This is a genomic window from Arthrobacter sp. DNA4 (assembly GCF_024362385.1).
Classification (GTDB): domain Bacteria; phylum Actinomycetota; class Actinomycetes; order Actinomycetales; family Micrococcaceae; genus Arthrobacter.
The window spans coordinates 335,595-390,807 of the sequence record NZ_CP101466.1; the positions used below are offsets into that span (position 1 = coordinate 335,595).

54 protein-coding genes and 1 pseudogene (2 of these 55 only partly in view) are annotated in these 55,213 nt (G+C 66.7%); 39 read left to right on the plus strand and 16 right to left on the minus strand.

Translation table 11 applies throughout. The annotated features are described in order from the left end of the window. A protein-coding gene (locus NMQ03_RS01645; protein WP_255174108.1) for a LacI family DNA-binding transcriptional regulator crosses the window boundary here: on the plus strand, positions 1-343 show its end. It extends 710 nt beyond the left edge of the window; 343 of the gene's 1,053 nt are visible here — the last part of the coding sequence; the start codon falls outside the window, past its left edge; it ends in the stop codon at positions 341-343. A 47-nt stretch (positions 344-390) separates the two neighbouring features. Here the strand turns inward: NMQ03_RS01645 and NMQ03_RS01650 are convergent, their stop codons facing one another. From NMQ03_RS01650 to NMQ03_RS01670, 5 genes are all read right to left on the minus strand, one after another. Continuing rightward, the gene (locus NMQ03_RS01650) at positions 391-840 is read right to left on the minus strand and encodes a DapH/DapD/GlmU-related protein (protein WP_255174109.1); all 450 of its coding nucleotides are present in this window, start codon (positions 838-840) and stop codon (positions 391-393) included. A gap of 87 nt (positions 841-927) precedes the next feature. Beyond that, the gene (locus NMQ03_RS01655; protein WP_159635915.1) at positions 928-1,587 is read right to left on the minus strand and encodes a GntR family transcriptional regulator; all 660 of its coding nucleotides are present in this window, start codon (positions 1,585-1,587) and stop codon (positions 928-930) included. A 119-nt stretch (positions 1,588-1,706) separates the two neighbouring features. Further along, entirely contained in the window at positions 1,707-2,726 is a 1,020-nt protein-coding gene (locus tag NMQ03_RS01660; RefSeq protein WP_255174110.1) for a transketolase family protein, read from the minus strand. Then, positions 2,723-3,634 (minus strand): transketolase, encoded by a 912-nt coding sequence (locus NMQ03_RS01665; protein WP_255174111.1) that lies wholly within the window; start codon positions 3,632-3,634, stop codon positions 2,723-2,725. Before NMQ03_RS01665 ends, NMQ03_RS01660 begins: the two co-directional genes overlap by 4 nt. A gap of 36 nt (positions 3,635-3,670) precedes the next feature. Beyond that, on the minus strand, positions 3,671-5,008 hold the full coding sequence (locus tag NMQ03_RS01670) for an MFS transporter (protein WP_255174112.1): 1,338 nt from the start codon (positions 5,006-5,008) through the stop codon (positions 3,671-3,673). Between the two features lie 186 nt (positions 5,009-5,194). Here NMQ03_RS01670 and NMQ03_RS01675 point away from each other — a divergent pair, with 186 nt between their 5' ends. The 6 genes and pseudogenes from NMQ03_RS01675 to NMQ03_RS01700 all read left to right on the plus strand — a co-directional run bounded on the left by NMQ03_RS01675 (position 5,195) and on the right by NMQ03_RS01700 (position 9,790). After that, positions 5,195-6,022, plus strand: a complete 828-nt coding sequence (locus NMQ03_RS01675) for a sugar phosphate isomerase/epimerase (RefSeq protein WP_255175713.1) — start codon at positions 5,195-5,197, stop codon at positions 6,020-6,022. Positions 6,023-6,139: 117 nt separating this feature from the next. Next, on the plus strand, positions 6,140-6,913 hold the full coding sequence (locus NMQ03_RS01680; RefSeq protein ID WP_255174113.1) for an SDR family NAD(P)-dependent oxidoreductase: 774 nt from the start codon (positions 6,140-6,142) through the stop codon (positions 6,911-6,913). 53 nt (positions 6,914-6,966) lie between these two features. Beyond that, a pseudogene (locus NMQ03_RS01685) lies at positions 6,967-8,570 on the plus strand (dihydroxyacetone kinase family protein). After that, entirely contained in the window at positions 8,567-9,058 is a 492-nt protein-coding gene (locus NMQ03_RS01690; protein ID WP_303694357.1) for an RpiB/LacA/LacB family sugar-phosphate isomerase, read from the plus strand. Before NMQ03_RS01685 ends, NMQ03_RS01690 begins: the two are co-directional and overlap by 4 nt. Before the next feature lie 22 nt (positions 9,059-9,080). Further along, the gene (locus NMQ03_RS01695) at positions 9,081-9,350 is read left to right on the plus strand and encodes a hypothetical protein (protein ID WP_159634144.1); all 270 of its coding nucleotides are present in this window, start codon (positions 9,081-9,083) and stop codon (positions 9,348-9,350) included. After that, positions 9,350-9,790, plus strand: coding sequence for an SRPBCC family protein (locus NMQ03_RS01700; protein WP_255174114.1), 441 nt, complete (start codon positions 9,350-9,352; stop codon positions 9,788-9,790). Before NMQ03_RS01695 ends, NMQ03_RS01700 begins: the two co-directional genes overlap by 1 nt. On the opposite strand, the gene NMQ03_RS01705 is transcribed toward NMQ03_RS01700, so the two are convergent. Continuing rightward, positions 9,768-11,324, minus strand: coding sequence for a carboxylesterase/lipase family protein (locus NMQ03_RS01705; protein ID WP_255174115.1), 1,557 nt, complete (start codon positions 11,322-11,324; stop codon positions 9,768-9,770). The genes NMQ03_RS01700 and NMQ03_RS01705 overlap by 23 nt on opposite strands. Positions 11,325-11,427: 103 nt before the next feature. On the opposite strand from NMQ03_RS01705, the gene NMQ03_RS01710 reads away from it, so the two are divergent. Then, complete coding sequence (locus tag NMQ03_RS01710) at positions 11,428-12,180, plus strand: GAF and ANTAR domain-containing protein (RefSeq protein WP_255174116.1); 753 nt, start codon at positions 11,428-11,430, stop codon at positions 12,178-12,180. On the opposite strand, the gene NMQ03_RS01715 is transcribed toward NMQ03_RS01710, so the two are convergent. After that, positions 12,165-12,470 (minus strand): hypothetical protein, encoded by a 306-nt coding sequence (locus NMQ03_RS01715; RefSeq protein WP_255174117.1) that lies wholly within the window; start codon positions 12,468-12,470, stop codon positions 12,165-12,167. The genes NMQ03_RS01710 and NMQ03_RS01715 overlap by 16 nt on opposite strands. A 105-nt stretch (positions 12,471-12,575) precedes the next feature. On the opposite strand from NMQ03_RS01715, the gene NMQ03_RS01720 reads away from it, so the two are divergent. From NMQ03_RS01720 to NMQ03_RS01730, 3 genes are all read left to right on the plus strand, one after another. After that, positions 12,576-13,298 (plus strand): AAA family ATPase, encoded by a 723-nt coding sequence (locus NMQ03_RS01720; protein ID WP_255174118.1) that lies wholly within the window; start codon positions 12,576-12,578, stop codon positions 13,296-13,298. Positions 13,299-13,388: 90 nt separating this feature from the next. Further along, positions 13,389-13,673: a hypothetical protein gene (locus NMQ03_RS01725; protein WP_159634125.1), complete on the plus strand. Its 285-nt coding sequence runs from the start codon at positions 13,389-13,391 to the stop codon at positions 13,671-13,673. 75 nt (positions 13,674-13,748) lie between these two features. Next, the gene (locus NMQ03_RS01730) at positions 13,749-14,150 is read left to right on the plus strand and encodes a universal stress protein (protein ID WP_255174119.1); all 402 of its coding nucleotides are present in this window, start codon (positions 13,749-13,751) and stop codon (positions 14,148-14,150) included. On the opposite strand, the gene NMQ03_RS01735 is transcribed toward NMQ03_RS01730, so the two are convergent. Continuing rightward, complete coding sequence (locus tag NMQ03_RS01735; RefSeq protein ID WP_255175715.1) at positions 14,147-15,028, minus strand: isoprenylcysteine carboxylmethyltransferase family protein; 882 nt, start codon at positions 15,026-15,028, stop codon at positions 14,147-14,149. The two genes, NMQ03_RS01730 and NMQ03_RS01735, sit on opposite strands and share 4 nt — an antisense overlap. A gap of 214 nt (positions 15,029-15,242) precedes the next feature. Between NMQ03_RS01735 and NMQ03_RS01740 the strand changes: the two genes are divergently transcribed. Then, positions 15,243-16,067, plus strand: coding sequence for a nucleoside hydrolase (locus NMQ03_RS01740; protein ID WP_255174120.1), 825 nt, complete (start codon positions 15,243-15,245; stop codon positions 16,065-16,067). A gap of 52 nt (positions 16,068-16,119) precedes the next feature. On the opposite strand, the gene NMQ03_RS01745 is transcribed toward NMQ03_RS01740, so the two are convergent. Next, positions 16,120-17,379 carry a glycoside hydrolase family 1 protein gene (locus NMQ03_RS01745; RefSeq protein ID WP_255174121.1) on the minus strand — a complete coding sequence of 420 codons (1,260 nt, stop codon included), beginning with the start codon at positions 17,377-17,379 and terminating at the stop codon, positions 16,120-16,122. A gap of 218 nt (positions 17,380-17,597) precedes the next feature. Between NMQ03_RS01745 and NMQ03_RS01750 the strand changes: the two genes are divergently transcribed. The 8 genes from NMQ03_RS01750 (at position 17,598) to NMQ03_RS01785 (ending at position 29,067) form a co-directional block, all read left to right on the plus strand. Beyond that, positions 17,598-19,154, plus strand: coding sequence for an ABC transporter substrate-binding protein (locus NMQ03_RS01750; protein ID WP_255174122.1), 1,557 nt, complete (start codon positions 17,598-17,600; stop codon positions 19,152-19,154). Between the two features lie 64 nt (positions 19,155-19,218). Continuing rightward, positions 19,219-20,172: an ABC transporter permease gene (locus tag NMQ03_RS01755; protein ID WP_324643863.1), complete on the plus strand. Its 954-nt coding sequence runs from the start codon at positions 19,219-19,221 to the stop codon at positions 20,170-20,172. Further along, positions 20,169-22,259 (plus strand): dipeptide/oligopeptide/nickel ABC transporter permease/ATP-binding protein, encoded by a 2,091-nt coding sequence (locus NMQ03_RS01760; protein ID WP_255174124.1) that lies wholly within the window; start codon positions 20,169-20,171, stop codon positions 22,257-22,259. Before NMQ03_RS01755 ends, NMQ03_RS01760 begins: the two co-directional genes overlap by 4 nt. Beyond that, complete coding sequence (locus tag NMQ03_RS01765) at positions 22,256-23,260, plus strand: ABC transporter ATP-binding protein (RefSeq protein WP_255174125.1); 1,005 nt, start codon at positions 22,256-22,258, stop codon at positions 23,258-23,260. Before NMQ03_RS01760 ends, NMQ03_RS01765 begins: the two co-directional genes overlap by 4 nt. Before the next feature lie 37 nt (positions 23,261-23,297). After that, positions 23,298-25,592, plus strand: a complete 2,295-nt coding sequence (locus tag NMQ03_RS01770) for a family 78 glycoside hydrolase catalytic domain (protein WP_255174126.1) — start codon at positions 23,298-23,300, stop codon at positions 25,590-25,592. Between the two features lie 128 nt (positions 25,593-25,720). After that, on the plus strand, positions 25,721-26,185 hold the full coding sequence (locus NMQ03_RS01775; RefSeq protein ID WP_224024363.1) for a phage tail protein: 465 nt from the start codon (positions 25,721-25,723) through the stop codon (positions 26,183-26,185). A gap of 78 nt (positions 26,186-26,263) precedes the next feature. After that, positions 26,264-27,751: a glycoside hydrolase family 43 protein gene (locus NMQ03_RS01780; protein WP_255174127.1), complete on the plus strand. Its 1,488-nt coding sequence runs from the start codon at positions 26,264-26,266 to the stop codon at positions 27,749-27,751. A 167-nt stretch (positions 27,752-27,918) separates the two neighbouring features. Further along, on the plus strand, positions 27,919-29,067 hold the full coding sequence (locus NMQ03_RS01785; protein WP_255174128.1) for a cation:proton antiporter: 1,149 nt from the start codon (positions 27,919-27,921) through the stop codon (positions 29,065-29,067). Between the two features lie 6 nt (positions 29,068-29,073). On the opposite strand, the gene NMQ03_RS01790 is transcribed toward NMQ03_RS01785, so the two are convergent. Further along, complete coding sequence (locus NMQ03_RS01790) at positions 29,074-29,904, minus strand: IclR family transcriptional regulator (RefSeq protein ID WP_255174129.1); 831 nt, start codon at positions 29,902-29,904, stop codon at positions 29,074-29,076. A gap of 160 nt (positions 29,905-30,064) precedes the next feature. On the opposite strand from NMQ03_RS01790, the gene NMQ03_RS01795 reads away from it, so the two are divergent. From NMQ03_RS01795 to NMQ03_RS01805, 3 genes are read left to right on the plus strand one after another with little or no spacing between them, the layout of a single operon-like run. Next, complete coding sequence (locus NMQ03_RS01795; RefSeq protein ID WP_255174130.1) at positions 30,065-32,782, plus strand: alpha-L-rhamnosidase; 2,718 nt, start codon at positions 30,065-30,067, stop codon at positions 32,780-32,782. Beyond that, positions 32,779-33,771: an alpha/beta hydrolase gene (locus NMQ03_RS01800; protein ID WP_255174131.1), complete on the plus strand. Its 993-nt coding sequence runs from the start codon at positions 32,779-32,781 to the stop codon at positions 33,769-33,771. Before NMQ03_RS01795 ends, NMQ03_RS01800 begins: the two co-directional genes overlap by 4 nt. Then, positions 33,768-34,733 (plus strand): alpha/beta hydrolase, encoded by a 966-nt coding sequence (locus NMQ03_RS01805; RefSeq protein WP_255174132.1) that lies wholly within the window; start codon positions 33,768-33,770, stop codon positions 34,731-34,733. The genes NMQ03_RS01800 and NMQ03_RS01805 overlap by 4 nt, the downstream gene beginning before the upstream one ends. Before the next feature lie 13 nt (positions 34,734-34,746). Here the strand turns inward: NMQ03_RS01805 and NMQ03_RS01810 are convergent, their stop codons facing one another. Further along, complete coding sequence (locus NMQ03_RS01810) at positions 34,747-35,493, minus strand: FadR/GntR family transcriptional regulator (protein WP_255174133.1); 747 nt, start codon at positions 35,491-35,493, stop codon at positions 34,747-34,749. A gap of 137 nt (positions 35,494-35,630) precedes the next feature. On the opposite strand from NMQ03_RS01810, the gene NMQ03_RS01815 reads away from it, so the two are divergent. The 9 genes from NMQ03_RS01815 (at position 35,631) to NMQ03_RS01855 (ending at position 44,679) form a co-directional block, all read left to right on the plus strand. Next, entirely contained in the window at positions 35,631-36,746 is a 1,116-nt protein-coding gene (locus NMQ03_RS01815; RefSeq protein ID WP_255174134.1) for an ABC transporter substrate-binding protein, read from the plus strand. Positions 36,747-37,015: 269 nt separating this feature from the next. After that, entirely contained in the window at positions 37,016-37,969 is a 954-nt protein-coding gene (locus NMQ03_RS01820; protein ID WP_255174135.1) for a carbohydrate ABC transporter permease, read from the plus strand. Continuing rightward, positions 37,966-38,838: a carbohydrate ABC transporter permease gene (locus NMQ03_RS01825; protein ID WP_255174136.1), complete on the plus strand. Its 873-nt coding sequence runs from the start codon at positions 37,966-37,968 to the stop codon at positions 38,836-38,838. Before NMQ03_RS01820 ends, NMQ03_RS01825 begins: the two co-directional genes overlap by 4 nt. Positions 38,839-38,848: 10 nt before the next feature. Next, on the plus strand, positions 38,849-39,997 hold the full coding sequence (gene dgoD, locus NMQ03_RS01830; protein ID WP_255174137.1) for a galactonate dehydratase: 1,149 nt from the start codon (positions 38,849-38,851) through the stop codon (positions 39,995-39,997). A 5-nt stretch (positions 39,998-40,002) separates the two neighbouring features. After that, positions 40,003-40,680, plus strand: coding sequence for a bifunctional 4-hydroxy-2-oxoglutarate aldolase/2-dehydro-3-deoxy-phosphogluconate aldolase (locus tag NMQ03_RS01835; RefSeq protein ID WP_255174138.1), 678 nt, complete (start codon positions 40,003-40,005; stop codon positions 40,678-40,680). Then, positions 40,677-41,639 carry a sugar kinase gene (locus tag NMQ03_RS01840; RefSeq protein WP_255174139.1) on the plus strand — a complete coding sequence of 321 codons (963 nt, stop codon included), beginning with the start codon at positions 40,677-40,679 and terminating at the stop codon, positions 41,637-41,639. The genes NMQ03_RS01835 and NMQ03_RS01840 overlap by 4 nt, the downstream gene beginning before the upstream one ends. A gap of 52 nt (positions 41,640-41,691) precedes the next feature. Beyond that, positions 41,692-42,921 carry a D-mannonate dehydratase ManD gene (gene manD, locus NMQ03_RS01845; protein ID WP_255174140.1) on the plus strand — a complete coding sequence of 410 codons (1,230 nt, stop codon included), beginning with the start codon at positions 41,692-41,694 and terminating at the stop codon, positions 42,919-42,921. A 47-nt stretch (positions 42,922-42,968) separates the two neighbouring features. Next, positions 42,969-43,793 (plus strand): class I SAM-dependent methyltransferase, encoded by an 825-nt coding sequence (locus NMQ03_RS01850; RefSeq protein WP_255174141.1) that lies wholly within the window; start codon positions 42,969-42,971, stop codon positions 43,791-43,793. Positions 43,794-43,941: 148 nt separating this feature from the next. Further along, on the plus strand, positions 43,942-44,679 hold the full coding sequence (locus NMQ03_RS01855) for a Pr6Pr family membrane protein (protein ID WP_255174142.1): 738 nt from the start codon (positions 43,942-43,944) through the stop codon (positions 44,677-44,679). 255 nt (positions 44,680-44,934) lie between these two features. Here NMQ03_RS01855 and NMQ03_RS01860 read toward each other — a convergent pair whose 3' ends face one another. After that, on the minus strand, positions 44,935-45,510 hold the full coding sequence (locus tag NMQ03_RS01860) for a TetR/AcrR family transcriptional regulator (RefSeq protein WP_255174143.1): 576 nt from the start codon (positions 45,508-45,510) through the stop codon (positions 44,935-44,937). Positions 45,511-45,565: 55 nt separating this feature from the next. Here NMQ03_RS01860 and NMQ03_RS01865 point away from each other — a divergent pair, with 55 nt between their 5' ends. Beyond that, on the plus strand, positions 45,566-46,075 hold the full coding sequence (locus NMQ03_RS01865; RefSeq protein WP_255174144.1) for a DUF4188 domain-containing protein: 510 nt from the start codon (positions 45,566-45,568) through the stop codon (positions 46,073-46,075). Positions 46,076-46,283: 208 nt separating this feature from the next. On the opposite strand, the gene NMQ03_RS01870 is transcribed toward NMQ03_RS01865, so the two are convergent. Both NMQ03_RS01870 and NMQ03_RS01875 read right to left on the minus strand, forming a co-directional pair. Further along, positions 46,284-47,198: a peptidase M56 family protein gene (locus NMQ03_RS01870; protein ID WP_255174145.1), complete on the minus strand. Its 915-nt coding sequence runs from the start codon at positions 47,196-47,198 to the stop codon at positions 46,284-46,286. After that, a complete protein-coding gene (locus NMQ03_RS01875; RefSeq protein WP_255174146.1) occupies positions 47,195-47,755 on the minus strand; it encodes an RNA polymerase sigma factor in 561 nt (186 codons plus the stop codon). The genes NMQ03_RS01870 and NMQ03_RS01875 overlap by 4 nt, the downstream gene beginning before the upstream one ends. 210 nt (positions 47,756-47,965) lie before the next feature. Between NMQ03_RS01875 and NMQ03_RS01880 the strand changes: the two genes are divergently transcribed. After that, positions 47,966-48,373 carry an SHOCT domain-containing protein gene (locus tag NMQ03_RS01880; RefSeq protein ID WP_255174147.1) on the plus strand — a complete coding sequence of 136 codons (408 nt, stop codon included), beginning with the start codon at positions 47,966-47,968 and terminating at the stop codon, positions 48,371-48,373. A gap of 456 nt (positions 48,374-48,829) precedes the next feature. On the opposite strand, the gene NMQ03_RS01885 is transcribed toward NMQ03_RS01880, so the two are convergent. Both NMQ03_RS01885 and NMQ03_RS01890 read right to left on the minus strand, forming a co-directional pair. Further along, a complete protein-coding gene (locus NMQ03_RS01885; RefSeq protein ID WP_255174148.1) occupies positions 48,830-49,054 on the minus strand; it encodes a hypothetical protein in 225 nt (74 codons plus the stop codon). Between the two features lie 954 nt (positions 49,055-50,008). Next, complete coding sequence (locus NMQ03_RS01890; protein WP_224027260.1) at positions 50,009-50,476, minus strand: MarR family winged helix-turn-helix transcriptional regulator; 468 nt, start codon at positions 50,474-50,476, stop codon at positions 50,009-50,011. Positions 50,477-50,606: 130 nt separating this feature from the next. Here NMQ03_RS01890 and NMQ03_RS01895 point away from each other — a divergent pair, with 130 nt between their 5' ends. The 5 genes from NMQ03_RS01895 to NMQ03_RS01915 all read left to right on the plus strand — a co-directional run. Further along, on the plus strand, positions 50,607-51,548 hold the full coding sequence (locus NMQ03_RS01895; protein ID WP_255174149.1) for an SDR family NAD(P)-dependent oxidoreductase: 942 nt from the start codon (positions 50,607-50,609) through the stop codon (positions 51,546-51,548). A gap of 2 nt (positions 51,549-51,550) precedes the next feature. Continuing rightward, a complete protein-coding gene (locus NMQ03_RS01900; protein ID WP_255174150.1) occupies positions 51,551-52,441 on the plus strand; it encodes an amidohydrolase family protein in 891 nt (296 codons plus the stop codon). 1 nt (position 52,442) lies between these two features. Then, complete coding sequence (locus NMQ03_RS01905; RefSeq protein WP_255175716.1) at positions 52,443-53,657, plus strand: acyl-CoA dehydrogenase family protein; 1,215 nt, start codon at positions 52,443-52,445, stop codon at positions 53,655-53,657. Between the two features lie 53 nt (positions 53,658-53,710). After that, a complete protein-coding gene (locus tag NMQ03_RS01910; RefSeq protein WP_255174151.1) occupies positions 53,711-54,166 on the plus strand; it encodes a MaoC family dehydratase in 456 nt (151 codons plus the stop codon). Between the two features lie 107 nt (positions 54,167-54,273). Beyond that, positions 54,274-55,213: the 5' portion of an MFS transporter gene (locus tag NMQ03_RS01915; RefSeq protein WP_255174152.1), read on the plus strand. Its footprint extends 386 nt past the window's final position; the window shows 940 of its 1,326 coding nt (coding positions 1-940); the start codon lies at positions 54,274-54,276; the stop codon falls past the right edge of the window.

Below are 55,213 nucleotides of genomic sequence, written 5' to 3' on the forward strand. Positions count from 1 at the left end.
CTTCACGACGCCGGGAGGTGCCGAGGCTGCGGCCCAACTGCTGGCCGAGACGCCTGACGTGGACGGGATATTCGCCGCATCAGACCTCATGGCGCTCGGGGTGGTGGACACTCTTCGCGGAAGCGGGCGGCGGGTGCCGGACGACGTGGCGGTGGTGGGCTTCGACAACCACCCCATCCAGGCGTCAAACGGCCTGGGACTCACCACCGTGGCCCATCCCGTGGCGGACATCGCGGCTGCGGCCGGAAAGCTGCTGGTCAGCGCCATTAGCAACCCCGGCGAGGCCTGGGAGCCCGTCATTTATCGGGCGGAACTGGTGGTGCGCGGAAGCACTGCTTTGTAGCCGGCTGCGGACCCGCGGCGCCGAAGCGGCCCGGCCTAGGGCCCGGCTTAGGCGGCCAGCCCGCCCTTCGCCTTGCGGTGCGTCCGGTGCCGGGCCGGTGCCAGGCGTGAATGGGCGCCCGCCAGGACCTCGCTGCCATCCGGCACGGTGCTGTCCGAATCCAGGTGTACGCCGTGCTCGATCAGGACGCTGGAGCCAATGCGCGAGTGGCTGCCGATGTGGACGTGATTGCCGATCACCGTGCCCCGGCCGATGCGCACGCCGTCGCCGATGACCGTCCGGTCACCGATGGTGGCGCCGCGGTCGATCCAGCTGCCGTGTCCAATCCGGCAGCCTGATCCCACCTGCGCGCCGTGCTCCACGTAGGTCATGGGGCCGACCCGGGCGCTGTCCGCCACGCTGGCCCCTGGAGCGATGAGCCCGCCGCCGTTGTCATGGCGGCTGTACCGGGTGACCTTCCCGGCGTCGTCCTCGACTGACACAAACTTTGCGGTCATACCATCCCTCGTTACCACCGCGGTTTTTACCGCGCAGTAGGTTAACGGCCGGGAGGCCGCGAGGATTCCCTGGACAGGGCGGAAGGGCTACGCCACCAGGTTGGCCGCGGCGGTGTCCATGTGTTCCAGGATGGTCTTCCGGGCCAGGGTGGCGTCCCCGGTGTCGATGGCGCCCACGATGTCCTTGTGGCGGTCAACGCTCATGTTGCTGACACCCTTTTCCAGGCCTGCGAACATGATGGACATCCGGATGGACCCTTCCAATGACTCCCAGGAGTGGAGCAGGGTTTCATTGCCCGTGAGCCGGCAGAGGGTGCGGTGGAATTCGAGGTCGGATTCGATCCGCTCCTCCAGGCTTCCGTTCGTGGCCTCCGTCATGGCGTCGATGGCTTTGTGGAGGGACTCGGTGACGTGCTGCCGGTCCGGGAGTTCGCAGAGTGTCCGGGCGGCGAGGGATTCCAGGGCGGCGCGGACTGCGTAGATGTCCCGGATTTCCTTTTCGTCCAGGTGGCGGACGGAGAGGCGGCCGCGCGGTCCGGCGGACAGCAGGCCCTCCTGTTCCAGCTGGCGGAGGGCTTCACGAAGGGTGCCGCGGCTGATCTGCAGCATCTCGGACAATTCGGTTTCAACCAGATGGCGGCCCGGTTCCAGCTCGCCGCTGGTGATGGCGGTCCTCAGCGCCGAGAGCGCCTGCTCGCGCAGGCTTTTCTTTTCCAGTCCCAGCAGCGGGGCGGTCAGTCCGGCCATGGCTTCTGTCCTCAATGTCATAAGTCGACTGTTTACAGTCGGTAGTGGTTTCGATAGTACGGCAGAAAGCACGGCACCGGACGGGACCGGTGCCGGGCTTTCTGCATCGGTTTCCTGCCCTAGCCGAGTTCGGCGAGGACTTTGGCCACGATGCGGTCCACGGCGAGGCCGTACCGGTCGTGCAGGGTGGGCAGGGCGCCGGCGTCCAGGAACTGGTCCGGCAGTCCGATGGGCACCACACGCTTGCCCACACCGGCGGTGACGACGGCGGAGGCAACAGTTTCGAACAGCCCGCCCACCACGGAGTGGTTCTCCAGGGTGACGGCCAGGCGGTCCGTGTTGACCTCCTTAAGGACGGTCCCGGCGTCGAACGGCTTGATGGTGGGGGTGTGCACGACGGCGACATCCACGTTGTGTGCCGCCAGGGCCTTGGCTGCCTGCAGGGCGCGCATGGTCATCAGGCCGGAGGAAATGAACACCACGTCGTTGCCGCCGCGCAGCACCTTGGCCTTGCCGAGCTCGAACGTGTAGTCGTACTCGTCCAGGACGGTGGGCACATTGCCGCGCAGCAGCCTCAGGTAGGTGGGGCCTTCCGAGGCGGCCAGTTGCGGGACGGCCTGCTCGATGTCGATTGAGTCGCAGGGGTCCACGATGGTCAGGTTGGGCATGCCGCGGAAGATCGCCATGTCCTCGGTGGCCTGGTGGCTGGGGCCGTACCCGGTCGTGAGGCCCGGCAGGCCGCCAACGATGTTCACGTTCAGGTTCGGCTCGGCCGCGTCCAGGCAGAGGAAGTCGTAGGCGCGGCGGGCGGCGAACACCGAGTAGGTGGACGCGAAGGGCACCAAACCGGATTCGGCCAGGCCCGCGGCTGCGCCGAAGAGCAGCTGCTCGGCCATGCCCATCTGGAAGAACCGTTCCGGGAAGGCCTGGGCGAAGATGTGCATGTCCGTGTACTTGCCCAGGTCCGCGGTCAGGCCCACGATCTTGTCGTTCTCCTGTGCGGCCTTGACCAGGGCGTGCCCGAACGGTGCGTTGGAGGTCTTCTGGCCCGGGTCGGCGAACGATGCGATCATCGCCGAGGTCTTCAGCTTCGGCTTGGCCGCTGCTGCGGTGTCGGGGGCCTCGGTGGTGGTGCTCATGCTGAAGCCTTTCCTTCGTAGCCGGCAGTGAGCTGCTCGCGGCAGATCTGCCATTCGTTCTCTTCGATGCGCATGAAGTGCGCCTTTTCGCGGTTCTCCAGCAGCGGCACGCCCCGGCCAACCTTCGTGTCGCACAGGATCACGGAGGGGCGTCCGACGGCGGCGGCCTGGGCAGCTGCGTTGTCGAACGCCGCCAGCAGCGCGCCGACGTCGTTCCCGTCCACCCGCTGGGTGTACCAGCCGAACGATTCCCACTTTTCCGTAACGGGCTCGGTGCGGAGCACGGTGTCCGTCTTGCCGTCCGCCTGCAGGGCGTTGATGTCCACCATGGCGGTGAGGTTGCCCAGCTGGTGGTGGTGCGCGCCCATCGCGGCCTCCCAGGTGGAGCCCTCGTCCAGTTCCCCGTCGGAGAGGAAGTTGAACACCCGGGCGGACGAGCCCTGGTAGCGCAGGCCCAGGGCCATGCCGACGGCGATGGTCAGGCCGTGCCCCAGCGAGCCGCCGGAGATTTCCATGCCCGGCGTGTAGGTGGACATGCCGGACATCGGCAGGCGGGAATCGTCCGAGCCGTAGGTTTCCAGTTCCTCCACCGGAACGATCCCGGCTTCGGCCAGGGCCGCGTAGTGGCCGATGGCGTAGTGGCCGGTGGAGAGCAGGAACCGGTCGCGGGCTTCCCAGTGCGGGTCATCCGCGCGGAACTTCAGCTGGTCACCGTAGACGGTGGCGAGCATGTCCGCGGCACCCAGGGCCTGGCCCACGTACCCCTGGCCCTGCACCTCGCCCATGTTCAGGGCGTGGTGCCGGATCCGGTAGGCGGCGGCGCTGATCTTCTCCAGCCGTTCCGGAGTCACCGCAGTCTGCAGTGTTTGTCCCTGCGGGGCGGCGTCCTGGACGGTATCTGTAGGCATTGCTGGCTCCGTGGTCGTTTGATGCGTGGTGGTCATTCAGGCGTTCACAGTGTTCGGGGTGCTTTTGGTGGCCTCGTCAGCCAGTTCGCGTTCCCGCCTGCCCCAGGTTTCCCGGGTGGCGACGGCGGCCCAGAGGCCGATCAGGGCGTACGCGCCGAAGAGCAGTGCGGGGCCCATCCAGCCAAAGCTGACGAACAGCAGGGTGGTGATGAACGGGGTGAAGCCGGACACCATGGCCGAGATCTGGTACGCCAGGCTGGCGCCGGAGGCGCGGGTCTTGGCCTGGAAGAGTTCCGGGAACCAGGCGCCCTGGGCACCGGCCAGGGAGTTCTGGCATACCGCGTAGGAGATCACGATGGTGAGGATGATGGCGATGAACAGGCCGGTGTTGACCAGCAGGAACATCGGGATGGCGAACAGTGCGGCGAAGGCGGTGGACCAGATGTAGAGCGGGCGGCGGCCGATGCGGTCCGTCAGCGCGGCCCAGGCCTGGGTGGCGAAGATGCCGATGGCCGAAGCGATGCAGAGCGCGATCAGGGTCTGGCTCTTGTCCGCCAGGTGCTGGCTGTTGATGTAGGAAATCATGTAGGTGATGGACACTGCGTAGCCGGCGGTCTCGGCGATGCGGAGGCCGATGCCCTTGACGATGTTGCGCCAGTCCGTCTTGATGACCTCAACGATGGGGGCCTTCACGATGGCGCCGCTGTCCTTGACCTCATCGAACACCGGGGACTCGGGGACCTTGGAACGGATGATCAGGCCCACGATGACCAGCAGGATGCTGGCGAGGAACGGGATACGCCAGGCCAGTTCGTTGCCGAGCTGGACGCTGAACAGGAAGGTCAGGTTGGCCAGCAGCAGGCCCACGGGGAAGCCGGCCTGGACGATGCCGGTGTACTTGCCCTTGGCCTTCCAGGGTGCGTGCTCGTAGCTCATCAGGATCGCGCCGCCCCATTCCGCGCCGAAGGCCAGGCCCTGGACGATGCGGACAAAGACGAGCAGGGCCGGAGCCAGCAGTCCGACTGCCGCGTAGGTGGGGAGCAGGCCGATGGCGAAGGTGGCCAGGCCCATCAGGATCAGGGAGGCGACCAGGACCGGCTTGCGGCCTACCTTGTCGCCGAGGTGTCCGCCGATGATGCCGCCAAGGGGGCGGGCTGCGAAGCCGACGCCGAGGGTGGCGAAGGAGGCCAGCGTGCCGGTCACCGGATCGGTTCCGGGGAAGAAGGCGGTGCCGAAGTACAGTGCGGCAGCGGTGCCGAAGCCGATGAAGTCATACGTCTCAATCACGGCCCCCACGCCGGATCCGATGGCAACTCGCCGGGCATCCTTGGTGCCGTGGACCGGGCCGCGCATGGTCAGAGCATCTTTGCTCATGGTGGTTCCCTTTCGAAAAGCGGCTGAAGGAGGTCCGCCGCTGTCGACTGTTAACAATTGATGGGATCCAGTGTGACCCAGATCATTCTGACTGTCAACAGTCGACTTTTAGAGTTGACTGTTGACAGTTAACTTCTGTATTGTGGTCCCCATCACTACAGTCCGGCACGAACCAAAGGATCAATGATGTTCCATTCCAGACTTGGGTGCTCGTCCATCAGCTTCAGGCACCAGGACCTGGGCACCGCCCTGCGGACTATGAAGGGGCTGGGCTTCGAGGAGATCGACCTGGGCGCGTTGCCCGGCGTCTGTGACCACGTACCGTACGGGCTCGACGCCGGCGCCGTCGCCGCAGTCTCCGCGGAGGTCAACGCTTCGGGCCTGCGCGTCCGTTCCGTGAACGGCGACATCGGGGACTTGAACAAAGTGCTCGACGACGACGAGGGCCGGGCCGGGCGGGAGCGCCACCTTTACGCCCTGCTGACCCTGACGGCCAACATCGGTGCGAAGGCGCTGGTCCTGCCATGCGGCGCCCTGGACCATACCCCGGTCCGGAGCGTTGGCGACGACCTGGACCTCGTTGCCGCCCAGCTCATTGGTGCCCGGCGGCGGGCGGCGGAGTTCGGCGTCGAACTTTGGACCGAATCCCTGCACTTCCTGCGGTTCTGCTGGAACCTGGAGCGCGCGGGACTCCTGGCCGACCGCCTTGCCGGTTCCGGCGTCGGAATCGTCATGGACTTCAGCCACGTTGTGGCGTCGGGCGAGGACATCCAGGCCTACCTGGACCGGCACCAGGGCCGCATCAGCCACGTCCACCTGCGCGACGCCGTGCCGGGGAACATCAACCTCAGCATCGGCAACGGGGCCGCCGACTTCGCCGGCGGCCTGAAGCGGCTCGCCGCCGACGGCTACACCGGCCACTTCTCGCTCGAACTGGAAACCCGGGACGTCACCAACGACGAACGTCCCGCCGCCGCCGCCAAGGCAGCAAGTTTCATCACCGACCTCATCTGAGCTGACCCCTTCATCGATTGCTCCGTAAACGCCGTTTTGACGCCTCATAAGGGCCGTTGCGGAGCAATCGATCCACCCAAACAAGCGATCCACGCACACAATTCAAGGAGCCCCACCATGACCACCATCCAGCGCACCGCCGTCCTCACCGGAGCAACCTCGGACCGCGGCATCGGCATCACCACCGCCCGCCGCTACGCCCGTGACGGCTGGGGCATCGTCATCCTGGACCTCGACGGCGAGAAGTCCGCCAAGGTCGCAGCCGAAATCGGCAACGAATTCAACGTCCCCGCCTTCGGCCACGAGATCGACGTCGCCAACGAAGCCTCCGTCACCGCCGCCCAGGCCGCCGTCGCCGCCGAGGTGGCCGCCGGCAACCTCCCGCCCGTCGGCGCCCTGGCCAACATCGCCGGCATCACCTCGCCCATCCCGTTCCTGGAGACCACCCTCGAGCTGTGGCACAAGGTCATGGATGTCAACGCCACCGGCACCTACCTGGTGACCAAGGCTTTCCTGCCGGACATGATCGCCAACGGCTGGGGCCGGATCGTCAACATGTCCTCCGTCTCTGCCCAGCGAGGCGGCGGCGTCTTCGGCAAGGTCCCCTACTCCGCCGCAAAGGCAGCCATCCTGGGCTTCACCAAGGCCCTGGCCCGTGAACTGGGCACCACCGGCGTCACCGTCAACGCCATCACCCCCGGCGCCGTGGACACCAACATCCGCGTAGGCAGCACCGAGGAGCAGGAAGCGGCCATCAACGCCGGCATCCCGCTGGGCCGCAACGCCACCACCGAGGAAGTGGCCGCCGTGATCGCCTTCCTCTCCTCCGAGGACTCGGCCTACCTCACCGGCACCACCATCGACATCAATGGCGGCAGCCACATCCACTAGCAGCCCCTGACAGCCCCCAGCACTGACAGCACCCGGACGCCGGAGAACCCACCATGACCAAAATCTTCAACGACCCCTCAGAGTTCGCCGAGGAGGCCCTGGCAGGCTTCTGCGACGTCCACTCGGACCTGGTCCGCCAGGTCCCCGGCGGCGCCGTCCGCCGCTACCGGCCTGCGCAGCCCAAGGTTGCCGTCCTGGCCGTCGGTGGCTCCGGGCACTACCCGGCGTTCGCCGGGGTGATCGGCACCGGCTTCGCGGACGGCGCGGTGGTGGGCAACATCTTCACCTCGCCGTCCGCCCAGCAGGCCTACGCGGTGGCCAAGGCCGCCGAGTCCGGCGCCGGCGTCGTCTTCACGTACGGCAACTACGCCGGCGACGTGATGAACTTCGGCATGGCCAGCGAGCGCCTGGCCGCCGAGGGCATCGCCGTGGAGAACGTCCTGGTGACGGACGACATCGCCAGCGCCCCGCCGTCGGAATCCGCCAAGCGCCGCGGGATCGCCGGTGACTTCACCGTCTTCAAAGTGATGGGGGCCGCCGCCGAGAACGGCGCGGACCTGGCCGAGGTGGTCCGCCTGGGCCGCAAAGCCAATGACCAGACCCGCACCATTGGCAGCGCGTTCGCCGGCTGCACGTTCCCCGGCGCCGACGCCCCGCTGTTCACCCTTCCGGAAGGGCAGATGGGCCTGGGCCTTGGCATCCACGGCGAGCCGGGCCTGCACGACACCGACCTGCCCTCGGCGAAGGACCTGGGCCGGGAACTGGTGGCCCGGGTACTCTCCGAAACCCCGCCGGACGCCGGCAGGAGGATCGCCGTCATCCTCAACGGGCTCGGCTCCACCAAGCACGAGGAGCTGTTCGTCCTCTGGGGAACCATTGCACCGCTGCTGCGCGACGCCGGCTACACGCTGGTGATGCCTGAGGTCGGCGAGCTGGTCACCAGCCTGGACATGGCCGGCGTCTCGCTGACCATCACCTGGCTGGATGAGGAGCTGGAACCACTGTGGGCTGCCCCTGCCGAGACTCCGGCCTACCGCCGGGGTGCCGTGGTCACCCGGGCGGGCACTTCCGCCGGGGAAGAAGCGGCCGACGCCGGCGCCCCGGCGGAGGCGTTCGTCGCCACGGACGCCTCCCGTGGGTATGCCGCGGCCTGCGTCGAGGCCATCGGTGCCGCGCGCACCCTGCTGCCGGCGACGCCTGGGCGGACAAGGCCGGCGGAACCTCCGGTGTCCTCTGGGGAGCGGGCCTGCGCGCCTTCGGCGAGACGGTAGGAAACTCCTCCGCGCCCGGGGCCAACGTCCTTGCGGCCGCCGTGACGGCGTTCGCGGACCGCATCGTCCAGCTGGGCAAGGCCGAGATCGGCGACAAGACCATGGTGGACGCGCTGCTGCCGTTCGCTTCAACATTCAGCCGGGCGGTGGCTGACGGTGCCGAGCCAGGCCCGGCCTGGCAGGACGCCGCCCGCGAAGCGGCAGCCGCGGCGGAGGCCACCGCCGACCTGCTGCCCCTGAAGGGCCGCGCCCGCCCGCTGGCCGAGAAGAGCCTGGGCACCGCCGACCCCGGCGCCACGTCTCTTGCCATGGTCTTCGCCGTGATGGGGCCGCATTTCACCACCACCAGCACAGCCGGCGCTGCGCCGGCGGGAGCCAAGTTATGACGACGGAAGGACACACCATGGGGCTGCGGCTCATTGTCGGCGCGGACGAAGCCGGTGTTGATTACAAGGACAAGGTCCTGACGGATCTCCGCAACGACCCCCGCGTCAGCGAGGTTATCGACATCGGCGTCAACCGCACCGACGCCGCGGACGACTTCACCAGGCCCTACCCCTACGTGGGCATTGCGGTAAGCGAGATGATCCGCGACGGCCGGGCCGACCGGGCCATTCTCTTCTGCGGCACGGGCATCGGCGTGGCCATCGCGGCGAACAAGGTGGAAGGCATCCGCGCCACCGCAGCGCACGACTCGTTCTCGGTTGAGCGCTCCATCCTGTCCAACGACTGCCAGGTCCTCACCATGGGCCAGCGCGTGGTGGGCATCGAACTTGCCCGCCGCCTGGCAAAGGAATGGATCGGGTACACGTTCGATCCGTCGTCGGCCTCGGCGGGCAAGGTCAAGGTCCTCACCGACTTCGAGTCCTGCTAGCCGGACACATCGGGGGAATGTCATGAAGCCCTATCCCTGCCACGACTGGGGGCGCCTGATCGGGGTTCCGGTGGAGATCCGGAGGGACTCTGAGGTGGTGCGGGCCGGTGTGGTGGATGACGCCATGCCGCGCCCGGCCGCGCTGTGGCTCGCCGCCGACGCCGGTGGCGGCAGGGAACTGTTCACCGCCGCCGAAGGGTACGAGGCATGGATCCGGCCCCGGGAGCTGGGCGGAAAACTCTGCTACAAGATGGCTGCCGCCCCGTTGCGCGGTGCTCCTAGACTGGGGTGATGATCACAGTCACCGGAAGTGTGGAAACCAACCTGTCCGCCGAGAAGGCCTTTGCCTTCATGCGTGAGTTCGAAAACACCAGCAAGTGGGACCCCAACACCCCTGTCATGGACAAAATCACGCCGGGACCCGTGGCCGTGGGGCACAAGTACCACGCCGAGTCCGAGTTCCGGGGGAAGCGCCAGACCCTGGTCTATGAGGTCATCGAGCTGACGGACAACCACATCAAGCTGCGCGGCGAGAACAAGACCGTAACCTCGTTCGATTCCATCGATGTCAGCCCCAACGGGACAGGTTCGGTGGTGAAGTACACGGCCGAGTTCAGCATCCACGGGCTTACCAAGATCATCCAGCCGCTCCTGAAGCCTGCCTTCAATTCCTTGCGCGATCCCGCACTGAACGGGATCCGGGACACGCTTAACGCGCTGGCAGCGGCCTGACGGCTTCGAAGAACTCCCGGAGCTCCCGGCGCGGATCGTTCTCCAGCCGGATTTCGTCGCGCAGCACCATGGTGCTGCGCGCGTCGCCGTACTCGGGCCATTCCAGTTCCTCAGTTGCCGGGTTTCCGGTGCCGGCGAAGGCCGCCCAGGCCCCGCTTATGGCGTCGCCGAGGGCTGCCGGTGCCTTGCCCCTGGTGAGGAACGCAGCCTCCGGTGCGTCCAGGTGCCGGAAGACGAAGGGGATGTCCAGGGCGTGGCAGGCGCCAAGTTTTCCGCCCATCGCCGGGCTGCGCCACGTGAACAGGTAGGCGAAGGTCTTTCCGGTTGCTCCGTTTCGGGCCGCGAGGCTCCTGGAATCCAGCAGGCGGTTGCTCGGCTGGCGGTACAGGGAGTCCGCGATCGAGGCCTCGAGTAGTTCCTTCCCCGTGGCTTCCCGGCCCATCACCCGGGCCAGTGCTTCGGTGTAGCCGGAGGCCGCTGCCTCCGGCACTCCGCTGCCGGCAAGGGTTGCGGCGGCGCGGCCAGGGTAGTCGGGGTCGCCGGCGGCAGGCGGCCGCATTTCGACGGCGAATGAACCCTCATTGAGGTTGGTCCCGATCAGCAGGTCCACCCAGCCGTTGAGCCCGTTACGGATGCTTTCCAGCGGCGGCGCGGGAAGTGACGGTGTCCCGGACGTCGGCTGGAACGGCAGAGGCACCGCGAAGGATTCAGCGGCGAAACGCTTCTCAAGGTCCTGTTGGGCGGCCAGCAGCCGCTCCACCGGAAGCGTGAGGAGTTCCGCGGCGGAGGACGGCGCCAGGCCGCACAGCTCAAGGAACAGCGAAGTGATGCGGGCCGACTCCTCCGGCCGGCGGTACCGTTCCGCTGTGCCGCTCTGCATGATGGCCCGGCGGAAGAGCCCATCCGACGCCGGCATGCCCAGCAGCGTGCCGATCGCTGCCGCGCCTGCGGACTCGCCGAAAGCGGTGACGTTGTCCGGGTCGCCGCCGAACGCGGCGATGTTCCGGCGCACCCAGCGGAGGGCCTCCAGCTGGTCCAGCAGGGCGAGGTTTCCGGAGTCTTCATACCCGGCCCCCAGCAGATCAGCCAGGTGCAGGAAGCCCAGCGCGCCCAGGCGGTAGTTGATGGACACCAGCACCACGCCCGCCGCGGCGGCGAGCCGGGCGCCGTCGTACATGCCGTCACTGTTGGCGCCCAGAAGGTACGCGCCGCCATGGATCCATACCATGACCGGCCTGGCGGGACCGTCCGTCCCCGGTGTCCAGATGTTCAGGTTCAGGCAGCCTTCCTCGCTCCAGGTGCGCGGATTGGCTCCCGGGGGTGCGGGGGATTCCGGGTTCTGCGGCGCTGCGGGACCCGGTGCGGTGCAGTCCAGCCCTTCGGTCCACGGCGGGACCGGGACCGGGGGCAGGAAACGGTTGGCGCCCGACGGCGGCGCGGCGTAAGGGATGCCAAGGAACCGGTGGATGGTGGTCCCGTCAGTTTCCAGGGAAGTGCCGTGGACGGGTCCGCTGGGCGTGGAGAGGCGCGTCATGGTTGACAGGTTACGGTGTCCGCACAGGTAGGCTGTCATCACCGTTCGGCAGTGGGCGGCCACGAATGCTGTGGCGTTTAACCATTGTCCGGAGGTAAGACCCGTGCTGAACGCCGGCGTCCCTGAATACAGGGACTTCGCAGACGTTGCCCTGCATCTCCAGGATTCGTTCCTGCAGAACCAGGAGGTGGAGGCGTTCCTCCATGACCTGGCGGAGTATGCTGCCTCGCGGCTCGGCTCTCGGGACCATGAGTGTTCGTGTGAAATTACGGTGCTGCGTCCCAAGAAACCCGCAGCGACCGCCAGCAGCCGGTCGGGTGGGGCGCTCATAACCCCGCTGGAGTCCAAATACGGTGACGGTCCGGGACTGACTGCCATGGGCAGCGGAGGCACGGTCCTGGTGTGTGACCTGCGGCGGGAGCAGCGGTGGCCGGAGTACGTCAAGGCGCTCCGGCGGCAGGGAATCCTTTCGGTGCTGAGTGTCCCGGCCGTGCTGGAGGGGGACGCCCGGGGCGTCCTGACGTTCTACTGCTCAGAGCCCGTTGCCTCCGGCGGCGACGGCGTCCACGCCGCGGAGGCCTTTGTGCGCCAGGCGTCCAAGGGCCTGAAGCTTGCCCTGCGGATGCTGAAGCTGGAGGAGACAAGGGACGGCATGAGTGCGGCCATGCAGACGCGCACGGTAATCGACCTGGCAACGGGGGCCATCATGGCGCAGAACCGCTGCACCCAAGCGGCCGCCTTCAAGCTGCTGCGGGACGCGTCCAACAGCAGGAACATGAAGCTCCGCGAGGTTGCCGCGGCCGTGGTCGCATCCGTGGCCGGCGCCGCGGAGACCTTCACCTACTTCGACGAGTAGGGGTCCTTCCGCTCCGGGTCATGCCGCTCCGGCCGGAGAAGGAACAAATGGGAGTTGCTGAGGGGGGCCCGCAGCGGCAGGCCTTCGGCGGCGCAGTGTTCATTGACGGCCTGGGCCAGCGCGTCCCGCTCCTTCGGCGAAAGGGTCCCCTGGCCGTCGCAATAGTCGCGGATGAGCTGCTCGGAGGCATCGCCACCCAGCGCTACGAACTCCAGCCACAACTGGGCCAGGTCAAGCCGGTATTCCTTGATGACAGCACCGGTCAGGGCCTGCTGGTCCACGGCATCCATCGTCCCGTCCTCGCGATTGGCTATACCCCTACACTTTGCTTTCGGAGCGGCGGAGCCGGTGGATGGGAAAAGGTTCGAAACTTTTTTGCCTGCAAGAATGGGTCCATGCCTCTGCGCACTTACCCCGTCCGGCGGCTGGCAGAGGATCCCGGGAACGTTCTGGACCGGGCTCTCTGGCCGGTCGTGCTGCCACCGGTGTCCCAGGTCCTTGACCAGGGACTCGACCTGGGGCCGGTCACCATCCTGGTCGGCGAGAACGGGTCGGGGAAATCCACGCTGGTGGAAGCCCTTGCGCTCGCCTGCGGGCTGTCTCCAGAGGGTGGCTCCACAGGCGCACGGCATGCCACGCGCCGCACCGAATCAGTCCTGGGCGACCACCTGCAGCTGATCCGGAACGCCGGTGCCACCCGGCGGGGATACTTCCTGAGGGCTGAGACGATGCACGGGTTCTACACGTACCTGGAGCAGAACCCCAGCACAGCCCTCCCGGACATTCCGTTCCATGACATGTCCCACGGAGAGTCCTTCCTGCAGCTGGCAGCCGACCGCTTCAACGGTCATGGGCTGTGGGTCCTCGACGAACCGGAATCCGCCCTCTCCTTCTCGGGCTGCCTGAGCCTGCTGTCCGTCCTGAAGGAACTGCTTGCCGACGGAGGATCCCAGGTGGTGATGTCCACGCATTCCCCGCTGCTGGCGGCCCTTCCCGGGGCCTCGATCCTCGAAGTGGGGCCCTGGGGATTACGGCCCCGGGCCTGGGCGGAATTGGAGCTCGTCGCGAACTGGCGGCGGTTCATGGACTCGCCCGAACGCTACCTCCGCCACATCTAGCCCCGTGGGACCTTCGCCCCTAGGCAGCAAACCCGCCCAGGCAGTCAACTTGAGTGTCTGGGGCAGGAAACACAACAGGAGGCAAGGACCATGGGCGCATGTGACGTCTGCGGCAGCAGTGAGGGCCGCATGTTCACCGTCAGTATGGGGAACCAGACCGGAACATTCGACAGCTTCGAATGCGCCATCCACATGATGGCTCCGGCGTGCGAGCACTGCGGCTGCCGGATCCTGGGCCACGCCGTTGAAAGCGAGGCCGGCATCTACTGCTGCCTGCACTGCGCGAAGGAAGCAGGGAATCCGCACCAGGCCGCCAAGGCGGAGCATTCGACGGTGGCCGTGCCTGCGCAGGGGACCGCAGCGGGCCAGGCCTAGTCCCGCCGGAAGAACTTCACAACAGGAGAAAGGGAAACGGTGGTAAGCAACGGAAGTTTCAGGATAGTGGTGGGCGTGGACGGGTCAGACCAGTCCAAGGCAGCCATGGATTGGGCGGTCGAGGAGTCCAGGCTGCACAAGGGTGAGGTCCGGGCATTGACGGCCTGGAGCTTCCCCTACGTCAGTGATGCCATGGGCACTTCCTGGGACTACGAGATCTTCGAGAAGGACGCCCAGGCCATCCTGGAAGCGGAGCTCGAGCGGGTCAAGGACCGGGGTGTAACCATTACCGGGCGCATCGTGGAGGGGAATCCGGCGTCGGCGCTTATTGACGCTTCCCGGGATGCGGACCTGGTGGCGGTCGGTTCGCGCGGCCACGGCGGATTCACCGGGATGCTGCTCGGCTCCGTGTCCCACCAGACCATCCACCACGCGCACTGTCCGGTGCTGGTGATCCGCGAACCCAGCTCCGACTAAGGCGTGCGGCGGGCTCCACGGAACGTGGGGACCCAGCAGCGCACCGCTTCGCGGTAGTGCTGGAACTCGGCACCGAACCGCTCCGCGAGGTCTGCTTCTTCCAAGGGCCGGACCGCATAGTTCCATACCAGGGAGCCCAGGACTGCATAGGCCACCACGAGCCACGACTGCAGCAGCAGGCCCACCGCGGCTCCCTGCACTATGCCTGCCACCGCCATCGGGTTCCGGATCCACCGGTAGGGCCCGGCGATCACCAGGCGGTTGGGCATGGCCGACGGCAATGGCGTTCCATCTCCCAGGGTGGACATCACCACCGCCGACCAAATCCCCAGGCCGCTCGCCAGGACCAGGATGGCGGTACCGGCCGGAACTGCCAACGGGGGAAAGGCCAGGGACAAGCCCCAGCGCTGTTCAAGGAAACCCAGGATGGGCGGAACAAGGCCCAGGAAGAAACCCCAGAACACCATGATCTGCGCGAGCGTTCCGGCCATGTGGCGTCCCGGTCGTGGGCGGCTGCGGGCCTGCCGGAAAGCGAAGGGGCCGCGCACAATCCACTCGGTGGGGATGCGCCCCAGCAGGACAAGGCAGAGCGCAGCGGCTGTACCTGAGGTTGCAGCCCCCATGGCCAGCACACCCAGGCCTGCCTGGGCCGTGGCGGTGGCATAGACGGCCAGGGCGGCGGTGACGAGGACGGTCCACGAGGTGCTGACGACGGCGGCTGTCCGTACTCCGGCGGCCGCGGCAGCGGAGGCAACAACAAAAAGGGGAACGTCGAAGGTGGCGGTGAGGACGGGGTCGAGTCCGCCGAGGGTGGCCCGGCGAATCCCGGGCGATAGGAAAACAGCGACCCACCAGAGGCCGCCAGCCACTGCCTGCAGGGCAAAATACGCCCGGCCCCACCAGGCCAAATCCCCTTGGGCCAAGCGTGGCACGGATCCCCCCGAATCGTTCCAGTGAATGAAAGCTGCCAACCCTCCGGCGTGTCTGGCAGCAAGACTTGTTCCTGAGACTACCTGTTGAGCCGGGACTGTCTGCCGGCCTGGGGGAAGGATGACTCACCGGCTGAATCCCCGGACCTGTGAAAGGACCAGCATGGACATGATTCGGGTCGAGCCCCGGTGCCGCGTGATAATCGACAACGACTGGGCAGGGGACCCGGACGGGCTGGCGGCCCTGGCCCACCATGCGTTGTCGCCCGCCAACAACATCGTGGCGGTCACCAGTTCATTGACCAACCCGATGTTTGGACCGCCCGGGGGCATGGCGCAAAGGGGCGCGGACCTCGCGGCCGGTTTGCTGCGGGTACTGAAGCGGCCGGAAGTGTCAGACGTGCAGGCCGGGTCCGATGCCCCCTTCACCGGGCAAGCCCGGGACAATGCGGCTGCCCGTGCCATTGTGGACGCCGTGGCGGCCGGAGGAGAGCTGCCCCTGATCCTTGTCTGTGCCGGCCCGCTCACCAACGTGGCCGATGCGCTCCTGCTGGATCCCGCCGTCGCCCTTTCCCTCACCCTCGCGTGGGTGGGCGGGGCCGCGGCGAACGGGGAGGAGTACAACTACTTCACGGATCCCGCCGCCGCGGACTTTGTGCTGGGAAACCAAGAGTTGGCCGTCTGGCAGTTCCCGGCGGAGACGTACCGGCAGGTGGTTGCCCCTGTGGCTGAACTCGATCATGCCTTCAGGAACTCAGGGTGCGCGTGGCTGTGGGAGCTCTTCAACAACCTGGAGGTACCAAATTTCGTGAAATTCGGGCCGTTGTGGTGCCTGGGCGACAGTGCACCCCTGGTGGTGACCGGGCTCGACGACGTTACGTCCACCTTCACGGAAACGGGCACCCAGCCCTCCCGCCGGACCTACACCTCGGTGGATGCACGGTTGATCATGGCGGACTTCCTCGCGAAGCTGCGGCTGCATCAGTAGCAGGCAAGGACAAGCCCGGACCTCCAAGGGAAGTCCGGGCCGTTCGCTGTTGTCAGGCGGGCTGCGGCGCCCCCGCCTGGGCGTGTTCCCTGGCGAAGTTGCCCAGCCAGCGTGCGCTGTCCTTGGGCGTGCGTTCCTGGGTGGAGCGGTCGACGGCGATCAGGCCGAACTTGGGCCGGTAACCGAAGATCCACTCGAAGTTGTCGAACGCCGTCCAGGCGATGTACCCCCGCACGTCGATGCCGTCGGCAAGGCAGGAGGCAACGCCGTCGACCGCTGCCTGGAGGTAGGCCAGGCGCTGGGCGTCATCTTCCGTGGCCAGCCCGTTTTCGGTGACGATCACCGGGGTGCCGGCAATGCGCCAGGCCTCCCGGATGGTTGCTTCCAGGCCCTGGGGGTAGATCTCCTCACCCATCTGGTTGGTGGGCACGCCCTCCGGCGCCGGCGCATGGCCGTCCGGGCCGTACACGGTGCGCCCGTAGGTCTGGATGCCCACGAAGTCATCGCCGCGGGACGCTTCCAGGAAGCGCTCGTTGACGTCGCGGCGCACCCGGTCCGCGATCTCCTCACCGCCCGGGATGGCCTGGATGTCCGAGTTGGCCAGGGTCCAGCCCACCTGCAGCTCCGGGCGGTGCGCCTTGATCGCTGCAGTGGCGGCCCGGTGCGCGGCCAGTTTGACGTTAAAGCCCGCCTCCGTGGAGCAGAACTGGAACGGAGCCACCGTGCCGGCGTCGACGCCAAGGCGCTCCGCGGCGGCTGCCCACATGGGGACCGTGCCGCGGTTTTCCGGCGCTTCGCCGCCGATGCCAAACGATTCCAGCAGCCACGGAAGGTTGGGCTCGTTCAGGGTGCAGGCGACGCCGACGAGGTCACCCAGGTGCGCCATCACGCGGCCGCAGTACCGTGCGAAAAGCTCCGGTGTGCGTTCGCCCTCCCAGCCGCCCGACCGCAGCAGCCAGAGTGGCGACGCGAAGTGGTGGAACGTGACCACCGGGGTGAGACCGTGCTCCAGGCAGGTTTCCAGCACCCGCTTGTAGTGCTCCAGTTCGGCCACCGAGAAGTGGCCCTCTTCCGGCTCGATCCGGGCCCACTCCAGGGAGAAGCGATAGCTCGTGAAACCAAGCCCGGCGATCAGCGCGATGTCCTCCCGGTACCGGTGGTAGTGGTCCACGGTGTCCCCCGAGGGCTCCGCAAAGATGGTGCCCGGAAGATGTTCCAGGAACCAGATATCGCTGTTGACGTTGTTGCCTTCCACCTGGTGGCCTGCGGTGGCCACACCCCATAGGAAGTCCTGCGGAAACGGGTTGGTCATAGGGTTCCTCTCATCATGGACGCACACCGGCGCCCCAGGCCTCGCTGCCTGCATCCATCCTGTCCGGCCGCGTGACCGCCGCCACAATACCTTTTCAATCAATGACATTGTCATGTTTGGTGCAGGCAGCCCCGGCTGATTCTTGAAAGGAGCCGGGCACCTCCGGCCCCGCTGATTTCTTTCCGTTGCAGTCATAGAAGAATGCGAAGGCGCACCACATGAAACTCCTGACCACCACCGCACGCGGCAGCGCTGCCGTCCTGACCGGTGCCTTGCTGATCGGCTCCCTGGCCGCCTGCGGCGGCGGATCCAGCCAGGCCTCCGCCAAAGCCGACACCAGCAGCATCACGCTGGCTATCGACAGCGACTCGGCCTCCTTCGGCTACGACCCGCTGCGCGTCTCCGCAGCGCAACGCCAGTTCTTCGAGGGCCTCTACGACAGCCTGATGACCCTCCAGCCGGACGGCTCCACGGGCCCCGGCCTGGCCAAGGACTTCAGCTACAACGCGGACAACACCGTCCTGACGCTCAACCTCAAGGACGACATCACCTTCACGGACGGCTCGAAGCTTGATGCGGCACTGGTCAAGGCCAACCTGGACCGCCGCTCCGATCCCGCACTGAGCGCGTACTCGGCCGTCGCCAAGGGCGGCGCGCAGGAAATCACCTCGGTGGACGTGGTGAGCCCCACCCAGGTGTCCCTGACGTTCGCCAAGCCGCAGCCGGGATTTGAAAAGAACCTGGCCTCCACCACCGGCATGATCGTGGGCAAGAACGGTGTCACGGACACCGCCAGCCTGTCGGCGACGCCTGACGGTTCCGGCCCGTACACCCTGGACCCCTCCACCGTGAAGGGCAACAAGTACGTGATGGTGAAGAACGACAAGAGCGCCGACGCAGCCAAGTACGCCTACAAGAAGGTGGTCTTCAGCGTGGTCCAGGATCCGCAGGCCCGGGCCAACGCCCTCGTGTCCGGCCAGGCGGACGTGGCGATGCTGACCTCGAACACGGTGGACTTCGCCAAGTCGAAGGGCGTCGGGGTCACCCAGATCGGCGGCACCGTCAACACCATGATCTCCTTCGACAAGATTGGCAAGACCGCACCGGCGTTCGCCCAGGAAAAGGTCCGCCAGGCCATTCAGTACGCCATCAACCGCCAGGCCCTGGTGGATGCCCTGCACAAGGGCGACGTCCCTGCATGGAACGCCCTGCCCAAGGATTCGGCCGGCTTCACCAAGGACCTCGAAACCACATTCGCGTACAACCCGGACAAGGCCAAGAGCCTGCTGGCCGAAGCCGGCTACCCCAACGGCTTCGAGTTCACCATCATCGCCAGCGCGCAGACCCAAACGGACCTGCAGGCCGTCCAGAAGGACCTCGCCGCCGTCGGCATCACCATGAAAGTGAAGATGGCCGCTTCCACCGACGAAGCCTTCGCCGCCGTTGCCACCACGCCCCTGGGCTACGCGCCGCTGAACTGGGACAACCCGGTCGGCGTCATGTACGGCGTCGTCCTCAACGGCTTCACCAACGTCCAGAAGGCCACCGATGCGCAGCTCAGCGCCGCCACCGGCGAACTGGCCGCGGCCAAGGACGACGCCGCCGTCAAGGCAGCCGCCACCAAGCTGAACACCCGCCTGGTGGAGTCCGGCTGGATGATCCCGCTGTACGAGGCGCTCACCAACCAGGGCTACAACACCAAGAAGGTAGCCCCGGTGAAGTTTGCCGGCACCAACGCCTACCCGCTCCTCTCGTCCTACACCCCGGCCAGCTAGCACCCGCACCGTCCCGCCGGCCCCTCCCCACCACGGGGAGCGCCCGGCGGGACGGGCCTGACCGATGGAGGTCACCATGGCACTATTCATCACTAAGCGCCTGCTGATGGCGCTGGCCACCGTGCTGGTGGTTGCGGTGCTGGCATTCCTGCTGGTGCACGCAATGCCTGGCAGCCCGGGGGCCGTGTCCCTCGGCGCCGGCGCCTCCCAGGAGGCCATCGACGAGGTCAACCAGAGGCTGGGCTGGAACGACCCGCTCCCCACGCAGTTCTTCACCTGGCTCGGTTCCGCGGTCCAGGGCGACCTGGGCATCTCGCTCATCGACGGCCGTTCGGTCAGCGCCGACTTGGCGAGCCGGCTTCCCGTCACCGCCTCGCTTGCCGCCGGCGCCACCATCCTCAGCGCCGTCCTCGGCATCGCCCTGGGCGTCACGGCGGCCGTCCGCGGGGGACTACTGGACCAGGCCATCGGCGGCTTCGTTGGACTCCTGGTCGCCCTGCCGGCGTTCTGGGTGGGCGTCCTCTTCGTCTACCTTTTCGCCGTCCAGTCCTCCATCTTCCCGGCCACCGGCTACGTGCCGTTCGACGTCTCGCCGCAGGACTGGGCCCTGTCCCTGGCGCTGCCGGTGATCACCCTTGCCGTGGGCGGTGCCGCCTTCATTGCCCGCCAGACCAGGGCCTCCATGCTGGAGGCGCTGCAGCAGGAGCACATCCGCACGCTGCGAGCCACGGCCACCCCCACCTGGAAGATCCTCTACGTCCACGCCCTGCGCTATGCCAGCCTGCCCATCGTGGCCGGCATTGCCCTGCAGTTCATCGGCCTGTTCGGCGGCTCCGTCATTGCTGAGCAGCTGTTCGCCATGCCCGGCCTGGGCCAGGCCGTCCAGACCTCGGTCAGCACCCATGATGCCCCCGCAGTCCAGGGTGTGGTGGTCATCGCCACCGTGGTGGTGGTTGCCGTCAACCTGGTGCTGGAGTTGGCCACCAAGTTCCTCGACCCGAAGTTGCGTGCCTCATGATCCCTTCAATGGCTCCAGCCCCCGCAGACCAGGCAGAAACCACGACGGCGGCAGCGGACCCCGCTCGCAACGCCGGCAGGGCGGCCATCACCAAATTTTCCCGGCACCGGCTGTTCACCTCGCCCGGCGCCGTGGCCGGCCTCGCCTGGCTCGCCGCGCTGGTCACCGCGTCGCTGACCGCACCGCTGTGGCTGCCGTTCAAGACTGAGGACCAGGACTTCACCGCCGTCCTCTCCGGCCCCACCGCCGCGCACTGGCTCGGAACGGATGAACTGGGCCGCGACATCCTCAGCCGCATCTTCGCCGCTGCGGCCGGAACCCTGGGGACCTCAATGCTCACGGTGATTGTCGGCGTCGGACTGGGCACCGTCCTGGCCATGCTTGCCGCCGGTGCCGGGGAACGAACCGAAGCCGTGATCAGCCGGGTCACCGAGGTCATGATGTCCCTGCCCGGAACGGTGATCATCCTGGCCGTGATTGGCGCGGTGGGAACCAACATCCCCGTGGTCATGGCCATCCTGGGCGTCCTGATGTCCGCCGGTGTCTACCGGGTGATCCTGGGCCAGGCCAAGTCCCTGCAGTCCCAGCTCTATGTGGACGCGGCAAAGGTGGATGGCGTCAGCCCGCTGCGCATCAGCCTCCGCCACATCCTGCCCGGGCTTGCCAACACCATCGTGGTCCAGGCGGCACTCATCTTCGCCGTGGGCATGCTCATCCAGGCCGGCCTGGCCTTCATCGGCTTCGGGCCGCCCATCCCTCAGCCCAGCTGGGGCGGAATGATCCAGGGCGCCTCCCAGCATGTCTACGACGCCCCTTGGATGATGGTCCCCACCGGTGCCGTCCTGGCGCTCACGGTCCTGTCGGCCAATGCCATCGGCAATGCCCTGGGCAAGGCCCCCAACGCCGCCGCGCCGCACCTGCCCTCGGCCGCCGCACGCCGGCAACGGGCCAAGGCTGTCGCCGCCATCGCCGCCGCCCCCGTTCATGCCACGAAGGACGGCGCCCCCGCTGGGGAAACGGCCAAGGGGACGCTCAGCGTCCGCAACCTCTCGGTCGGCGTCGACAATGGCGTCCGGCTCGTAACCGACGTGTCCTTCGACGTCAGACAGGGCACGGTCCTGGGCCTGGTGGGGGAGTCCGGCTGCGGCAAGACCATGACTGCGCTGTCCCTGCTCGGACTGCTGCCCTCCGGCGTTTCCGTCACCGGCGGACAGATTCTCTGGAACGGCAGGAACCTTGCCGCCACGACGGACAAGGACATGGAATCCGTCCGCGGCCGCGAGATCGCCCTGATCAGCCAGGAACCCATGCGCGCCCTGGACCCGATGTTCACCGTTGGCTACCAGCTCACCGCCACCATCCGCCGGCTCCGCGGAATGGGCAAGGCCGAGGCCCGCAAGGAAGCACTCAGCCTGCTGGAGAAGGTGGGCATCGTTGACGCTGCCCGGATCCTGAAGACCTATCCGCACCAGATCAGCGGCGGCATGGCGCAGCGTGTGGCCATCGCCCTCGCGCTGTCCGGCAAACCCAAACTGCTGGTGGCGGACGAACCCACCACTGCCCTGGACGTCACGGTCCAGGCCGAAATCCTGTCCCTGCTCCGTGCACTGGTGAAGGACACCGGCATGTCCGTGGTCATGGTCACCCACGACCTCGGCGTGGTGGCGGACATCTGCGACCAGGTGGCCGTGATGTACGCCGGGCAGGTGGTGGAAAACGGCAGGACCGCAGCCATCCTGGACAGCCCCCGCCACCCCTACACACTGGCCCTGCTGGCCGCGGACCCGCACGCCAACCACGCGGACAGCATGCCCGAGCGGCTTGCCACCATCAGCGGCCAGGTGCCGCAGCCCAAGGACTGGCCCTCCGGGTGCCGGTTCGCTGCCCGCTGCCAGTTTGCCGGCTCCGCCTGCCTCGAACCCGTCCCGCTGCTGCCCTCCGGCGCAGGAGAAGGCCTGGTGCGGTGCGTGAAGGCGGACCAGCTCGCCGTCGAAGGCATGGACTGGCTGGCCACGGACATCCCGGCCTCCCGCCTGCTCGAGGTCACCCCCAAACAGACGCTACTCACCGAAAAGGACATGGCATGAGCACCGCAGTCACGGAGCGCGCCGGTTCCACGCCGGCCACCGCCGTCCCCATGCTCGAGGTCAAGGACCTGGTGGTCCGCTACGGCCGGGGACGGAAGGCAGCCGCCGCGCCTGCCGCCGTCGACCGCGTCAGCTTCAGTATCGCCCCCGGTGAAACGGTGGGCCTGGTGGGGGAATCCGGCTCCGGAAAGTCCACCATCGGGAAGGCGATCCTCGGCCTGCAGAAAGTTTCCGGCGGCACCATCAGCTACCAGGGCAAGGACGTCACCTCCGCTACCGCGGCCCAGCGCCGGGACCTGGGCGGGGAACTGCGGGCCGTCTTCCAGGACCCCAACTCCTCCCTGAACCCCCGGAACACCATCGGCACCTCCCTGGCCGAACCCCTGCGCCTGCGCGGCACCGCCGCTGCGGAGGCCCGGGTAAAGGCCGAGGACATGCTGCAACGCGTCGGCCTGCCCCGCGAGGCCGTGGACCGGTACCCCAGCCAGTTCTCCGGGGGCCAGCGCCAGCGGATTTCCGTGGCCCGCGCCCTGATCTGCGATCCCCGGCTGGTGGTCTGCGACGAGGCCGTCAGCGCCCTGGACCTGTCCACCCAGGCCCAGGTCCTCAACCTCCTGGCCGACCTCCGCGACGAACGCGGCCTCAGCTACCTCTTCATTGCCCACGACATCGCCGTGGTCCAGTTCCTGGCACAGCGCGTAGTGGTGCTCTACCGCGGCCAGGTCATGGAAAGCGGACCTGCCGCCGCCGTCACGGAAAACCCGCAGCACCCCTTCACCCAGGCCCTCGTGGCAGCATCCCCGGTGCCCCGGCCGGCGGAACAGGCGGAACGCCGCGAAGCCCGCGAATCGCTGGGCGTCCGCTCAGGAGCGGCTGCGGTCCCCGGGCCCGGCGGCTGCCCCTTCCGGCTCCGCTGTCCCCTGGCCACCGAACTGTGCGCCACCGAACGGCCGGCGCTGCGCCGGGTGGGCGCTGCCGACGTCGCCTGCCATTACGCCTAGTACCTTTGCCTCCACTTCAGAACGGATCACCTCATCAATGACTTCCACACCCTGGCACGCCGCCATGATCACCCCCGGGCTGGACTTCGACGGCGCCCCGCGCCTCCGCAAGGAATTCCGGCTTGAGGAGGGCCACGGCGACGTGGTGAAGGCGACGCTGCGCGCCACCGCCCTAGGCATCTACGAGGCCTGCATCAACGGCACGCCAGTGGGGGAGGATGTCCTGAGCCCGGGCTGGAGCTCCTACGAGTGGCGGCTCCGGTACCGCACCTACGACGTCACCGCCCTGGTGGGACCCCGCACCGTCATTGGTGCGGAGCTCGGCAACGGCTGGTACCGCGGCAGGCTGGCGTGGCACGGACTGTCCAACCTGTACGGCAGCGAACTGGGCTTCCTGGGCCAGCTGGACATCGAGTTCGACGATGGCCACGTCCAGTCCGTCGGCACCGACGCCAGCTGGCAGGCCGGCCCGTCGGCCACCACCTTCAACGACCTGTACGACGGGCAGACCATCGACGCCCGGAACGCTGTCCACGGCTGGGCGGAGCCGGGCTTCGCCCCCGACGCCAACTGGACCGGCGTGCGTACCCTGGCGTTCGACGCCGACCGGCTGGCTGAGCCGGTGGGCCCGCCGGTGGTGCGTGCCGGCGTCGTCCGTCCCGCCGAAGTCTTTACCTCGCCTTCCGGCAGGACCCTGGTGGACTTCGGCCAGAACCTGGTGGGCTGGCTCCGGTTCACCGTCCAGGGGGAGGCCGGACAGGCCATCACCGTCCGGCATGCCGAGGTGCTGGAAAACGGGGAACTGGGCGTCCGGCCGCTGCGCTCTGCAAAGGCCGAGGATACGTTCGTCCTCTCCGGCGGCAAGGACCTTTTCGAACCCACCAAGACCTTCCACGGCTTCCGCTATGCCGAGATCACCGGCTTGCCCGGGGAGCTCACGGAGGAGGACCTGGAAGCCGTGGTGGTCCATTCCGACCTGGAGCGCATCGGTACCTTCGAGTGCTCAAACGAGCTGGTCAACCAGCTGCACCGCAACATCGTCTGGGGGCTGCGGGGCAATTTCCTGGACCTGCCCACGGACTGCCCGCAGCGCGACGAGCGGCTCGGCTGGACCGGTGACATCGCCGTTTTCGCCCCCACCGCCGCCTACCTCTACGACGTCAAGGGCTTCCTGCAGGACTGGCTGCTGGACCTCGCCGCGGAGCAGAAGGCGCAGGATGGGCTGGTGCCGATCACCGTGCCGGACGTCCTGAAGTACTGCCCGCAGCCGCCGGAATTTCCGTCGCCCGAGTCCTCGGCGCTGTGGAGCGAGGCCTCGGTCTTGGTGCCGTGGGCGCTCTGGGAGGCATACGGTGACCTCGGCGTTTTGCGGAACCAGTACGAATCAATGGCCGCGCACACCCGTCGCGTGGAGGGCCTGCTGTCCCCTGCTGGGTTGTGGGACTCCGGCTTCCAGTTCGGTGACTGGCTGGACCCCGACGCCGCACCGGACCAGCCATGGGCTGCCAAGGCGGATACCGCCGTCGTGGCCACCGCCTGCATGTACCGCACCGCGCGCCTCACCGCGCAGGCGGCCGGGCTGCTGGGAAAGCACGACGACGAGGCCCACTTCAACGCGCTCGCGGACCGAGTGCGGGCTGCCTTCGCTGAACACTACGTGGCGCCCGGCGGCACCATCCGCAGCGACTGCACCACCGTCTACGCCCTGGCCATCTCCTTCGACGTCCTGTTGACGCCGGAACTGCGGGAGTTCGCCGGGAACCGCCTCGCGGAGCTGGTGCGGGACAACGGCTACCGGGTGTCCACCGGGTTCGCCGGGACCCCGTTCATCACCCACGCGCTCACCGACACCGGCCACGTGGATGAGGCCTACCGCCTCCTGCTGGAGGAGGGCTGCCCGTCCTGGCTGTATCCGGTCACCATGGGTGCCACCACCGTCTGGGAACGCTGGGATTCCATGCTCCCGGACGGCACCATCAACCCCGGGCAGATGACCAGCTTCAACCATTACGCCCTGGGCGCTGTGGCGGACTGGATGCACAAGGCCATTGGGGGCATCCGTCCGGCCGAACCTGGCTACGCGCGCGTGCTGATCCAGCCGCAGCCGGGGGAGGGGATCAACTGGGCCAGGACGTCCCTGAAGACCCCGCACGGCGAGGTCCGCGTGGGTTGGACGTCCGACGGCGGGGAGTTCCGGCTCGAGGCGACCGTCCCTGACGGGGTGGCGGCCGACGTCGTGCTTCCGGACGGAGCGCGGCGCACGGTTGAGGGCGGGGAGCACCATTTTGCCTGCGCGCCGGCACCTGCGCTCGATTACCAGGCGAGCCGCTGATAGGCCCACAGGCGATGGTCCACAGCCACGGCGGCGTCCGGATCCTGTGAGGCGGGTCCTGCGGTGCCGGATGCAACAGGGGCGCTGATCTGCAACGATGTGCCACAGGACCAAACCCAGGAGGACACATGCCGTACACCGTGGATTTCAAGAACGTCTCCACCACCGGCCTGGAATCGTCACCGGTGGCGGAGGCGCTGGCGGGGCTGCGCGCGAACGAGGCGCGCTATTACAAGAACAAATACGACCACGACTTCACCGTCACTCCGGCCGAAGACGACCCGGAGACGCTGCAGTACATCACCAACATCCTGTCCACGGAGCGGAACCTGGTGATCGCGTCCAAGCCCCTTGAGGTGTCCTCCTTTGAGGTGGACGGGCTGCGGATGGCGTACGTGTTCTACGAGTCCGGGCTGTCCATCAATGTCATGTACAGCCTTGAAGAGGGCGGCAAGCGGGCCGTCGGCTTCAAGCTGTCCGACGGCATGGAGGTCCCGGAGGAACTGGCGTCCAGCTTCAAGTTTGCCCGGCAGAAGTCCAAGCTCGCCGGCACCATCCGCGGCTCCTACTTTGTTATCAAGGGCCAGTACTAGGCGGGAGCGCCGAAGAACGCGTTCCAACGATTGAAACCGGGTCCCGCTGCGGGTGCCTCCGCGGGGCAGGATGGCTGGATGCACGCCAACCCCATCCTTGCCGGCTTCAATCCGGATCCGAGCATCGTCCGCACGCCGGACGGCCATTACCTGGTCACATCGTCCTTCGAATACCTGCCGGGCCTGCCGGTCCATCACAGCCCGGATCTGGAAGGCTGGCAGCTGGTGGGCCATGTGGCCACGCGGGAGGCGCAGGTCCGGATTGCCCATGTCCCCACGCCCGGCGGCGTCTGGGCGCCGACCCTCCGCTACCGGGACGGCGTGTTCTACCTGATCGTCTCCGTGTTCCTCGGTGGGCGCGGTTGCGTTGTTTTCACGGCCGCTGATCCCGCCGGGCCATGGAGCGACGGGACGGTCATCGGGGCGGTGGACGGCATCGACCCGGACCTCGCCTGGGACGACGACGGGACTGCGTACGTGACCTTTGCCCGCCACCCGGACGCGATCCAGCAGGTGCGGGTGGACCTCGCCACCGGAGAAGCGCTCGAGAAGCCGCGGCCACTGTGGTCCGGCAGCGGGCTGTATTCACCCGAAGGCCCGCACCTTTACCGGCGCGGTGATTGGTGGTATTTGCTGGCAGCCGAGGGCGGCACGGACAGGGGTCACGCTGTGACCGTGGCACGGTCGCGGCGGCCGGACGGCCCGTTCGAATCCGCTCCGCACAATCCCCTCCTCACCGCCGCGGGAACCGGCTCGCCCGTCCAGAACACCGGGCACGCAGACCTCGTTGAGCTTCCCGACGGCGGAACAGCCATGGTCCTTCTGGGTGTCCGCCCGGTGGGGCTGGCGAGGTCATTCTCACCGCTGGGCCGTGAGACGTTCCTGACCACCGTGGACTGGATTGACGGCTGGCCGCACGCCCGGATGCCCCAGCCCGGCGTGACGCCGCCGGAGCAGCTTGAGTACGACTTCAGCAACGGTGCCGGGCTGGAGGATCCGCGATGGATCGGTGTCCGCAGGACGCCCGCTGAGTTCTCGGCACCCACCTCCAAAGGGCTTCTGCTCAGGGGCGAAGGCAGCACCATGGGGTCGCCCAGGCCTTGTTTCGTCGCCCAACGCCAGCGCCACCTCGCGATGGAATTCAGGGCCGTGCTGGACGTCGGCTCCGGCGCGGGCGGCATCGCCGTGCGGAACGCCGAGGACAACTGGTTCGGCATCGAGGCCCGCCAGGACGGCGACGCCGTCAGGATCACGGCACGTGCCGTGGTCGCGGGCTTTGACTGCACCTGGGAAGCAACTGTTCCGTCCGGGGACGTTGAACTGGCAGTCGAGGCCAGCCCGCCGCCGTCGGACTTCCGCGCTGGAGCCGTGGGCGGCGACAGGATCCGCCTGCTGGTCCGCGGCTCAGGGCCCGGCTGCAGCGCCGAAGGGGAACTGCTCACCGAACTGGACGGACGGCACTGGGCCTTCGAAACTGCCAAGGCCTTCACCGGCAGGGCTTTTGGCGTCTTTGCTGTGGACGGCGAGGTCCTGGTCCGCGGCCTGTCCTACCGCGGCGAGGACTGACCTCCGGGGTCCATGCCGGGACATGGCGACGGCGGAAAACAAGGACCCGGGCAAACCAGGACCTCCGTCAGCCATCCTGACCGGCGGAACGCCCCCATCCGGCTTAGACTGGCCGACGCACCAGGTTGCCGCGACACGTCAACCGCTGAGCCGGCGAGAGGAGGAAGATGTCCTTCTTCCAGCTTTCGCTGATCGCGGCCGTCGCGCTCCTCGGACCGCTGCTGGCATTCCCCAGGAAATGGAACCTTCCCACAGTCCTTGGGCAGCTCCTGGCAGGCATCGCCATCGGGCGCACCGGCCTGGGCCTGGTTGATTCCGCAGATCCCACATTTACGTTTGTGGCCGACGTTGGTTTCGCGCTCATCATGTTTGTCGCCGGAACGCATGTGCCCGTGCGGGACAGGGCCATCCGTCCCGCCCTGGGCGGCGGCGCGCTGCGGGCCGCCATCGCCGCAGCCCTCGCGGCGGCCGCAGGAACCGTCATTGCCTTCGCCTTCGGAACCCGACATGCGCCGCTTTACATCGTGCTGCTCGCGTCCTCGTCAGCTGCCCTTGTGCTGCCCATTGTTGATTCCCTGCGGCTGGCGGGGCCGAAGGTCCTGACGACGACGGCGCAGGTGGCGGTGGCCGATATCGCCTGCATTGTGGCGCTTCCACTGGCCGTCGACCCGCCCAACGCACCGAGGGCAGCCATCGGGGCGACCGCAGTCGCGGCGTGTTCGGTGGTGTTGTTCTTCGTGCTTCGCTGGCTGGAAGTCACTGGCACCCGCGGGCGGGTGCACGACGTGTCCGAGGAACGGAAGTTCGCCCTGGAACTGCGGATCCAGCTTGCCTTGCTCTTCGCGCTGTCCGGGCTTGCCGTGGCGGGCCACGTGTCCGTCATGCTCGCCGGATTCTCCTTTGGACTGGTGGTGGCGGCAGTGGGGGAACCCCGCCGGCTGGCACACCAGCTCTTTGCGGTCAGTGACGGCTTCCTGGGGCCGGTGTTCTTCGTCTGGCTGGGCGCATCGCTGGACCTGCGCACGCTCGCCGGCACCCCCGCCATGGTGCTCCTCGGGGTCTGCCTTGGAGCGGGGACCCTCCTGGTGCACGGAAGCCTGCGCCTGCTGGGCCAGCCGCTGCCCCTCGCCGTCCTGTCGGCATCCCAGCTGGGCGTGCCGGTTGCCGCGGCCACCATCGGCTCCCAACTGGACCTGCTGGAACCGGGGGAAGCCTCGGCGTTGATCCTGGGCGCCCTCATCACCATTGGGGCCAGCGCCGCGGCAGGTTCACGTGCTGCCCGCACCTTTGCGCGGAACGCCGAGGCACCGGCGTAGCCAGCGCTACCCCCGGGAGTGGGTCCATACGCCGGTGCTCGCCTGCGCCTGGAAGCCCAGGTTGCGGGACACGGCGCGGGCGGCGGCGCGGACCGCCGGGGCAAGGACGTTGGGCGGAGTTGCACCGTCCGGAACCACGATGGACAGCGACGCCACCACGGCGCCCTGGGCGTCGAAGATGGGGGAGGCCACGGATACGGTGCGGGACGGGACGGTCCGTCGGATCATGGCGATGCCGGTCCGCCGCACGTCGGACAGGGTCCGCCGCAGCTGGCCTTCGGGCATCTCGGGCACGCCGGGCTCGTTTTCCGGCGGGCGCTTCAGGATGGCCTCCTGGAACTGCTGGTCCGCCCCGGCGAGCAGCACCAGGCCGATGGCGGTGGACCTCAGCGGCGCACGGCCGCCCACCCGGTATGCCACCTCGGTGGCGTCCTTCCCGGAGAGGCGTTCGATCAGCACTGCCTCCTCGTTGTCCCGGACCGCCAGCAGCACGTGGTGCCGGGTGACCTCGAACAGGTCCTCAAGGTAGGGGAGGGCAATTTCCCGCACGCCGTGCCCGCGCGGAGAGAGGGATGCCACTTCCCACAGCCGGACCCCCACGACGTACCGGCCGTCGTCGAGTCTTTCCAGGGCACCCCACGCCACCAGCCGGGCAATCAGCCGCAGCGCCGTGGGGGCAGGCATGTCCGCGTGGCGGGCCAGTTCGGAGAGGGTCAGGGCCCGGCGCCGGTCGGAGAAAACGGCGAGCAGGCTCAGTGCCCGGTCGATGACCGGTTCGCCTTGTTTGGGCCGCTTTCCGCGGGCAGGCGGGGTGTCCGTGTCCGGAGTGGCAGTCATGGCAGTGGTTCCTAGCGCCGTCGGCAGATCCTGTGGCCCACGGGGAAAGTGGTGAGCTGAACCACAATACTATTCCAACCATTGGAAGCTCCCTGTCGAGGGGAAATGACGGAACGCGATGCTGGAACTCCCAGCAACCGCACTTCAGGAGTCCCGCCGCATGAGCGCCCCCACCCGGCTTCGGGCCGAACACCTGCCTGAGGCGCTGGGCCTGACCGTCACCGCACCCCGGCTGGGCTGGACGCCGCCCGCCGGCACCAACAGCCAGACGGCCTACCGGATCACCGCCGGCAACGGCTGGGACACGGGCCGGCAGGAATCAGCCGCGTGCAGCGGCATCCCGTACACCGGCCCCGCGCTGGACTCCCGCAGCCGGTTCGAGTGGCGCGTCCGCACTTGGAACACCGGCGGGAAGGGTACCGAAACCACCAGCGATTGGTCCGAAACCATGCCCGTGGAGCTGGGCCTGCTGCATGCGGCGGACTGGGCAGCGCAGTGGATCGGCCCTGAGGAACCAGAAGTGCCTGCGCCAGGGGAGCGGCCCGGGTACGCCCTCACCAAGACCTTTATGCTCCCGGCCGCCCCGGCCAAGGCCCGGGCCTACGCCACCGCCCACGGCATTTACGAGCTCTTCATTAATGGCCACCGCGTGGGCGACCAGCAGCTGACCCCTGGCTCCACCAGCTACAACGCCACGCTCCAGGTCCAGGCCTACGACGTCGCCACACTGCTCCGCGAAGGCAGCAACACCGTCCGCGCGGTCCTCACCGACGGCTGGTACTGCGGCACCTTCGGGTACACGCGCGACGCCGACATGTACGGAACGCACACAGCCCTCCTGGCGCAGCTCGAAATTGAGTCCCCCGCAGGCAGGCAGGTCATCGGCACCGACGGCTCGTGGCTGGTGTCCGCCACGGAGATCGTCAGTGCCGACCTCATGGCGGGCCAGCGCGTCGATTTCAGGACGGCCGACGGCGGCAGCGCACCCCAAGCGGGCAGTTTGGCCACTGGCGCCCGCGCACCGAAGCCGCGTCACGCCGTCGTCCGTCCCGGTAGTTTCACTGCACTGGCCGGACCTCTCGCACCGCCCACCCGGGTGACACAGGAGCTGGTGCCCGTGTCCATCATCCGGCTGGCCAACGGCAATCAGGTGGTGGACTTCGGCCAGAACATCCACGGCTGGGTCCGGCTCTCCAGGCTGGGGCAACGGGGGGAAACCGTCTCCCTGGAGTACGGTGAATCGCTCGGGGAGGACGGCGACGTCACCCGGGACCACCTGCGGCCGCACGATTTCCGCTTGCCAGGGGCGTTCCGCGACGCGGGCCAGGTGGACACCGTCATCTCCTCTGGGGCCGAGGGGGAAGTCTTTGAACCCCGGCACACCACCCACGGCTTCCAGTTCGTCTCCGTCCAGGGCCTGGGGGAGGACCTGAAGCCGGCGGACATTACGGGCTGCCTGGTCCGGACCGACCTGGAGCGCATCGGTACTTTCAGCTGCAGCGATGACCGGCTGAACAAGCTGCATGAAATCGTTGAATGGAGCTTCCTTGGCAACTCCTGCGAGGTCCCCACCGACTGCCCGCAGCGCGAAAAGGCCGGCTGGACGGGTGACTGGCAACTGTTCGTCCCCACCGCCGCCTACCTTTACGGCGTGACCGGCTTTTCCCGGAAGTGGCTGCGCGACGTGCGTGCCGACCAGTGGGACAACGGAATCGTTGCCAACATCTCGCCGTCGCCCGGGCCCTCGGTCACCTCGGCGGAGTTCATGGGCTTCACCAACGGGTCTGCTTACTGGGGCGACGCAATCGTGATGGTGCCCTGGGAGCTCTACCTGGCCACGGGGGACGCGTCGATCCTCGCCGAGAACTGGGAAGCCATGCAGCGCTGGCTGCGGTTTGTCCGCACCAGCGCCGAAACACAGCGGCATGCCGCCCGGGGCGCCGCACGCACCGGCCCCGCACCGCACGAGCAGTACCTCTGGGACACCGGCTTCCACTTTGGCGAATGGATGGAACCGGGCGGCCCGGAACCTGACCTGTTCGCTGCCCGCAGTGCCGACCATGGGATCGTGGCCACCGCCTACTACCGGCACACCACGGACCTGATGGCACGCATCGCCCGTGTCCTGGGCCTGGACGCGGACGCCGCCGAGCTCGCAGAACTTTCAGGACGGATCCGGGACGCGTGGGAAACGGAATACCTCGATCCGTCCGGCCGCGTCACCCATGCCACCCAGGCCAACTGCGTCCGTGCCCTCGCGTTCGACCTCGTCAGCCCCGGGCACCGCCCCACCGTGACCGCGCAGCTCGCAGGACTGATCCGGGACGCCGGCACGCACCTGGGCACGGGCTTCCTGGCCACGCCCTACCTGCTGCCCGTCCTGGCGGACAACGGCGAACTGGACTTGGCCTACAAACTGCTTATGCAGGACTCCGAACCGTCCTGGCTCGCCATGGTGGACCGTGGCGCCACCACCGTGTGGGAACTGTGGAACGGCATCGACGCGGACGGCATCCCGCACCAGTCGCTCAACCACTACAGCAAGGGCGCGGTGGTGTCCTTCCTGCACCGGTATACCGCCGGGCTTCGGCAGGCCCACGGCAGTGCGGGCTGGGAACGGATCGTCATCGAGCCCCGGCCGGGGGCCGGCATCACCTCCGCCACCACCTCCCACCAGGGGCCGCGCGGCCTGATCGAAGTGCGTTGGGCTACCGACGGCGCCGTGCTGACGCTCACCGCCACGATCCCCTCCGGCACCACCGCGGAGGTAAGGCTGCCCGGTGAACCGGCCGCCGTCGTCGGGCCCGGACACCATACTTTCCTTGCCGCAACCGGCCGGGACACCGCACAACCTGAACTGATGAGGAGCACACTATGACAGTGGACAACGCTACCGACGTAATGGACCCGTCGCGCCCTGAAACTTCCCGGCCTGGAGGCAGGGAGGTTCCGCCGATGCCCGTCTTCGATGCGCCGGGAACCCCTGAGCACGTCTCGGACGCCTCATCGGTGCACCGTGAGCTCACCTACGCCAAGGCCATCGGGTTCCGGCCGCTGAAGCTGGACATCTGGCTGCCCCGCAACGCAACCGGGCCCACGCCGCTGGTCCTCTGGGTGCACGGCGGCGCGTTCCAGCTGGGCGACCGCCGGGAACTGCCGCCCACCTTCGCGCCCGACTCCGTGTTCCGGCTGCTTAACCAGGCCGGCATTGCCTGCGCCACGGTGGACTACCGGCACTCCCTGGAAGCCCCGTTCCCGGCACAGCTCCACGACATCAAGGCCGCGGTCCGCTACCTCCGTGAATTCGCCGGTGACCTGAACATCGACCCGGACCGGTTTGGCGCCTGGGGCGAATCCGCCGGCGGCCATCTGGTGGCGCTCTTGGGACTCACCGGCAACCGCGGCGACCTGGATGGCGGTCTCGGTGTGCAGGGGCACCCAAGCAGCGTCAGCGCCGTCGTCGATTTCTACGGCGTTTCCTCGCTGGTGGACATCCCGCCCATCAACATTCCTGACGAACTCTTTCCCCCGGCCCTGACCGCCGCTGTCCCGCCCGGAAGGTCATTGCAGCCGGAGAACATGCTGGTGGGCGGCTCGGATGATCCCGAACTGCTGGCCGCGGCCAGTCCCGTCAGCTACGTGACGGCTGACGCCGCACCGTTCCTCCTGGTCCACGGCGATTCGGATGGCTTGGTCCCGCACTCGCAGACCGACCTCCTGGCCGCCGCGCTCGCCAAGGCCAACGTGGAACATGAGGTGGTGACCATCAAGGGCGGCGACCACTGCTTCTTCGGCGCCGAGGACCAGCTGGACACCATCCTGGCCGCCGCCGTCGATTACTTTTCACGGAAGCTGGGAACTCCATGACATCCCGGACAGAACCAGCCGCAGGGTCCCCGGGGCTCTCCCGGAGCGCCCAGGGGGAGACCGCGGCCGGTTTCGCGGAGTACCTGGCCACGCCGGAAGGCCCGAAGTTCCTCAACCCGGACGCCGTGCGTTCGCCCGGGCCCGACGTTCCCATCCGCACGGTGACGGCGGATGGCCGGCACGGGCCGGTGGCCATCCGGATCTACGGGGAGGCCGCCGCTGCCGGCAGCCCTGCCCTGGTGTGGCTGCACGGCGGCGGCTTCGTCAGCGGGAGCGTGGACATCCCCGAATCGGATTACCTGGCACGGGTGCTCGCGGCCCAGGGGACGCCGGTGCTGTCCGTGGACTACCGCCTGGCGCGTAATGGCGTGTCCTTTCCCATCCCGCATGATGACGCCCTGGCCGGTTGGTTCTGGGCGCGGAAGAACGCCGAATCACTGCGCCTGGATCCGGACCTGCTCTGCCTGGGCGGTGCCGGTGCCGGCGGCAACCTCGCCGTGGGCGCCGCGCTCTACCTGATCGACGCCGGCAAGCCACTGCCCGCGAAACTCCTGCTGGCCTATCCCTTCCTGGATGCCGAACTCCCGCCGCCGGCGGGAGGACTGGACGAAGAGGTCATGGCCGGGCTGCCGCGGCACCTGCGGTTCACGCTGGAGGACTGCATCCGGACGGCGGAGAACTACGTGGGCGGTCCGGTCAGCATGGCACCGTCCTATGCCATGCCCGGCTACGCGGATCCTGCCGGACTTCCGCCCACCGCTTTGCTTGCCTGCGAGTACGACGATGCCCGCGGCTCAACCGAGCAGTTTGCCTCGGCATTGGAGCGGGCAGGGGTTCCGGTGTCCTACTTCCTTGCCGAGGGCGCAGTACACGGCCACCTCAACCACACGGCCGGGCTGCCGGAGGGCCAGGCGGCCCTGGACTTCCTGGCGGGCGAGCTGGCGGCGGTGCGGAGGCCTTAATCGCGGAGGCGGGTCAGGGCTGCCCGGAACTTTCCTCCTGGTGGCTGCTGGACCAGATGTCGCCCATTTCCTCGGTGGACTGCTCCACGATCCTGCTCATGGCCGCGTGCGCCGCGGCCGCCTGGCCCCGCTGGATCGCACTGGCCACGTCCACATGCATCTGCAGTGCTTCATGGTCCGGAAGGTGGGGCATCAGGCCGTGCTGGGTCCGGCCCGCCAGCACCTCCGCCACGAGTTTATGCAGCTGCGAAAACATGAGGTTGCCGGAGGCGTCGAGGACCGCTGCATGGAACTCGATATCCAGTCGCAGGAAATCGTCCTGGTCTCCCCGCTGCCCGGCCGCCCACAGCCTGGCGGCCATGGAGACAAGGTCGCTGGCCTGGTCCAGTGAGGCGCGTTCGGCGGCCAGGCGGGCGGCCTGCGGCTCAATGGCGCCGCGCAGCTCGTTAAGGGCCTGCAGCTGCTCCAGCCGCTTGGCCGAGGCCAGCCGCCACCGGATCACCTGGGGGTCGTAGAGGTTCCAGCTGGCCTCAGGCTGCACCACTGTCCCGAGACGCCGGCGGGACTCGAGCATGCCCATGGACGACAGGACCCGGGTGGCCTCCCGGATCACGGACCGCGACACCTTGTGCTGCGCCTCCAGCTCGTCCAGCCGCAGGATGGAGTTCGGTGCCAGCGTTCCCTCGGCAATGGCGAGCCCCAGGTTCTCGACCAGCGATGAATGCAGGTCAGGGGACAACGCCGCCTTTGGGATGGTCATGAATAAATCATATGGGGGCATAGCAAGGTCTTGTATATGTCTGCCTTATTTGTCTATGCTCGCTGAACAGAGCAGACGTAACGAGGCGTTTGTAACCAGCCCGCGCTGATGCGGGCCTAAAGGCAAAGGGAGTCGTAATGAAGCGGCGTTCAATTGTGAAGTACGCGGCCGTGGCCGCGGCGATGTCGCTGGGGCTCACCGCCTGCAGCGGCGGCGGTGGCGGCAGCGACCAGGCGAAAGAGTCCGGCACCGTCCGCGTCACCCTCGCCAACCACGTGTGGACCGAAGGCATCAAGGCCGCCATTCCGGAGTTCGAAAAGTCCAGCGGGCTCAAGGTCGAACTGACCCAGCTCGGCGAAGACCAGCTCTCGGACCAGTACAACGTCAAGCTCAACGCGGGCAGCGACGAAGTCGACGTCATGATGTACCGCCCGCTGCAGGAAGGCAAGGCCTTCGCCAAGAACGGGTACCTGGCGGACCTGACCAGCAAGGTGTCCTCCGACTCCAGCTGGGACTGGAAGGATTACCAGGAAGGCCCGGTCAAGGCCACCACAGCCGACGGCAAGGTAGTTGGCGTGCCGATCATCACCGAACGCGAAGTCCTCTACTACCGCAAGGACCTGCTGCAGGCCGCAGGGCTCCAGGTCCCCAAGACCATGGAGGAGCTTGAAGCCGCAGCCAAGGCCATCAAGGCTTCTTCGCCTGACACTGCAGGCTTCGTTGCCCGCACCGGCAAGTCCACTGCCGTGACGCAGTTCTCCAGCTTCCTGTACAGCTTCGGCGGTGATTTCATCGACTCCAGCGGCAAGGCTGCCGTCAACACCGATGCAGCCAAGAAGGCCTACGCCTACTACGGCGGCCTGATCCGTAACTACGGCCCCGCCAACGTCAGCACCGACATGAGCTGGCCGGAGGCAATGGCAATCTTCACGCAGGGCGGTGCCGCCTTCTACACCGAGGCTGACTCCCTGTACAAGGACGCCACCGACCCGGCTAAGTCCAAGGTTGCGGACAAGGTAGGTTTTGCGCCGCTGCCCGCCGTCCCCGCCGGAAGCAAGCCGTACAACATCCCTTCCTGGGCCCTTGGCGTCAACCAAAACTCCAGCAACCAGGACAACGCCTGGAAGTTCATCCAGTGGGCCACCAGCAAGGAGCGCACCCTGGCAGCCCAGAAGGCCGGCGTCCCGGGCCCGCGTACCTCGGTCTGGTCCAACCCGGACGGAACCTCCACCTTACCCCAAGGACCTTGCTGACGCCATTGCCGCCAGCGCCAAGAACGGCGTCGGACACGACCGCCCCGAAGTAATCACCGTCGGCAAGGCACGCGAAATCGTGGGCGGGCCCATTGTTGCCAGCATCACCGGCGCGGACACTGCCGCCGCTGCCAACGAGGCCCAGACCGCTTTCCAGACCTTCCTGGACAGCGAAAAGAAGTAGCGCCTTCGTCATCAGCCCGCCGGGACGGGCAGCAACCCCCCGTCCCGGCGCGGCCCCACTTCACCCCCAACTTTTTAGGTGAACCATGTCTGTTTTGAACCCTCCCCGCAGCGCCGGCACCCGCAAGGCCAGTGGCCGCAAGGGCGCAGGGGGGAGCTTTTCCGCCTGGGCCAACCGGCACCGCAAATGGCTCTTCGCCGCACCGGCCATGATCTTTGTCGGCGTCCTGATCATCTTCCCCCTGGCCTGGACCGTGTACCTGAGCCTTACCGACTCCCAGGGCTCCGTCCGCGCCGCCACCGACTTCATCGGGCTGCAGAACTACCTCACCGTCCTGACGGACCTGGAGCGGTTCTGGCCGGCGGTGGGCCGCACACTGTCCTTCACCGGCCTGGCACTTGCCTTCGAGGTAGTCCTCGGCATGGGCATTGCGCTGCTCCTGTGGCGGCCCTTCCGCGGGGAAAAGTGGGTACGGGTGGCCATCCTGCTGCCGCTGGTGGCCACGCCCGTGGCCGTCGGCATGATGTGGCGGCTGATCTTCGATCCCAACATCGGCTTCGCCAACCAGCTCTTGGGCGCAATCGGCATTCCGCCCCAGCCGTGGCTGTCCGGGCAGGACACCGCCCTGGGCACCACCATCTTCATGGACGTATGGCAGTGGACGCCCATGGTGGTACTGATCCTGCTCGCCGGCCTGACCTCGCTGTCGGACGAGCCGGATGAAGCTGCCCGCGTGGACGGCGCAAACGCCTTCCAGCGGTTCTTCTTCATCACCCTCCCGCTGATGATGCCCACCGTTATCGTCGCCATCCTGCTGCGGGGCATCGACGCCCTGAAGACCTTCGACATCCTGTACGCCACCAAGGGCAAAGGCGGCGGCTCGTTCCACGAAGTGGAGACCCTGAACGTCTACGCGTACGGGCTGAGCTTCGACTACAACCAGTACGGGCTCTCCTCCGCCGTGTTGATCCTGTTCTTCATGATCATCATCGGCATCATGTGGCTGCTGACCATGCGCAAGAAAGCGGTAAGCAAATGACCGTCGTGACAGATTCCACCACCGCTGCCAAGCGGACGCCACGGCGGCGCAAGCCGCTGGCCACCCGCGCCTACAAGGTGTTCCGGGTTGTCGCCCTGATCGTTGTGGTGCTGTTCCTGCTCGCCCCGCTGTTCTGGATGCTGCTGGCGTCCCTCAAGACCAACGTGGACATCTATGACACTGCCAAGGCGGTGGTGTTCTCGCCCACGTTCGAGAACTACGCCAACGTGCTCCAGCGCAACAACTACTTCGTCTTCATCTTCAACAGCTTCTGGGTGGCCTTTGTCTCCACGGCACTGTCGATCGTCCTCGGCGTCCCCGCGGCGTACGCGATGAGCCGCTTCACCATGCACCGCTCCGCCTTGGTGGTCCTGATGGCACGGGTTATCCCGGGCGTCTCGCTCCTGGTGCCCTGGTACTACGTCTTCTCCAACCTGCGGATGGTGGGCAGCTTCGAAGTGCTGATCCTCAGCCACATGTTCGTCGCCCTGCCCCTGATCGTCTACATCATGATGAGCTACTTCGATTCACTTCCGCTGGAACTGGAGGAATCGGCCGAGGTGGATGGGCTTACGCCCATCGGTGCGTTCCGCCGGATCACGTTGCCGCTGGCCGTGGCCGGCATCGCCACCGCCGGAATCCTGTCCTTCATCTTCTCCTGGAACAACTTCATGTTCGCCCTGGTGCTATCGGGCGCCAAGACCAAGACCCTGCCGGTGGCGATCTTCGACTTCGTCTCCTACGCGAGCATCGACTGGGGCGGGCTGATGGCCGCGGCGACGGTCGTGACAATCCCCATCATGATCATTGCGCTCTTCACGCAGAAGTACATCGTCTCCGGCCTGACCGTAAGCGCCACCAAGGGTTAGGAACCGCCGCGTGACCGTCATCAGCCGGATCGAAACATTCCTCATTGCCCCCCGCTGGCTCTTTGTCCGGATCGAAACCGACAGCGGCATCGTGGGGTGGGGCGAGGCCACCTGCGAGGGCCGCAGCGAAACTGTGCGCGCCGCCGTCGGACAGCTCTCGGAGCTGCTCATCGGCAGGGATGCCCTCCGGATCGAAGACCACTGGCAGGTCATGACCAAAGGGTCCTTCTACCGCGGCGGGCCCATCCTGGCCAGCGCCGTCTCCGGCCTGGACCAGGCGCTGTGGGACATCGCCGGCAAGCACTTCAACACCCCGGTGCACCAGCTCCTGGGTGGCCACGTCCGCGACCGGATCCGGATGTACGGCTGGGTGGGCGGCGACGAGCCCAACGAGGTGGCCGACCAGATCAGCGCCCAGCTGGAGGTGGGCCTCACCGCCGTCAAAATGAACGCCAGCGGCCGGATGAGCCCGGTGGCGTCGGTGGCAGAGATCGACGGCGTCATCCGCCGTGTCGCGGCAGCCCGCCAGGTTTTGGGTGATCACCGGGACGTCGCCGTCGATTTCCACGGCCGCTTCAGCCTGGCCAACGCCAGGCGGGTGGCGCCCCTGCTGGAGCCGTTCCGGCCCTTCTTCCTCGAGGAACCGGTGGTCCCGGAAAACACCCACCTGCTCCGCGAATTCACCTCATCCACCACCACCCCGGTGTCCACGGGGGAGCGGCTCTACAGCCGGCAGGAATTCCTGCCCGCGCTGCAGGCAGGCATCGCAGTGGCTCAGCCGGACCTGTCGCACGCCGGTGGGATCACGGAGGTCCGCAAGATCGCCGCGCTGGCCGAAGTGTACGAAGTCCAGTTGGCGCCGCACTGCCCGCTGGGCCCCCTGGCGCTCGCGGCCTGCCTGCAGGTGGGCTTCGCCACGCCGAACTTCCTCATCCAGGAACAAAGCATCGGGATCCACTACAACCAGGGCGCCGAAGTCCTGGACTACGTGGTGGACAAGACGCCGTTCAAGTTCGTTGACGGCCACATCGAGCGGCTCACCGGGCCCGGACTGGGCGTCGAGATTGACGAGGCCGTGGTGCGGGCAGCGGACAAGCGCGGCCACGCCTGGCGCGGACCGGTGTGGCGCCACCCCGACGGATCCTTCGCAGAATGGTGAACCCCATGACATCCCAGAACCCAGCTGTTACCTCCGCCGGCCTGCTCGCCGGTATCCGGCAGGCGCGCCTCGTGGGCATCGTCCGCGGGAACGACGGCGGTGCTGCCGCCAAGGCCGCGCTGGCCGCCATGGAGGAGGGCTTCCAGTACGTGGAGATCGCCCTCACCACGCCCAACGCGCTGGACGCCATCCGCGAGGTTCGCGCGGCTGCCCCGGCCGGCTGCCTGGTGGGCGCCGGGACCGTCCTCAGCCAGGCCGACGTCGAACACGTCACCGCAGCGGGCGGCCAGTTCATCGTCACCCCCTCCCTGGCCCCCTCGATCAGCGAGGCCGCCAATGCCGGCATCCCCGTCCTTGCCGGGGCCTTGACTCCCAGCGAGGCCTATGAGGCGATGGAACGCGGCGCCACCGCCATCAAACTGTTCCCCGCCTCGATCGGCGGCCCCGGCTACCTGAAGGCAGTCCGCGATCCCTTCCCGGACATCCCCTTCATCGCCGTCGGCGGCGTGGGCCTTGACGAAGCCGCCGGGTACTGGGAAGCCGGGGCCATCGCCGTCGGACTGGGGGGACCGCTCTTCGGCACGGCGGCCTCGGGCGGTGACCTTTCGGACATGCGGGACCGCGCCCGCCGTTTCCTGGGCCTCGCTGCCGAATTCGCGGCCCGTACCGGGACCCCTTCGTGACGGTGGACCTGCTGACCTTTGGCGAGTCCATGGTCTCGCTCCGGTCCACCGGCCCGCTGGCCTCCGGCGGGACCCTGAACATGCAGGTGGCCGGGGCGGAATCGAACGTTGCCATCGGCGTGGCACGCCTTGGCCACACGGCGGCCTGGGCCGGGTCCGTGGGCGCGGACCCGCACGGCGAGTTCATCGTCAGGCAGCTCCGGGGCGAGGGTGTCCAGCTGCACCACAGCGTCCACCCGGAGCGGAGCACCGGCGTGATGTTCCTGGAGCAGCGCACCGCAGACCTCAGCCGGGCCTTCTACTACCGCGCGGGGTCCGCAGGGGCCACCATCTCGCGTGCGCACGTGTCGGCCGCGCTGGATTGCGGTGCCCGGATCCTGCACCTGACCGGCATCACCGCAGCGCTCAGCCCGGAAGCCCGCGACGCCGTGGAATACGCCGCGGAACGGGCGGCCGCTGACGGTGTGGTGGTCAGCCTCGATGTGAACTACCGCAGCAAGCTCTGGTCTCCGGACCAGGCGCGCGCGGTGCTCGGCCCCCTGGCGCGGCACGCCACCGTCGTCATCGCGTCCGACGACGAGCTCGACCTGATTGCCCCGGCGAACGAGGGGAGCGGGGCGGCTATGGACGAAGCTTCCGCCGCGGCCCGGCTGCTCGACGCCGGAGTCAGCGAAGTGGTGGTGAAGCGCGGCGCAGCGGGCGCGGCGGTTTATACCGCGGAAGGGCGCCTGGAAGCACCGGCCCTCGCCGTGACCTGCGTGGACACCGTGGGAGCCGGGGATGCCTTCACCGCCGGCTACCTCTCGGCGCTGCTCGACGGCGTCGGTACCGCCGACCGCCTGCGGCAGGGCATCCTGGCAGGCGCCTTCGCTGTCAGCACGCGCGGCGACTGGGAGGGGCTGCCGCGGACCGACGAACTCGCCCTGCTTGATGCCGCCAGGGGCAGCACCGTGCGCTGACTCCTGCCCTTCACACTCCAGACCTTAAGAGATTCCAACCCGAAAGCCAGCCATGAAAATCGTTGCCGCCGATGTGTTTGTTACCAGTCCGTCCCGGAACTTTGTGACCCTTCGGATCACGACGGAGGATGGTGTGACCGGTATTGGTGATGCCACGTTGAATGGCCGGGAGTTGGCTGTTGCTGCGTATTTGAAGGAGCATGTGGCGCAGCTGTTGATCGGGAAGGATCCGCACCGGATCGAGGACACGTGGCAGTTCCTGTACCGGTCCTCGTATTGGCGGCGGGGCCCGGTGACGATGGCGGCGATCGCTGCGGTGGATATGGCGTTGTGGGATATCAAGGGCAAGCTCGCGGGGATGCCGGTGTACCAGCTGCTCGGTGGTGCGTCGCGGAACGGGTTGCGGGCGTACGGGCATGCGTCGGGGGCGGATATTGAGTCGTTGTTCGATTCCGTGCGTGAGCACCTGGAGCTGGGGTACAAGTCGATCCGGATCCAGACCGCGGTCCCGGGGATCAAGGCCGTGTACGGTGTGGCGGCGCAGGCGCAGGCGTCGGGGGAGCGGTATGACTATGAGCCGTCCGGGCGGGGTGCGTTCCCGGTGGAGGAGGACTGGGACACCCGCGCCTACCTGCGGCATTTGCCGACCGTGTTCGAGGCGGTGCGGAACGAGTTTGGTCCGGAGATCCCGTTGCTGCATGACGGGCACCACCGGATGACGCCGATCCAGGCCGCGAAGCTGGGCAAGGCGTTGGAGCCGTATGACTTGTTCTGGTTGGAGGACTGCACCCCGGCGGAGAACCAGGAGGGTCTGCGCCTGGTCCGGCAGCACACCACCACGCCGTTGGCGATTGGGGAGATCTTCAATACCGTGTGGGACTACCAGACGCTGATCAAGGAACAGCTCATCGACTACGTCCGGGCCGCGTCCACGCACTTCGGCGGAATATCGCCGCTGAAGAAGGTGATGGATTTCGCCGCGCAGTATCAGATCAAGTCCGGCTTCCACGGGCCGACGGACATTTCCCCGGTGGGGTTCGCGGCGCAGCTGCACGTGGGGTTGGCGATCCATAACTACGGGATCCAGGAGTACATGCAGCACTCGGACAAGACCAACGAGGTCTTCGAGCAGTCCATGACTTTCGTGGACGGGTACCTGCACCCGGGCGACAAGCCCGGGATCGGCGTCGAATTCAACGAAGAAGCCGCAGCAGCCTACCCGTACCAGCAGGCCTACCTGCCCTACAACCGCCTCGTCGACGGCACCGTCCACGACTGGTAATCGCGCTTCGCGTTGACACTGCAGCCGCCCGGTGTGACGATGGCGCAATGAACCAGGTTTCGGCGTTCTACACCGGCCCCGGCGGACTTGTGGGGGCCATCGGTTCTGCCTTGGACGCGGCCGGTGTGGACCGTACGAGGCTGCGGCCGGTCGATCTCGCTGCTGTTGACGAGTTCCACATCCGTGGCCGCAGGGCAACCCTGGAAATCATCGAAGCACTCGCGCTCACCGCCGATTCCCATGTGCTCGACCTCGGCAGCGGACTGGGCGGGCCCGCGCGGACCCTCGCCGAAATGACCGGGTGCACGGTCATAGGGGTCGACCTCACCCCGGAGTTCTGCCAGGTAGCGACGGCACTCTCGGAGTGGACAGGCCTGTCCGGCCGTACCCGCTTCCGCGTTGGGGACGCCACAGCCACCGGTCTTCCCGATAGGTCAGCGGATGCGGCGCTGACCATGCATGTGGCCATGAACATCCCGAACAAGCATGCGCTGTATGTGGAAGCTTTCCGTGTCCTCCGGCCGGGCGGCAGGTTCGTGGTTTACGACGTCCTGCAGGGGGAAGGCGGCGAGGTGCACTACCCGGTGCCGTGGGCCGCCGACTCCTCGACGAGCTTTCCCGCGACGCTGGAAGAGATGCGCGAACTCCTCCCGTCCGCAGGTTTTGACGTCGTCTCGGAAGTCGACTCGTCGGACGAAAGCCTCGCCTGGTTCCAGAGGATGCTCGCCAAGATCCAGAGGGAGGGGCCACCGCCGGTGACCTTCGCGACTTTCCTGGGGGACGATTTCGCGCAGATGACAGCCAACCAGGTGGCCAACCTCGCCGAGCGGCGCATCCGGACCGTCATGTTCGTGTGCTCAAAGCCGTCTTGATCGTCTGAGCGTCCCAACCACTTAGCTTCCGCGGGACTTCATGCCGCACAAGTGCTTCCTAAGGCGACTCGTGGCTGACGCAGCGGCCGGTGGCAACCCGGTCCTTTGGACTCTGGGGCTACGTTTGGCGCAACACTACGCTGATGCCATGAGCGACGTGCTGACGCTGAGTCCTCCCGTTCAACGTAACGTGGGCGCCAACCGGGCGCTGCATCCGGACCGTCTATGGATCCGTCTAGTACGCGGCGGCGCCGGACTTGCCATGCTCGCGGCGCTTGGGCAGGAGCTATATGACGCGACCCAGCCCGGCAATTCCGTCGATATCCCCCAGCTCATTTCCCAGTTCACGTTCCAGTCAAACCTCGTCCTCGGGCTCGTGTTCCTTGTGTCCGCCGCGCGGCCGCGTGCGCGGCTGCCGCAGTGGTGGGACCATCTCTTCGGTGCCCTCGCGTTCTACCTGGTGATGACGGGCATTATTTATGTGGTGCTCGTGGCTCCGCCTGGTGAACCGTGGTGGACGCTGGACATGTACTGGCCGTGGATGGTGACCCATCGCATCGCACCGCTGGTCGCGGGGCTCGACTGGCTCCTGGTCACGCGCACCGTCCGAGGCCCGTGGCGGCGGCCCCTCGTCTGGCTTTGCTACCCGGGGGTGTTCCTGATCTTCTCCTGGGTGCGCGGTGCCCTCGACGGCTGGTACCCCTACGACTTCCTCAACCCGGGGCTCGACGGCGGCTGGCCGGCGGTCATCGCCACCAGCGCCCTGGTACTCGCCTCGTTTCTCGTGGTCGGCATACTCGTGCACCTCGCCGGCAATGCCCGGGTGGGTCTCGCCCGCGGGCCCGGAAAGGAAACCCCTGCCCAGCTGGCATTCCCGGTAAGCTAGATGCGTCGTCACGCTCGGGAGATTTGCTGGTCCACCCACGTCGCAAACTGCCGTGTGAAGATCCCTATCTCCAATAGCCAAAAACGACCGTTTAGGGAGGCGGTGTTAGTGCAGTGGGGGAGGGGATGATTGGGAGCCCAGTCTTCCTACGGATTAGGACTGTGTCAATAACGTTGTTTCCCGGCTTGAAGCGGCGCCCATGATCCATCATCCCAACCTTTATCGGGCATTTCCCCGACGGCGCATACTGAGGAATTACGTGTAGCGTCCAAGAGATCGACCGATCTGCCGGATGGCGGCATCATAGGCCGCATCCCACGTCCAGCCAGCTGCGGGTGCGCCGGCCAGCTCTAGTGACACCAGCCCGTGGACCTGGCCCCAGACAACGCCGACCATAGAGGCGATCTCATCATCTGCTGCTCCGGGCAGGGCTGCGGCGACCGCGGTGAACAGCGGCGCGATCGATGGCTCAGTGGCTCCCGGCGTCGGCGTACACGGCACTTGGCTGGCCAGCGAGCCGCCGAACATCAAGCCGTAGAGGGCGGGATGCTCGAGCGCCCAGGTTCGGTAAGCCCGGCCCAATGCTTCGAGGCCGGCAGCGCCGGCTGCTTGTTGGGAGGCAGCAAAGGACGCGAAGCCGTCGTCAAGCACGGCAGTCAGCAATTCCGCCTTGCCCCCGAAGAGCGAGTACACCGCCGTCGTCGAAGTCCCAGCGGTTGCGGCAATACTGCGCAACGATACGGAGGCAACGCCGTCACGGCTGATCAAGGAGGCTGCGGCGTCGAGCAGCCTGCGACGCAGGGCCGCATCGTGGACTACGGGTCTTGCCATAGGACAAGTATTGCATAACAATGTTTTGTAACAGTGTTATGGATAGGAGAAGCGCATGTCACAGCAAGTGCTCAAAGGACGTTTCACTGCCGATCCCGGGGGTGGCCCCGTGACGGTCTTCCTGATCGGGATGCGTGCAAACCGGTGGTGGAAGTTCGGGAAGGTGGTACGGGTGGGGGCGGCCATGCCCAAAATGCTTGCCTACCTAGCCAAGACGCCGGAGGCTGGCTTGCTGGGCTACCAGCAATGGTTCGGGCGGACCACCATCATGGTCACCTACTGGAAAAGCCCGGAGGATTTGCAGCGGTTCGCGGCCGACCGGTCGGCGCCGCACCTTGAGCCCTGGCGCCGGTTCATGCGCGAATCAGCCGGCAATGGCGACGTCGGCGTATGGCACGAAACCTATGAGACGGTTCCGGGTGGCAGGGAAAGCGTGTATAGCGATATGCCGGTCTTTGGGTTGGCAGCGGCCACCGGCCATGTGCCGGTGGGAGCAGGACTGAACACCGCACGCCAGCGTTTGGAGGCAGGTGGCCCAGACGGTCGACCGTCGGCGCGGGGTTGAATGCCCGGCCCGTGCGTACGCGACGCCTCTTTGAGTAGATGATACGGATGGACCTCTTCGGGACGCCGTGAGCTGAGGGTCCTTGTGTGACATCCGGCGATAAATAGCGGTATCTTCGCGACGCTATTTGTCGCACAGGACAGCCCAAGAGGGGATTGATTAGCTGCCCGTTAGCCGATCGGTATACGGGCATGCCAGGTACTTGCAGTTACTTTGAAGGGACTGGGATTGCGGGGCGTCCGGTTTCGGTTGTCGACAGGCCGGGGCAGGGGTAGGTTTCGCCAGGACCCAGTGTGGGCGGAACTCCGGCGCATTCCGGTGCCGGTTCTCCCACGACTCCGGAGGTGCCGGTTCCGCGGCCGATGACGAATTCGCCGACCACGGTTTTGCCCGTTGAGTCGTAGACGGGGACGACGAACTCTTTGCCCTTGATTGATTCCTGCCAGGCGAGGGCGTCCGCGGGGCTCTTGAACGTTTTGCTGGCTGTTGTTCCGTTGGCGTCCTCGAGGTCGGTTCGGTAGGCGTATCCGCTTGTCCCGTTTGTTGCTATGACGGCGACCAGGTCGGGGCTTCCGTTTTCGTTTGCAGCACCGTAGGTATCTCCATGGGGGTTCACTGCCCAGTCGGTAATTTCGGTATTGACGTACTGGGCTGTTAGTTTCCAGCTGGCTTGGGGGCTCGTAGTGATGGTGATGCTCTCTTTTCCGGCCGTGAGAGGCAGCGTGTAACCGGTCCAGTCCTGGCGTGTTCCAACGTCCTCCGGTTTGCAGGTGGCGTTGGCGCCGTCCTCGAATTCAAAGCGCCCAGGAGTGAGGCAGTTGAGCTGCAGTTCGATGCCTGTGGCGCCTTCGGGTGTGTGACCGAGCTGAACAGTGGCCGTTCCTGTGTGTATCTCTGTCACAGGAGATGCCAGGGGTGTCACCTGCGAGGAGCCGGGAGTTGAAAACAGGCCGGCGGCGGTCGCGCCGACACCGCCTAGGAGGCCGATGCCGGCAACTGCCGCAGTTCCAGCCCAGAGTCTGGCGCGCTTCTTTGCCCGGGAAGGAGCGATTTTTTCGACTTCTGTCACGAGTTTCGTGCGCAGGGCGTCACTGAAGAGGTCGTCCACGTGGAGCTGATTCATGACCGTTCTCCTTCCAGAACTGGGGTTGCAGCCGTGGGTGAGTTCGTTGATGCATCCCCGTTCAGGGCGGTTCTTAGCCGCTGTCTGGCTCGGTGCATGCGTGATTTCGCTGCTGACGGTGTCAGATTCAGGATGGCCGCGGCTGCAGCGATGGTGTGTTCTTCGAAAACGACCAGGCTCACCAGCTGCAGATCCTCAATGGTCAAGCTGGCCAAAGCCTGTGCCAGGTCGTTGTCCAGCTGGTTTTGGTATCGGCGGTAGGGATCTGCACTGGCGTCGTCAGGTTCCCGGCTGCGCGGCAGCGAGTTCAGAAGCCGTTGGTAGCGAGCGGCAGCACGGGCACGGTTTCGCGCAACGTTCGTGGTCGTGACCAGCAGCCAGGGAAGAATGGATCCCTCGACCACTCGGACGTGCTTTCGCCGTCGCCACAGTTCAAGGAACGCCGCGGCCATGATGTCTTCGGAATCGTGGTGGTTTCCGCACAGCCGGTAGGCGTGGCGGAAAACCCTGTCGCGGTGCCGGTCGTACAGGTCGCCAAAAGCGTCGCCCTGTCCCAAAAGGCTCCGGCGCCACAGCGTCTCATCACCCGTATCTATGGTCCCCATGCCCTTTAGTGTCCGGCAAAGTCCAAAAGGTTTCGCCCGATCAGGAAAGCTTCAAGAGCGGAAACAGAGCATGTCCGCTTATCGATCGGGTTACTTGCGGTGGTGAGACTCCCAGAAAAATGGGGATGTTCAATGATCCAGGTCGAAGCTAGGCTTCAGCACATGAACGAGCACGCGGTTCCCAGTCCTGCCGACGGGTACTTGTTTGAGTTCAAAGGAAAGCACCCCCTTCGTGAGACAGCCCGCTGGGTATCTGGCGTCGGTTTGGTTTGCGCGGGAGTAGCCATCGCAATCATAGGGACAGCCTTCCATTCGTACTTATCCATGCCGCTTGGGATTGCCGTAGCGGTTCTTGGTGCCATCATGCTTGTCTTGTACGCACTGACAAAGAGCCGAACGAAGGCCACGGCGGCTGCTTCTGGCACGGTTGGCAAGCGCCATACGAAGAATCAAAGCACCGGCCCGCACTCGGTCGCAGCGGATCTTTCCCTTCTTGCGGACCTCTATTCGAGGGGCGCCCTCAGCACAGAAGAATTTTCCGCAGCCAAACGTCGCATACTCGAAAGCTAAGCGTCCACGCTAAAGCCGCCCGGTCAGGGATCCTCTACCGAGCGCCACTCTGTACCAGGCGGATAGGCCGTCTAGCGATTCACTCGAGCCGCGACCCTGACGGGTGGGAGGGCTCGTTGCCGTTCAACCTTTTGTGGCTCTTGCGAGAGGAAACGGCTATCGCCATAGCAAAGACCACGACGCAGGCTACAGGCACGGCCAACGCATCGGGAGCTAGCGGGCTGAAGTTTCTGACTATCCATGCAACACCCGAACCAACCGGGATCGCTGCAACCAGCCATAACCAATTCATCCAGCGCGGCTGGACTTTCCGTTCTTCCAGGTTCCCCATTGTGGAAGCATAATCCCGCCTCCAGCGGAATGCCCCAGCTGCTTTTTACTCCAAGCCGATCCGGGCTGAGCCCCGACGTGGGCCACCGTGCGGTGGAGGATCCTCCACCGCACGCCGTCGACGGTCTACCTGAGCATCGTGCGGAGAACCATCAACAACACACCGGCGACAAAGAGCAGCGCACAGAACAGCGTGCCCAGCAGTTCCATACCCCGCACCTGCTCGGCTGTGTCCCTAACGGGAAGGACTTTGAACTTCTCCGTAATCAGGTACACCTGATATGCCGCTATCCGCTTACGGAAGACAAACCAAACAGCGGCCACCAGCACGAAAACTACGCCTTCACCCATTCGCTGCCCCCAAGATGATTTAGCAGGTTGACCCGAGCCCGGAACCTGATTGTCCCATTGGTCCCAGTCAGTGTTGCCGACTCCGTGTTCCAGGAGATGTCCGCTTGCCGATCCTTCACCGGCCGCCGTTGATGTAGTCAGCTCGGCGAGTCAGGCGTCTCGGTACGCGCAGGTGCGGTTTCGTCGGCTGATGGCTTTCTCCACCGTTGGATTTGGAAAACCAGCCATGCGGTGGCGGCAATTGGCACTAGCGGGAAGACGGGCCTCCCGCTGAATGCAACTACGGCAAAGGCGATCCAAAGGACACCAGTGAGGACGCCCATGGAGATCAATGACTTGCGGGTAACCCGATAGGAAGGCAGTTCAATCCCTTCGGCGCGGAGCTGTCGGGCCTCCGAAGCTGCGGCCCGGATCAAGGGAACAAACATTGCAGCCAATGCGGCGGCTACAAGCGTGGATCGCCACGGTTCCGGAACGCCGAATGCCTCTAGGGCGGACCCCAGCAATGATCCCAGGATAATGAACCAAAAAATTGCCCAGCTTACCAAGCGCCTCCGCTTAGGCGGCATTCCCTCTAAGGAATCCGGTGGCCATGATTGCCACTCATATCTGTTGTCGCTCTTGCCTGCCCCCATGGCCATGTCCACAGGATACGCCGGCGCTGGGTGCGGGGGGCGGAAGTGTTCACCGTTGAGATTCCTTGCCGGGGTTGTGCCCGTATGGCGGTCGTTTACCGTGCAGCCAGGCATGGATTCTTGTTTCGCAACCGCTGCTGACCATACATGCACGTTTACCCCGCACGATGAAATGCACGGTGAAGGTGCCCTAACCGCAACGCTCCAGAGTGTGTCGGAACCCTTGGAATGAGTAACGTCTCATCGGTCCCCGAACGGGTTCACGGAGTTGCCCAAGCTCGTGTAGCTAAACCTTAAAAACGGAAATCCAGGCAGCTGCCTACTCCGCCGCGCCCCACAGTGCCTTGCGGAGCAGCCGCTTCAGTTCCTGCGACTCCTCCCCGGACAGCACGGCCAGCTGGTTCAGTTCGGCCGCGTCCATGGCGGTGCGGGCCTTCGCGTGCATCTTCCGCCCCTCGGCAGTGGAGACGATGATCTTGGCGCGCCGGTCCTGCTTGCCCTGCGCCCGTTCCACGAGGCCGCGGCGTTCCAGATCGTCCACAAGGGTGACCACCTGGCTGGGGTCCAGGCTGAGGAAATCTGCCAGTTCCCGCTGCGTGGGCTCAAGCCCGCTGCACGCCAGCGTCAGGATGGAGAAGGACCGCTCCCGCAGCCCGAAGTCAGCCAACGCCTTGTTGTTCAGCACCGAGCCGGCGGCGTGCAGCTTGGCGAGCAGCAGGCCCACATCACTGCCGATCCTGGCTGCCGCAAGGCGGGGTGTCTGAACTTCGGTGCCCAAGGTGGCCATCACAACTCCGGTGTAAAAAACAATCGTTGACTTTTTCAATGATCCGTAATTTCATTGATTCCAACAAGGATCTCACACCGCAGTGGGACCACCCCAACGGCTTCGGCCGTCGCATGCGAAGGAGCAGGCCATGAGCTTGAACGGCAAGGTTGCAATCGTCACCGGCAGCGGGCAGGGTCTCGGCCTCGCCTACGCCAGGGAGCTCGCCAGCCAGGGCGCCGCCGTCGTCATCAACGACGTCAACGCCGACACCGCCGCGCAGGCCGTCTCCCAGATCGAGGCCGACGGCGGCCGCGCCACCGCCGTGGTGGTTCCGGTGGGCACCACCGATGCCGCCAAGGCGCTGGTGGCCGGAGCCGTGGACACCTTCGGCGGCCTGGACATCCTGGTCACCAACGCCGGCATCCTCCGCGACAAGTCCCTGCTCAAAATGACGGACGAGGACTTCGACCTGGTGATCAACGTCCACCTCAAGGGCACCTTCACCTGCGTCCGCGAGGCCTACGCCTACTTCAAGGAACACAACGTCCGGGGCCGCATCATCACCATCGGTTCGCCAACGGGCCAGCGCGGCAACTTCGGCCAGACCAACTACGCCGCCGCCAAGGCCGGCATCGTGGGCATGGTCCGCACCTGGGCGCTGGAAATGAAGAAGGCCGGCGTGACGGTCAACAGCGTCATCCCCGTGGCCGCCACCGCCATGACCAAGACCGTGCCCTACTTCCAGAAAGCCGTGGAAGCGGACGAGCGCGGCGAGGCCATGCCGTCCTTCTTCCGCCACGACCTGGGCTTTGGAACGGCCGACGACGTCTCCGGACTGGTTGCCTTCCTCGCCTCCGACGAGGCAGCCAACATCACCGGCCAGGCCATCGGCGCCGGCGGTGACCGGCTTCAGGTCTGGACCCACCCGGAAGCGGCCACCACCGAGTACCGCGAGGGCGGCTGGAGTTATGAGGCGCTGCATGAAAACGCCGGCCACCTGTTCACCGCGGAAACGCTCCAAACGTATGGCGAAGAATTCCTTCCCCTGCCGGAGGACCTGAAGCCCGCACAGCCCGCCGAGGCCCGCTGACCATGGCCGACCGTTACGAACTGGGCATCGACCCCACAAAGCTCGATGCCATCGACATGCACGTCCACCTTGAGGTGGACAGCTGCGGCCACGGTTCCCTGCCGGAGGAACTGACCGAAGCCTCGGCCAAGTACTTCAAGGCCGAGGACCGCGCCCCGTCCCTGGACCGCATCGCCGAGGTTTACCGCGGAGTGAACATGGCCGCCGTCGTCTTCACCGTGGACGCCCGCACCCAACTCAAGCACGAGCCCAACAGCATCCCCGAACTCATCGCCGGTGCCGCCCGGAACAATGACGTCCTGATCCCGTTCGGCAGCGTGGACCCTCGCACCGGCGAGGACGCCATCGCCGGCGCCAAACACCAGGCCATCGAACTCGGCGCCCGCGGCTTCAAGTTCCACCCGTCCCTGCAGGGCTTCGACCCCTCCAGCGAGCGCTTCTACCCGCTCTGGGAAACCCTCCAGGAACTGGGCCTGCCCGCCATCTTCCACACCGGCCAAAACGGAATGGGCGCGGGCCTTCCCGGCGGTTTCGGCATCAAGCTGGCCTACTCCAACCCCCTGCTCCTGGACGCCGTGGCCGCGGACTTCCCGGGCCTGCAGATCATCATGGCCCACCCGTCCGTGCCGTGGCAGGACGAGGCCAACTCCATCGCCACCCATAAGGCCAACGTGTTCATCGACCTTTCCGGCTGGTCGCCCAAGTACTTCCCGGAATCGCTGGTGAAGGCCTCCAACTCCTACCTCCAGGACAAGGTGCTGTTCGGCACCGACTTCCCGCTGATCACCCCGCAAAAGTGGCTCGGGGCCTTCGCGGACCTCCCGCTGAAGGACGAGGTCCGGCCCAAGATCCTCAAGGACAACGCGGTCCGCCTCCTCGGGCTGGGTGGCTGAGATGGGCACGCTGGCGACGCCGGATGCCGCCCTGGGTGCCCGGCTGTACGAAGCAGCGGACTGGTACGACGCCGAGTCCCTACTCACTCCCGAGGAGCGCCAGGTCCTGTCCCGGCTGCGGTCATTCCTGGACGCGAACGCCAGGCCCCTCCTGGCCGAGTACTGGGAACGCGGGGAGTTTCCCGAGCAGCTCGCCCGGCCGCTGATCGACCTGGACCTGATGGAACCTGCCGAGCTCACGGCCGACGGCCCGGCCCGCGGCATTTACCAGGGCTTCCGGATCTTCGAGCTTGCCCGCACGGACGCGTCCCTGGCCACCTGGTACACCGCCCAGGCCGGCCTGTTCCGGACAGCCATCCGGGTGGGTGCGTCGGCGGAACAGCAGGCCGAATGGATGCCCAAGGTCATCGACTTCTCCCTCAAGGGCGTGTTCTCGCTGACCGAACCAGAATCCGGATCGGACATCGCCGGCGGACTCTCCACCACCGCCCGGCGGCAGGCCGACGGCAGCTGGATCCTGGACGGTGCCAAACGCTGGATCGGCGGCGCAGTCACCGCGGACGTCCTCGCAGTATTCGCCCGGGACACCGCGGACGGGCAGGTCAAGGCCTTCCTCGTGGACCGGACAGCCGACGGCGTCAGCCTGGAGAAGATCCAGGGCAAGACCTCGCTGCGGATGATGCAGAACGCCCACATCACCCTCACCGGTGTCCGCGTCCCCGAGGCCATGCGCCTGCACAACGTGAACTCCTTCCGGGATGTGGCGGCGATGCTCCGGGCCATGCGCTCGGACGTCGCCTGGATCGCCACCGGCATTGCCGCCGGTGCCTTCGAGGCCGCCCTCGCCTACGTCAACGAACGCCGGCAGTTCGGCCGGACTCTAGGCTCCTTCCAGCTGGTCCAGGAAAAACTGGCCCGCATGCTGGGCAACGTCACAGCCAGCCTGTCCCTGGTGGTCCGGCTCACGGAACAGCAGGCCAAAGGCGTCTACCGCGACCAGGACTCCGCCCTGGCCAAGATGCAAACGTCCCTGTTCATGCGCGACACCGTAGCCCTGGCCCGCGAAGTGGTGGGCGGCAACGGCATCACCCTGGCAACCGCCGTCGCGCGTTTCCACGCTGACGCCGAAGCCGTTTACTCGTACGAAGGCACCCACGAGATCAACGCCCTCATCATCGGCCGCGCCCTCACCGGCGAAAGCGCCTTCACCCGCTAAGCCCTGCAACACCTGCACAGCACCACAACCACACACCAGCCCAGGAGGCAACGATGCCCAATCTCGTCGTCGATTTCGACACCCTGCTCACCCTGTCCGGCAAGGACCTCGGCACCACCGACTACCGCCAGATCACCCAGGAACAGATCAACCTGTTCGCGGACGCCACCGACGACCACCAGTGGATCCACACCGACCCCGAACGGGCCAAGGACGGCCCGTTCGGCGCACCCATCGCCCACGGTTTCCTCACCCTGTCCCTGATCATCCCGTTCTGGGGCGAGCTGTTCGACGTCGAGGGCGTCACCACCAAGGTCAACTACGGCCTGGACAAGGTCCGCTTCACCTCACCGGTCACCGCGGGCTCCAAGGTCCGCATGCAGGCCACCATCGCCGAGGTGACCGAGGTCAAGGGCGGCGCCCAGATCAAGGTCAACGCCACCATCGAGATCGAAGGCCAGGAACGCCCGGCCGTCGTGGCCGAATTCCTGGCCCGCTTCTACAAGTAAGCCGCTTCCACCAGTAACAGCAGTTCCAAACCCCAGGCGGTCCGCTCCGGCGCCGCCGCCTCAGGCAACCCCAAAACCCCCACATTCCTCCGTTTTTAGGAACAGCCATGTCCGGACACACCACGCTCGCACCTGCGGGCACGGCCGCCAAGCGCAAGGAAGCGCGCACGGTCATCCTGTCCAGCTATCTGGGCAGCACCATCGAGTTCTACGACTTCCTGCTGTATGCCACGGCAGCAGCAGTGGCCTTCCCCAAGGTCTTCTTCGCCGGCACGGACGAATGGGTGGGCGTCGTCGCCGCTTACGCCACCTTTGCCGCTGGGTACGTTGCCAGGCCGCTGGGTGGCGTGATCTTCGGTCACTTCGGTGACAAGGTGGGCCGCAAGGGGATGCTGATCATCTCCATGGCCATGATGGGCATCGCCTCCACCCTTATTGGTGTGATTCCGGGTGCCGGCGTGATCGGGCCGTGGGGCGCGGTCATCCTGGTGCTGCTGCGGGTCTGCCAGGGCATCGCCGTCGGCGGTGAATGGGGCGGGGCCGCACTGATGGCCCTGGAGCACGCGGACCCCAAACGGCGCGGCTTCGCGGCGTCGTTCGTCAACGCCGGTGCCCCCACCGGCGCCGTGCTGGGCACCCTGGTAATGGGCGCTTTTTCGGCCCTGCCGCAGGATGCGTTTTTGGCCTGGGGCTGGCGCGTGCCGTTCCTGCTGTCCTTCGTGCTCCTCATCGTGGGCATGTTCGTCCGCCTCCGGGTCTCCGAAAGCCCCATCTTCGCCGAGGCCGTGGCCAAAGAAGAGGCGCAGGGTGCCAAGCGCAAGATCCCGCTGCTGGACGTGCTCCGCCGGCCCAAGGCACTGATCATGATCATGTTCGCCGGGGCTGCCGGTTTCGGCCTGCAGGTGGTGCTGCCCACCTTCTCCGTGACGTACGCCGTGTCCAAGGGCGCACCGCAACAGGGCGTGCTCTACGCCTTCGCCGGAGCCTCCGCCATCTCCATCGTCTTCGTCCTGCTGGGCGGCCGCCTTTCGGACCGGTTCGGCCGCC

Bases quoted from the DNA above. Each gene is read 5' to 3' on its own strand.
- NMQ03_RS01650 (WP_255174109.1), bottom strand. From the start codon at position 840: ATGACCGCAAAGTTTGTGTCAGTCGAGGACGACGCCGGGAAGGTCACC.
- NMQ03_RS01655 (WP_159635915.1), bottom strand. From the start codon at position 1,587: ATGGCCGGACTGACCGCCCCGCTGCTGGGACTGGAAAAGAAAAGCCTG.
- NMQ03_RS01660 (WP_255174110.1), bottom strand. From the start codon at position 2,726: ATGAGCACCACCACCGAGGCCCCCGACACCGCAGCAGCGGCCAAGCCG.
- NMQ03_RS01665 (WP_255174111.1), bottom strand. From the start codon at position 3,634: ATGCCTACAGATACCGTCCAGGACGCCGCCCCGCAGGGACAAACACTG.
- NMQ03_RS01670 (WP_255174112.1), bottom strand. From the start codon at position 5,008: ATGAGCAAAGATGCTCTGACCATGCGCGGCCCGGTCCACGGCACCAAG.
- NMQ03_RS01675 (WP_255175713.1), top strand. From the start codon at position 5,195: ATGTTCCATTCCAGACTTGGGTGCTCGTCCATCAGCTTCAGGCACCAG.
- NMQ03_RS01680 (WP_255174113.1), top strand. From the start codon at position 6,140: ATGACCACCATCCAGCGCACCGCCGTCCTCACCGGAGCAACCTCGGAC.
- NMQ03_RS01690 (WP_303694357.1), top strand. From the start codon at position 8,567: ATGACGACGGAAGGACACACCATGGGGCTGCGGCTCATTGTCGGCGCG.
- NMQ03_RS01695 (WP_159634144.1), top strand. From the start codon at position 9,081: ATGAAGCCCTATCCCTGCCACGACTGGGGGCGCCTGATCGGGGTTCCG.
- NMQ03_RS01700 (WP_255174114.1), top strand. From the start codon at position 9,350: ATGATCACAGTCACCGGAAGTGTGGAAACCAACCTGTCCGCCGAGAAG.
- NMQ03_RS01705 (WP_255174115.1), bottom strand. From the start codon at position 11,324: ATGACGCGCCTCTCCACGCCCAGCGGACCCGTCCACGGCACTTCCCTG.
- NMQ03_RS01715 (WP_255174117.1), bottom strand. From the start codon at position 12,470: ATGGATGCCGTGGACCAGCAGGCCCTGACCGGTGCTGTCATCAAGGAA.
- NMQ03_RS01720 (WP_255174118.1), top strand. From the start codon at position 12,576: ATGCCTCTGCGCACTTACCCCGTCCGGCGGCTGGCAGAGGATCCCGGG.
- NMQ03_RS01725 (WP_159634125.1), top strand. From the start codon at position 13,389: ATGGGCGCATGTGACGTCTGCGGCAGCAGTGAGGGCCGCATGTTCACC.
- NMQ03_RS01740 (WP_255174120.1), top strand. From the start codon at position 15,243: ATGGACATGATTCGGGTCGAGCCCCGGTGCCGCGTGATAATCGACAAC.
- NMQ03_RS01745 (WP_255174121.1), bottom strand. From the start codon at position 17,379: ATGACCAACCCGTTTCCGCAGGACTTCCTATGGGGTGTGGCCACCGCA.
- NMQ03_RS01750 (WP_255174122.1), top strand. From the start codon at position 17,598: ATGAAACTCCTGACCACCACCGCACGCGGCAGCGCTGCCGTCCTGACC.
- NMQ03_RS01755 (WP_324643863.1), top strand. From the start codon at position 19,219: ATGGAGGTCACCATGGCACTATTCATCACTAAGCGCCTGCTGATGGCG.
- NMQ03_RS01760 (WP_255174124.1), top strand. From the start codon at position 20,169: ATGATCCCTTCAATGGCTCCAGCCCCCGCAGACCAGGCAGAAACCACG.
- NMQ03_RS01765 (WP_255174125.1), top strand. From the start codon at position 22,256: ATGAGCACCGCAGTCACGGAGCGCGCCGGTTCCACGCCGGCCACCGCC.
- NMQ03_RS01770 (WP_255174126.1), top strand. From the start codon at position 23,298: ATGACTTCCACACCCTGGCACGCCGCCATGATCACCCCCGGGCTGGAC.
- NMQ03_RS01775 (WP_224024363.1), top strand. From the start codon at position 25,721: ATGCCGTACACCGTGGATTTCAAGAACGTCTCCACCACCGGCCTGGAA.
- NMQ03_RS01780 (WP_255174127.1), top strand. From the start codon at position 26,264: ATGCACGCCAACCCCATCCTTGCCGGCTTCAATCCGGATCCGAGCATC.
- NMQ03_RS01785 (WP_255174128.1), top strand. From the start codon at position 27,919: ATGTCCTTCTTCCAGCTTTCGCTGATCGCGGCCGTCGCGCTCCTCGGA.
- NMQ03_RS01790 (WP_255174129.1), bottom strand. From the start codon at position 29,904: ATGACTGCCACTCCGGACACGGACACCCCGCCTGCCCGCGGAAAGCGG.
- NMQ03_RS01795 (WP_255174130.1), top strand. From the start codon at position 30,065: ATGAGCGCCCCCACCCGGCTTCGGGCCGAACACCTGCCTGAGGCGCTG.
- NMQ03_RS01800 (WP_255174131.1), top strand. From the start codon at position 32,779: ATGACAGTGGACAACGCTACCGACGTAATGGACCCGTCGCGCCCTGAA.
- NMQ03_RS01805 (WP_255174132.1), top strand. From the start codon at position 33,768: ATGACATCCCGGACAGAACCAGCCGCAGGGTCCCCGGGGCTCTCCCGG.
- NMQ03_RS01810 (WP_255174133.1), bottom strand. From the start codon at position 35,493: ATGACCATCCCAAAGGCGGCGTTGTCCCCTGACCTGCATTCATCGCTG.
- NMQ03_RS01815 (WP_255174134.1), top strand. From the start codon at position 35,631: ATGAAGCGGCGTTCAATTGTGAAGTACGCGGCCGTGGCCGCGGCGATG.
- NMQ03_RS01820 (WP_255174135.1), top strand. From the start codon at position 37,016: ATGTCTGTTTTGAACCCTCCCCGCAGCGCCGGCACCCGCAAGGCCAGT.
- NMQ03_RS01825 (WP_255174136.1), top strand. From the start codon at position 37,966: ATGACCGTCGTGACAGATTCCACCACCGCTGCCAAGCGGACGCCACGG.
- NMQ03_RS01835 (WP_255174138.1), top strand. From the start codon at position 40,003: ATGACATCCCAGAACCCAGCTGTTACCTCCGCCGGCCTGCTCGCCGGT.
- manD (WP_255174140.1), top strand. From the start codon at position 41,692: ATGAAAATCGTTGCCGCCGATGTGTTTGTTACCAGTCCGTCCCGGAAC.
- NMQ03_RS01850 (WP_255174141.1), top strand. From the start codon at position 42,969: ATGAACCAGGTTTCGGCGTTCTACACCGGCCCCGGCGGACTTGTGGGG.
- NMQ03_RS01855 (WP_255174142.1), top strand. From the start codon at position 43,942: ATGAGCGACGTGCTGACGCTGAGTCCTCCCGTTCAACGTAACGTGGGC.
- NMQ03_RS01860 (WP_255174143.1), bottom strand. From the start codon at position 45,510: ATGGCAAGACCCGTAGTCCACGATGCGGCCCTGCGTCGCAGGCTGCTC.
- NMQ03_RS01865 (WP_255174144.1), top strand. From the start codon at position 45,566: ATGTCACAGCAAGTGCTCAAAGGACGTTTCACTGCCGATCCCGGGGGT.
- NMQ03_RS01870 (WP_255174145.1), bottom strand. From the start codon at position 47,198: ATGAATCAGCTCCACGTGGACGACCTCTTCAGTGACGCCCTGCGCACG.
- NMQ03_RS01880 (WP_255174147.1), top strand. From the start codon at position 47,966: ATGAACGAGCACGCGGTTCCCAGTCCTGCCGACGGGTACTTGTTTGAG.
- NMQ03_RS01885 (WP_255174148.1), bottom strand. From the start codon at position 49,054: ATGGGTGAAGGCGTAGTTTTCGTGCTGGTGGCCGCTGTTTGGTTTGTC.
- NMQ03_RS01890 (WP_224027260.1), bottom strand. From the start codon at position 50,476: ATGGCCACCTTGGGCACCGAAGTTCAGACACCCCGCCTTGCGGCAGCC.
- NMQ03_RS01895 (WP_255174149.1), top strand. From the start codon at position 50,607: ATGAGCTTGAACGGCAAGGTTGCAATCGTCACCGGCAGCGGGCAGGGT.
- NMQ03_RS01900 (WP_255174150.1), top strand. From the start codon at position 51,551: ATGGCCGACCGTTACGAACTGGGCATCGACCCCACAAAGCTCGATGCC.
- NMQ03_RS01905 (WP_255175716.1), top strand. From the start codon at position 52,443: ATGGGCACGCTGGCGACGCCGGATGCCGCCCTGGGTGCCCGGCTGTAC.
- NMQ03_RS01910 (WP_255174151.1), top strand. From the start codon at position 53,711: ATGCCCAATCTCGTCGTCGATTTCGACACCCTGCTCACCCTGTCCGGC.